The following is a 57,193-nucleotide window of genomic DNA, read 5'->3' as shown; positions in this document are numbered from 1 at the left end:
CGGGCCGAAGCGAAAGCCGTCCCAGATCTCGCGCTCTTCGTTCTTCGCGCGGCAGAAGAGAATCGAATGCCCCGTGCGGCTGTCGAGGACGACGACCGCTTCCGGCTCCGTGAAGCCCGACAGGTAATAGAAGTAGCTGTCGTGACGATACGGATAGTCGCTGTCGCGGTTGCGCGGCACTTCCGGCGCCGTGGGCAGGATGGCGACGCCGCCACCGGCCTTGCGCATCTGTTCGATGACTCGCTCGCGGCGGGCACGGTACGGGGAATCAGACATCGCGGGCTCCATTTCGGGGTATTGGTTCGAGTTCAGACGTATTGACCTGTGTTCAGGCGATTCTACTGCCGGGCGAGCGCGCGTGCGCGGCGCGAACTTCGGCGTCCAGTGCATCGAGCTGCGCTGGGGTGCCGACGTTTTCCCAAATGCCGTCGAAGCGCTCGCCGCTTGCGTGCCCTGCGGCAATCGTGCGCTGGTACAGCGGCGTGAGCGCCATGCGCGTGCCTGGGGCGATGCCGTCGAACAGGCGCAGGTCGTACAGTGCGATGTTGCCGAATGTGAGTGCTTCGGCCGTCGCGGGCGCGGCGTCGCGCAGGAAGAGATGACCTGCCGCGTCGAGCGCGAAGTCGCCTGTCGGATGGAAGGCGGGATTCTGCACCATCACCAGATGCATGCCCGGTGTGGCTTGCGCCGCGAGACGTTCGGTCTGCGCGCGAAGCGTGGCGTAATCGAAGGCGGTGAAGATATCGCCCGACACCGCCAGAAACACGTTCCCGTCACCCTCGAGAAGCGCGCGTGCCTGGGCGATGCCGCCTGCCGTCTCCAGCGCTTCGGCTTCGGCCGAGTACGCCAGATGCACGCCGAAGGCGCTGCCGTCGCCGAGGGTGGCTTCGATCTGCGCGCCTAGCCAGGCGTGATTGATCACGATCTGCGTGAAACCGGCGCGGGCCAGCGCTTCGATCTGCCACACGATGATCGGCTTGCCGCCGACGGTGAGCAGCGGCTTGGGCGTCGTGTCGGTGAGCGGACGCATGCGTTCGCCGCGTCCGGCCGCGAAGATCATCGCTTTCATGGGCGATGCCTCAGAACGTGTAGCCGACGTCGACCTGCTGGCCGGTCAGCTCGTCGAGCAGCTTCGCCAGCGGACGCAGCGGCGCATAGCGGTCGGCGACCTTGCGCGCGTACTCGAGAAAGCGCGGGGTGTCGGCGAGATAGCGGGGCTTGCCATCGCGATAGTTGATGCGCGCGAAGATACCGAGCACCTTGAGGTGACGTTGCAGTCCCATCCATTCGGCCTGACGGTAGAACTCGCCGAAGTCGGCGTCGACCGGCAGACCGGCGTTGCGTGCCCGTTCCCAGTAATAGGCCAGCCAGTCGAGCTGACGTTCTTCGTCCCAGCTAAGGAACGCATCGCGCATGAGCGAGATGACGTCGTAGGTCAGCGGGCCGTAGACGGCATCCTGAAAATCGAGAATGCCCGGGCCGGTGGTGCCCGGCAGGCCCGGCATCAGATTGCGGGGCATGTAGTCGCGATGCACGAAGACCTTCGGCTGTGCGAGCGCGCTGTCGATGAGCAACTGATTGATGCGATCGAGCGTGGCGCGCTGCGACTCGCTCAGTTCGACCTTCAGATGCTTGCCGATGTACCAGTCGGGGAACAGATCGAGTTCGCGCTTTAGCAAGGCGGTGTCGTAGGCTGGCAGCACGTCGGTGCGTGAGCTTTTCTGCCAGACGATCAGCGCGTCGAGCGCGGCACGCATCAACGGGCGGGCGTTGTCTTCGGTCAGGACATCGAGATACGTTTCGCGCCCGAGATCGGTGAGCAGCAGGAATCCCTGCGCGAGATCCTCGGCCAGCACCTTCGGCGCTTGCAGGTCGGCTTCCTCCAGCAACTGCGCCACGTGCACGAAAGGACGGCAATCCTCTTGCGGGGGCGGCGCGTCCATCACGATCAGACTCGGATGCGCGGGGGCGTGGCTGCCAATGCGGAAGTAGCGCCGGAAGCTCGCGTCGGCTGATGCCGGTGCCCAATTCGCCATGTCGAGCGAGAACTCGGAGGACAGACCGGAGAGCCAGTGGTGAAGGGCTTGCAGGCGGGGATCGGAGGTGTTCAAGAGTTCGCTGGAAGCGTTGGAAACACTCGCGGAGGTGCTAGGTTGTGCGGTCATGGTGGGGGCCGTAAACGTCTTGCCATATAATACCCGATCATGTTTTCCCGACGCCCTGTTTCTCGACCTCGATCGACCGTCCCGAATGTCCCGGTGAAGCCGGCTGGACAAGCGGGATTGGCTGCCCGCAAGCGGCGCCACGATTGTCTCGCTGTTTGCGTACATGCCGGATAAACAAGTCCATACGAATGAAGTCTCGTCGCTGCAGCGCATGATGCGCACGCGACGCAAGCCATTGGCGCTGCTGCTCTCCCTGCCGGGCGTGTGGTGTTCGCTCGCCGGTGCGCAGGAAATGCCCCCGCCCGATATCGCCAAGAGCGACGGTCTCGTGTTGCGCACGGTGCCGGCGCTCGTCGATAACCCGCTCTCCAGCGGCGACGACGTGCCGATGTACGTGCGCGGCATGGGTCTTACCGGCCGAACCAACGTAGATGCCACCGTCGACGGCGACGCCGAAGCGCGCAAGTACCGCTCGTTCGTGAAAGGCGATCGCCTGACTTACGATCAGGACACGGACGAAGTGGTGGCGCACGGCAACGCGCGTCTGTCGCAGGGCGGCAATCTGTTCATCGGCCCCGAAGCCCATTTGTATACGGGGGCGGGCGATGGATACATGCTCACGCCGACCTACCGGCTCGTGTCGGGCGGCGGCGGCAAGTCGGAGCGCGCCGATATCGAAGGCAACAACGTCTTGACGATGCAACGCGGTACGTACTCGGGCTGCGCGACGTGTGCGGAAGACGGCAAGACGCCCGCGTGGTATATCAAGGCGTCCGAGTTCGAGTTCGATCAGGAGCAGCAGGAAGGCACGGCGTACAACGGCATTCTGTTCTTTCAGGGCGTGCCGATTCTGGCCAGCCCGTACATGTCGTTCCCGACATCGAACGAGCGCCGTTCGGGCTTCCTCGCGCCGACGTTTACGCAGTCCAGCCGTACCGGCTTCGAACTCGCCACGCCGTACTACTTCAACATCGCCCCGAACCGCGATCTGACGATTACACCGCGTGTCATGACCAAGCGCGGCGTGATGGGCGTTGGCGACTTCCGCTACCTGGAGCCGACATACTCCGGTCTGTTCCACATCGAATACCTGCCGAAAGACCGCGTTACGGGCGACGCCCGCTACACGTTCACGTGGCAGCACAGCCAGGCGCTTGGCTACGGTGTGAACGCCTACGTCAATTTCACGAAGGTTTCGGACGATACCTATCCGGACGACTTCGGCACAGGGACGAACTTCCAGACAGCCGTGCAGCGCGTGTATAACCGCGAAGCTGGCCTGACGTGGAACTACGGCGACTGGTCGTTTCTCGCGCGCGTGCTGAAGTATCAGACGCTCGCGCCCACGGCGCCGCAGTATGAGTCGGTACCGGAACTCTCGGCGACGTATAACAAGCTGGATTTCCACGGCTTCGATTTCACGATGCCGATCCGGTACAACCGCTTCCAGATCGCGTCGTGGACGGGCCAGCCGAACGGCGAGCGTATCTACGCGCAGCCGACGCTGAGCTACCCGATTCTGACGCCGGGTTACTTCATCGTCCCGAAGGTCATCTTCAACGCCGCGGCGTACAACGTCGATTATCCGAACGGATCGACGATGCAATCGTCGATCACGCGAACATTGCCGACGGTCAGTCTCGATACGGGGTTGACGTTCGAGCGTCCGCTGACGCTATTCGGCACGGCGATGAGGCAGACGTTGGAACCGCGCCTGTTCTACGTCTACACGCCGTACCGCGATCAGAGCTCGATTCCGATTTTCGACAGTGCGGTCGCCGACTTCAACCTCGCAGAAATTTTCAGCGAAAACTCGTTCATCGGTGTCGACCGCATTCAGGACGCGAACCGCGTCACTGCAGCGCTGACTTCGCGTCTTATCGATTCCGAGACCGGCGTGGAGCGCGGGCGTGTCTGGTATGCGCAGCGTTACAACATTCAGCAATCGCGCGTGACGATGCCGGGCGGTGTGCCCGAAGACGCCGGGGTGTCGGACTTCCTGGTGGGTGGCTCGGCCCTGCTGTATTCGAACATCACATTCAGCACCGCCGTGCAGTACAGCCCGAGCACGTCGCAATTCAACCGGTCGGACGTCGGTGTGACGTGGCGTCCGGGCGAGCGCAAGGTGTTCAACCTGTATTACCGCTACCTGCGCAACCCGCCGCCGGTCGTGGGCCAAACCGCATTGACCGTCACGCCGATCAACCAGATCGAACTTTCGGGGCAGTGGCCGATCACGCCGCGATTCGGCATTGTGGGCCGTCTGAACTACAGCATTACGGACAAGACGTTCATCGATGCCCTGGCGGGTTTCGAGTATGATGCCGACTGCTGGGCCTTCCGGATTGGGCTCCAGCGCTATGCGACCAACGCCACCACGACAACTTCGCGCGTCTTCGCGCAGTTGGAGTTGAAGGGCTTGACCAAGTCGGGCAACAGCGCCACAGAAGCCTTCAAGGTCGGGGTGCCGGGTTACCAGCCGCCGCCGACGAACCAGATTCCTTCTCGATTCAGCAACTATGAATGACATGTTTGTGAAGCGTGCCTCGCTGCTGGCGGGCCTGTGTCTCGCCGCCGGGGTGGCGGTTGCGCAGCCGGCGCCGGTCAGCGCCAAAGCCGCAGGTGCCCCCGCGTCGTCCGCTCGTGCCGTCGATTCCATCGTCGCCGTGGTCAACGACAGCGTGATCACCCGCAAGGAGCTCGACACGCGTATCGAGGAGGCCAAGCACCAACTGACGCTCTCCAAGCGCCCGATTCCGGACGCCGACCTGTTGCAGCGTCAGGTGCTCGAACAGATGATCGTCACGCAGGTGCAGCTTCAGCGCGCCAAGGAAGGCGGCATTGTCGTGAAGGACGCCGACGTCGAACAGGCTTTGCAGCGCATCGCCGCCGACAACCGTCTGAGCGTCGATCAGTACAAGGCGCGTCTGGCCCAGGCCGGTGTGCCTTGGGACGCCTTCCGCAAGGAAGTGCGCGAGCAGATCATCATGGCGCGCCTGCGCGATCGCGAAGTCGACAGCCAGGTGCAGGTGAGCGACTCGGAAATCAACGCATACCTCGCCGCGCAGCGTGGCGCTAATGCCGCACCGGCGGAGACGGAATACCGCCTGAGCGAGATTCTCGTGAAGGTGCCGGACGGTGCGACGCCTGACCAGGTCAGCGCCGCGCAGAAGAAAGCGACCGAAGCGCTGGATAAGGCGAAGGCCGGTGGCGATTTCGCTGCGCTGGCAAAGCAGTATTCGGATGCTTCCGATGCAGCCAGCGGTGGCGACATGGGCTTCCGCATTCCCGAACGTATTCCCGATCTGTATCTCAATCAGGTGCAGAAGCTGCAAGCGGGCACCGTTGTGCCGCAAGTGCTTCGCAGCAGCAACGGTTTTCACGTCATTAAACTGGTCGAGACGCGCAAGCAGGGCGGCGATCAGGGCATGACCGTGCCGCAGATCCACGCACGTCACATCCTGATTCGCGTGGGCGACGGTGTCTCGGAAGCGCAGGCACGTCAGAAGCTGCTCGACATCAAAGCGCAGATCGAAGCGGGCAAGGGCGACTTTGCCGACTTCGCGCGTCAGGTGTCGGTGGACGGCTCCGCCTCGCAAGGTGGCGATCTCGGCTGGATTTCGCCGGGCGAAACGGTCCCCGCATTCGAGCGTGCGATGTCCGAACTCAAGGACGGTCAGATCAGCGATCCGGTGCGTTCGGAATATGGCTATCACCTGATTCAGGTGCTGGGCCATCGCGAGTCGCAGGTCTCGGGCGATCAGGAACGTAACCTCGCCATGCAGGAATTGCGCGGCCGCAAGGCCGAACAGCAGTACCGCGACTGGTTGCAGCAACTGCGTGACAGCGCTTACGTCGACTACCGCCTGAGCAACGCGCAGCAGTGAGCATGATGTCCGACCGGTCCTTCGTCCTCGCCATCACCACCGGTGAACCGGCGGGGGTCGGGCCGGAATTGACGGTGCAGGCACTGGTGAAGTGCCTTTCTTCGGCACCGGCACCGGCGGCCGCTTCTGCGGCCGTTTTCGCTACCGCGTCCCCCGATCTTTCGCTAGCCAACTGTCGCTTTGCCGTACTCGGCGATGCGTCGCTGCTCGCCGCACGCGCGCAAGCCGTCGGGCTGGGCGATGCCTGGCAGGCGTTGCTCGATAGCGGACGCGTGCACGTCTCGCACCATCCGCTCGCTGCCGCCGTGACGCCGGGACAGCTCGACGCCGCCAACGGCCGCTACGTACTGACGCTGCTGGACGACGCCATCGACGGTGCCGTGGCTGGCACGTACGACGCGATCGTGACCGCGCCGTTGCAGAAGAGCACGATCAACGACTGCGGCGTCGCGTTCACCGGACACACCGAGTATCTGGCCGAGCGCACGGGCACGCCGCGTGTCGTGATGATGCTCGCAGGCGGTGGGTTGCGTGTGGCGCTCGCCACCACGCATTTGCCGCTCGCGCAGGTGCCCGGCGCAATTCGTCGCGACGATCTGCTGCAAACGCTCATCATCCTCAATCAGGATCTGATGCGTCACTTCGGGGTGACACGCCCGCGTATTCTCGTGACGGGGCTCAACCCGCACGCCGGTGAGTCCGGCTATCTCGGGCGCGAGGAGATCGACGTCATTACGCCCGCGCTCGACGACGCGCGCGCCGCCGGTATCGATGCACGCGGTCCCTATCCTGCCGACACGCTGTTTCAGCCCCGTCATCTCGAAGGTGCCGATGCGGTGCTCGCGATGTATCACGATCAGGGCTTGCCGGTGCTCAAATACGCGAGCTTCGGCGCTGGCGTGAATATCACGCTGGGGCTGCCGATCATCCGGACGTCGGTCGATCACGGCACTGCGCTCGACCTCGCGGGCACGGGGCAAGCCGAGAGCGGCAGCCTGCTCGAAGCGCTGCGCACCGCGGCGACGATGGCGGCGAACGCTGCATTACATGCGTCGACAGCCGCACAATTGACCGCCGGCGCGGGCGTCGATCCGCACGCCACGCCGCCGCGTTCCTAAGGAATTTCACATGAGTAGCGCATCGAAGCGCACGGGCGTCCAACAGGGCCACGTGGCGCGCAAACGTTTTGGTCAGAACTTTCTCGTCGACATGGGCGTGATCGATTCGATCATCAGCGCCATTTCGCCGCGCACCGACGACCTGATGGTCGAAATCGGCCCGGGCCTTGGCGCACTGACGACACCGCTCACCGAGTGGCTGGCGCATCTGCACGTGGTCGAACTCGACCGCGATCTGGTCGCGCGTCTGACGCGTAAGTTCGGCGAGCGCGTGAGCGTGCACGCTGGCGACGCCCTCGACTTCGATTTCGGTTCGCTCGTCCCGGAAGACCGTCGCGACGAAGCGCCGCTGCGCATTGTCGGCAACCTGCCATACAACATCTCCAGCCCGCTGCTGTTCCACCTGATGCGCTACGCCGCGCTCGTGCGCGACCAGCACTTCATGTTGCAGGACGAAGTGGTCGAGCGCATGGTGGCCCCGGCAGGCTCAAGCAACTACAGCCGCCTGTCGGTCATGCTTCAGTACCGTTACTGGATGGACAAGGTGCTGCATGTGCCGCCGGACGCCTTCAATCCGCCGCCGAAAGTCGATTCCGCTGTCGTCCGGATGATTCCGCGCGCCGTGGCCGATCTGCCGCAGGTCGATCTCGATGTGTTCGAAGCGGTGGTGGCTCAGGCGTTTTCGCAGCGTCGCAAGATGCTGCGCAACACCTTGCACAGCTACCGCGATCGTGTCGATTTCGACGCGCTTGGCTTCGACCTCACGCGTCGTGCCGAAGATGTGCCGGTCGACGAATACGTGAACCTGTCGCGCGCGATCAGCGGCGCCGGTTCACAAGGCTGATCCCGGCGAAGACGAGGACGACAGCGCAGCCAAAGCGCCAGCCGACCGATTCGCCGAGAATCAGCACGCCGAACGTCACCCCGAACAGCGGGCTGAGGAACGAGAACGACGCGAGCCGGGCGGCGCTGTAGCGTGTGAGCAACCAGAACCAGATCAGGTAGCTCGCGAAGGCCACGCCGATGGATTGGTAGACGAGGCTGATCCAGATGGTCGACGTCATCGTCCCGATGTGCACATTGCCCGTCGCGAGCGCCAGCGCACACAGCAGGACCGCCGAGACGGCCAACTGGTACAGCAATGTCTTGGACGGTGCGGCGCTCGCCAGACGCGAGGCCCGTACCACGACCGTCGTCATCCCCCAGAAGATACCGGCCAGAATGGCCAGCAGATCGCCGGGCCACGTGGTGGCGAGATCTGCGCCACTGCCGTCCGAGAACGCCACGGCGATACCGCAAAACGCGATGGCCATGCCGAGCCATTGCATGGGCCGCAGCCGTTCGCTGGGCACCGTCCAATGCAGTCCGATGGCGGTGAAGCAAGGGGCCGAGTACAGAAAGACCGCCATACGCGACGCGGTTGTGTGCGTGAGGCCGACGAAGATGCAGAGGAATTCGAGCGAGAACAGCACGCCCGCGAGAATGCCAGCGGGCAGGGTGCCGTCGCCGGTGATCAGACGCTGACGTCGCCACAGCATCCACGCACCGACAAGCACTGTCGCTACGACGGAACGCAGTCCGGCCTGCAAGACGGCAGGCACGACCGGCACGGCCAGTTTGACGGCAACTTGCTGGCCTCCCCAGATCATGCACAGCCCCAGCATGATGGCGAGCGCCGTGGCATCGATCGGACGCGGTGTGGTTTTCATGGAATTAATTCGGATGACGATGCATCGTAGGCACGATGCGCAGAAGCGGTCATTGTCACCGATCCTGATACTCGACGCATCAAACCGATGCCGCCAACGCGGGTAATCTTTGCGGGCGTTCGTTCGTCTGTCCGGGTGTGATTGTCTCGTTGTGCGGGACAATATGTCCCCGTCTCCCCCGTTTATTGCGCACTGTCGCACCTATACAATGCTCCGCGAGGCGGCTTTTGTCCTTCGTCGAGCCAGGCCGCAGTCATCGCTCATCCATCGTTTTCATAGGTTTTCGCTTCAGATTCAGCACTTACGTATGTACAAGAAAGGTTCTGCCGTCGAATTGCAGTTTTCCCCGTCGCGACTCAACGACGGCGCTGGCGATCCCTACTGGGTCGATCTCACGCGCGACGAAGCGCGGGCACTGCTCGATGCACTGCAAGCGCATCTGAGCCGCCCGGCGACAGATGCCTCAGGCACCGAGTCCCCGCTGGTCTTTACGTTGCTGGATCCGGGCGCGACGAAGACGTCCGATATGCCCGGTGACGACAGTGCTGCGGCACGCTCGTCGGGTGAGACGACGAGTGCCCCGGACGCAGCATCGCGCCAGTGGGTCTGTGTGATTTGCGGATGGATTTACGACGAAGCGACAGGGTATCCGGAAGACGGCATTGCCCCGGGCACGCGCTGGGAAGATGTGCCGGACGACTGGCGTTGCCCCCTGTGCGACGTGGGTAAGGAAGACTTCGCGATGGTGGAGTTCTGACGCATCGCACGTGCCGAAAAAACGACGGCCGCCCTAGGGCGGCCGTTGTCACATCAGGCAGCGCAATCGCGCAAGCGCTCGGTTTACAGACCGCCCTTGCTCGAATGCTTTTGGATCAGCTCGATCTTGTAGCCGTCCGGATCTTCCACGAAGGCGATGACCGTGGTGCCGCCCTTGACCGGGCCAGCTTCGCGCGAGATCTTGCCGCCTGCGGCGCGGATCGTGTCGCACGCTTGATAGGCGTCGTCGACTTCGAGGGCCAGATGGCCGAACGCGGTGCCGATCTCGTACTTTTCCACACCCCAGTTGTACGTCAGTTCGAGGACGGTGTTTTCCGACTCGGCACCGTAGCCGACGAACGCCAGCGTGTACTTGTACTCGGGGTTCTCGCTCTGACGCAGCAGTTGCATGCCGAGCACGCGCGTGTAGAAATCGATCGAGCGCTGCAGGTCGCCGACGCGCAGCATGGTATGGAGCATTCGCATGGTGTTTTCAGTGTGGGGACAACGAAAACTCAATTGTACCCGCGACCATGAAAATGAACATCATTCATGTTGCGTTGAGAAATTCTTTGCTTGAAACGTAGCGTATTGCGACATTCGCTCAGAACTCGGGCAACCACTCGGGTGCGTGCGACTTGAGCGTATCGCGAGCGGCTTCGAATTCCGGGAAGATCGACGCCACGGCCTGCCAGAAGCGCGGCCCGTGGTTCATCTCCTTCAAATGCGCCAGTTCGTGCGCCACGACGTAATCGATCACGCCCAGCGGGAAGTGGATCAGCCGCCAGTTCAGGCGAATGCGTCCGTCGGCGCTGCAACTGCCCCAGCGTGTCGTCGCCGACGACAGCCCGAGCGCGGTGTAACGCACGCCCAGCCGCTCGCCGTAGACGTCGAGGCGCGACGTGAAGAGCTTGCGTGCTTCCTGTTGCAACCAGCCTTGCACACGGTCGCGCATCTGTTCGGGGGCGGCTTGCGGCGGCAGATCGAGCCACAGCGTGTGCGTGTGGATGTCGTACTGCGCGGCACCCGAGCGTCCACCGAGACGGACCGTCAGCGTGTGGCCGAGGTAAGGCAGCGAGGCACCGTCGACCCACGTCACGCGCGGAATCACCCGACGCGCGGCGCGTTCGCGGAATTCGGCGATCTTGCTGAAGATCCAGCGCTTCTTCTCGACGACGGCGGCTTCCACGTCTGCAATCGTGACCCAACGCGGGGCGGTCACGGCTAGCCCCGATTCGTCGATCATGAAGCCGATGGTGCGGCGCGAGGAGCGCTTGAAACGGTAGTAGAGCGCGTGGCCGTCGAGCATGATGACGCGCTCGCCCGGCGCGGGTGCGCGACGCGGCCCGGCACCCGGGGCGAGCGATGCGGAATCGCTCGAGGCAGCGGTGGACGCAGCGGTGTGGGCGGGGGTGCCGCTCGTGGTAGGTGCGCTCGAAGCTAAAGGGGCGTCGGTGGCGACACCGTTGGCTTCGGCCGCAGGGCTGCCGAACAGATCGAGTTCCATCTGGGGTGCAGGGGTCTCATGCCGGGAGCGGCTATCGCGTGTGGCGGGTTGGGCTTTCGACATGAGACGGTCTCGCGTGAGGCGCAGTCAGGTCCGGGGTGTGGCGTCGGAGGTGTCAGACGCGCTCGCCCTCGGTTTCGACGTATAAGCGGCGGGGTCGATACGTATCATCTCGCGCTCGATCCACTCGGCGACATCGGCGTTGACGGCTTCGGCCGTGCGGCCTGCCGTCTCGATGACCGGACCGATCGAGACGATCACTTCCCCGGGAAATTTCATGAACGAGTTGCGCGGCCAGACACGTCCGGCATTGTGTGCAATCGGCACGACCGGCGCGCCGGTCGCGGTGGCCAGACGCGCGCCGCCCGACTTGTATTTGTTACGCGAACCGGTTTTCGTGCGCGTGCCTTCCGGGAACATGATGATCCACGACCCTTCCGCGAGACGATCACGCCCTTGTTTCACGACCGATGCGAAGGCGTCCGTGCCCTTACGGCGATCGATGTGAATCATGCTCAGCAGGCCCAGCGCCCAGCCGAAGAACGGCACGAACAGCAACTCACGCTTGAACACGAAGCACAGCGGGCGCGGCATCAGCGCCGGTAGCGCCACCGTCTCCCATGCCGATTGATGCTTCGACAGAATGATCGCAGGCGTATCGGGGAGGTTTTCCCAGCCGATCACGCGATAGCGAATACCGCAGAGCTTGTCGCCAACACGCGTCACGACCTTGCACCAGCCCACCGCGAACCAGTAACGCTGCACGCGCGACAGGAACGGGAACGACAAGATGCACGCGATGGCGTACGGAATCGTCCAGACGATCTGGAAGACGAAGAAGAGAATCGAGCGGAGTTGACGCATGGGGTTTCGGGCCTGGGATCGATCGCCTTCGCGAGGTCTGCGTGTGACCGCGTCATAGTACGCGCGGCGGGGCGGAAGTTCAGCGAAGGCTGGGCGGTCGTTGTGCGGTGGCGAGCGTGGGGCGTATGCGATTAAGCGTCCTCGTCGGCAAGCAGATCGTTGACGAACGCCGCCAGACTATCGTGCACGCGTGTGCCTTCGGGCAGGTTGCCTGCGGCGAGCGTTTTCTTGCCCTTGCCGGTGAGCACCAGATGCGGCTTCGCGCCCACGGCCGCAGCCGCCTGAAGGTCGCGCAGCGAATCGCCCACGGCGGGCACGCCGGTCAGGTCGACTTCGTAGCGTCGCGCGATTTCCTGGAACAGGCCGGGCTTGGGCTTGCGGCAGTCGCAGGCATCCACCGAGGTATGCGGACAGAAGAACACGGCGTCGATGCGTCCACCGGCGGCGGACGCCAGCTTCGACATCTTCGCGTGCATCGCACCGAGCGTCGCCATGTCGAAAAGACCGCGCCCCACACCCGACTGGTTCGTCGCGACGACCACACGGTACCCGGCCTGATTCAGCCGACCGATGGCTTCGAGACTGCCGGGCAGCGGCACCCACTCATCCGTCGATTTGATGAATTGATCCGAGTCGACGTTGATCACGCCGTCCCGGTCGAGAATCACGAGTTTTCGGGCGGCGGGGCCGAGGGTGCGATCTTTGCGCGAATCCATGAGTAGCTCAGTTGACTCGTTGGAACATCAGGCGGCGAGCTTCGAGAGATCGGCCACGCGGTTCATCTGGAAGTGCAGGTTCTTGAGCAACGCGAGGCGGTTGTTGCGCAACGCGTCCTCCTCGGCCATCACCATCACGTCGTTGAAGAAGGCGTCGACCGCATCGCGCAGTTCGGCCAGCGCGGAAAGCGCCTGCGCGTACTCGCGTGCTTCGAACTTCTGCTCGACCACCGGGGTCACCTTTTCGAGGGCGGCGTGAAGCGCCTTCTCGGCCGATTCCAGCAGCAGGTCCGGCGAAATCGTGCCGTCCGCCGGCGGGGCCGTCTTCTTCAGGATGTTGCCGATACGCTTGTTCGCCGCGGCGAGGGCTTCGGCTTGCGGCAGCGCCGAGAAGGCGCGCACGGCATCCAGACGCTCGATCAGATCGCCGAGATACTTCGGGTGATCGGCCAGCACCGCTTCGATCTCGTTGGCCGCATAACCCTGCTCTCGCAGGTAGCCGCGCAGTCGGTCGAGCACGAACTGGTAGACGTCGTTCAGGTAAGCGGAGTCGGCCACGCCCGTGGTGAACTGCTTGTACGTGACGTTCAGCAGTTCCGGCAGCATCACCGGCAGGCGCTTCTCGATGAGCATGCGCACGATGCCCAGCGCGTGACGGCGCAGTGCGAACGGGTCTTTCTCGCCCGTCGGTTGCAGGCCAATGCCCCAGATGCCGACCAGCGTTTCGAGCTTGTCGGCCAGTGCCACCACCGTGCCGGTGGTGCTGGTGGGCAGGGCGTCGCCGGCAAAACGCGGCTGATAGTGTTCCGAGCAGGCCAGCGCGACGTCGGCAGCTTCGCCGTCATGACGCGCGTAGTACGTGCCCATCGTGCCTTGCAATTCGGGGAACTCGCCGACCATGTCGGTCAGCAGGTCGGCCTTGGCCAGCAGTGCGCCGCGCTCGGCGAGCTTCACGCCATCCTGATCCGCACCGATCATGTGCGCGATCGCACCGGCGAGCTTCTCCAGACGCTGTGTGCGCTCGAACTGCGAGCCCAGCTTGTTGTGATACACGACGTTTGCGAGCAGCGGCACGCGATCGGCCAGCGGCTTCTTCTTGTCCTGCTCGAAGAAGAACTTCGCATCGGCCAGACGCGGACGCACCACGCGCTCGTTACCCGTCACGATCTGCTCGGGGTTGTCCGTCTCGATGTTGGAGACGATCAGGAAGCGGTTCGTCAGACGGCCACCGTCAGCCAGCGGCTTGTCGGTGAGCGCGAAGTACTTCTGGTTCGTCTGCATCGTGAGAATCAGACATTCCTGCGGCACAGCCAGGAATTCCTTCTCGAAATGGCAGGCGTAGATTGCGGGCCATTCGACGAGCGCGGTCACTTCGTCGAGCAGCGAGTCCGGCATCACCACGTGGTCGTTACCGGCGGCGGCGAGCAGTTGCGTGCGGATAGCGTCGCGACGGCCCGTGAAGCTCGCCACGACCTTGCCTTCGGTTTCCAGCGTAGCGGCGTAGGCGTCGGCATTGGCGACGGTGACCTCACCCTTCGACAGGAAGCGATGGCCCAGCGTCTTGTTGCCCGATGCGAGACCGATGGCCATCGCGGGCACGAGCGTGTCGCCGTGCAGTGCGATCAGGCCGTGCACCGGACGCACGAACTGCACCGTCTCGCCGTCCGGACGCTGATAGCTCATGACCTTCGGAATCGGCAGCTTGCCGAGCGTTTCGTCGAGCGAGGCTTGCAGTGCGTTGGCCAGTTGAGCGCCAGCAGCGGTGTAGGTGTGGAAGAAGGCTTCGGCCTTGCCATCCATCGCGCGCTCCAGGCTCGCAACCGGCAGGTCGGCGAAGCCCATCGCCGCGAGCTTCTTTGCGAGCGGCGGGGTGGGGTTGCCGTTGGCGTCGAGTGCGACGGACACCGGCAGCACCTTGGCGCGGATCGTGGCGTCCGGGGCGCGGTCGAGCACGTTCGTGATCGAGACGGCCAGACGGCGCGGCGTGGCGAACGACGTGACGACGCTGGCGTCCGTGGTGAGCCCGCGCGTGCGCAGGCCGTTGGCGATGCCGTCGGCAAACGCGTCGCCCAGACGCGCCAGCGCCTTCGGCGGCAGTTCTTCGGTCAGCAGTTCGACCAGCAGGGTGCGTTGTGCGGTGCTCATCATGCGGCTTGCGTTTGAGTTTTAACTGCGGGGGCGTTCAGCATCGGGAAGCCGAGCTTTTCGCGCGAAGCGTAGTAGGCCTGTGCGATCAGGCGCGACAGCGCGCGGATACGGCCAATATACGCCGCGCGCTCGGTCACCGAGATGGCACCGCGCGCGTCGAGCAGGTTGAAGGTGTGTGCGGCCTTGAGAATCATCTCGTAGGCGGGCAGCGCCAGTTCGGCTTCGATGAGACGCTTGGCTTCGCTCTCATAGTTGTCGAAGAAGCTGAACAGCATCGGCTGGTTCGAGTGCTCGAAGTTGTACGTCGACTGTTCCACTTCGTTCTGATGGAACACGTCGCCGTAGGTCAGGCGGCGCTTGATCGGGCCGTCGACCGTTTGCTCTTCCCACTCGGTCCACACGAGGTCGTACACGTTCTCGACCTGTTGCAGATACATCGCCAGACGCTCGATGCCATACGTGATTTCGCCGAGCACCGGCTTGCAGTCGAGACCGCCCACTTGCTGGAAGTAGGTGAACTGCGTGACTTCCATGCCGTTCAACCACACTTCCCAGCCCAGACCCCAGGCGCCGAGCGTGGGGTTTTCCCAGTCGTCTTCGACGAAGCGCACGTCGTTTTGGGTCAGATCGAGACCGAGCGCGCGCAGCGAGCCCAGATACAGGTCGAGGATGTTTTCCGGGGCCGGCTTGAGCACCACCTGATACTGGTAGTAGTGCTGCATGCGGTTCGGGTTCTCACCGTAACGGCCATCCTTGGGACGGCGCGACGGCTGCACATAAGCAGCGCGCCACGGCTCCGGACCGATCGCGCGCAGGAACGTGGCAGTGTGCGAGGTACCGGCGCCGACCTCCATGTCGTAAGGCTGGAGCAACGCACAGCCTTGCTTGTCCCAGTAATCCTGCAACGTCAGGATGACTTGTTGAAAGGTAAGCATGATGAATTCGCGCGGACGAACAGGAAAAAATGCGGATTTTGCGCAGTCTTTCGGCCCGGCCGCGAGCGCGGCCAAAAGACTAAAACGTTGAATTTTAGCGGGAATTCGACCCGAACGGGGCGCCGATGGCCCCGGGGTGGCACGACAGGGGGATTTTCACGTCCCCCTGTGTCGTTTTGACGATGCGACGCGGGCTGTTTTGCCGTTGCTCTGACGTTTAGCGCGAGCGGCGCGTCATGGCCAGACCGAGACCCAGCGCGACGAGTGCGAGCACCAGCGCGGGCACATTGCCGAAGCGCACGTACGGCGTGAGGCCGGTGTACGGCTGGACGTTGCCCGTGAGCGCACCGACCGTCATCGCAGGCAGACGCCCCTGCACATGACCGTGCGCATCGATGATCGCCGTCGCGCCGGTGTTCGTCGCACGCAGCATCGGGCGTCCGGTCTCAAGCGTGCGCATGCGGGCGATCTGCAAGTGCTGATCGAGCGCGATGGTGTCGCCGAACCAGGCGAGGTTGGTCGAGTTCACGAGCACCGTGGCCGGTTCCGGCATGTTGCGCAGCGCCTGCGCGATCTCCTCGCCGAACAGATCCTCGTAGCAGATGTTCATCGCAATACGCTGGTCGCGCACCGGGAAGCCGCTCGGTGTGGCGCTGCCGCGCAGGAAGTCGCCCAGCGGGATGTGCATCATGTCGACGAACCAGCGGAAGCCCCACGGTACGAACTCGCCGAAAGGCACGAGATGGTGCTTGTCGTAGCGGTAGAGCGTCTGATCGCGCGGCGTCACGCCGAACAGGCTGTTAGTGAAGTCGGTCGGACCGCGATCGGTGATCTTCGCGCCGACCGCGCCGAGCACCACATGGGAACCCGTGCGGTCTGCAAACTCACGGATCGGTGCCGCGATCTCGGGCGGAATGGCTTGCAGCAGCACAGGGAAGCCCGTTTCCGGCGTCACGATGAGATCGGCCGGTGCGGCTACGATCATGTCGCGATAAAGCGCCATGGCGTGATCGATACCAGCGCGTTCGAACTTCATGTCCTGCGGGATATTGCCTTGCAGCAGCCGTACGGTGAGCGGCTGCCCCGAGGGCGTAGTCCAGGCGTGACGGGACAGGCCGACACCCACGCCCAGCAGCGCCAGCACGCCGACCACGGCGGTGAGACGTCGTGCCGCACCCGTCGTCGGGACGACCGGCAGCAGCGCACGGGCAAGCCATGCTGCCGCGAGCGCGGCGAGACCGGTGATGCCGTACACGCCGAGTAGCGGGGCGAAGCCCGCGAGCGGGCCGTCGACATGGGCGTAGCCGGGCGAGAGCCAGGGGAACCCGGTGAAGACGGTGCCACGCAGCCATTCGGCGAGCGTCCAGGCCCCGGCGAAGGCCAGCACGCGCCACGGGCCGGTGGCAGGCACGGCACGCGTGACGAACGCGGCGAGCGCCGGATAGATCGCCAGATAGAGCGAGAACAGCACGACTGCTGCCCCGGCCATCACACCGGGCATGCCGCCGTAGGTGTGCATGCTGATGTAGAGCCACCAGATGCCGGAGACGAACGAGGTGAGGCCGAAACTGCCGCCCAGCCAGAGGGCATTGCGTCGTGAGGCGCTGCGCTCGACGAGCACGAACAGCCCCGCCATCGCGAGCAGTTGCAGCCACCAGAGGTCGCGTGGCGCGAAGGCCAGCGTTTGTGCGATACCGGCCAGACCGGCGAGCGCACGGGCACGCCAGGCCGGCCACGAGCGCCGCTCGGGCGCGTGGACGGTCATTTCCTGCATGGATCGATGAGAGAGTTACTCAGGCTGAACGGCGGGTGCGGGCTCCACGCGCCGCAATAGCAGCATGTGGACCTGGCGGCCGTCGGCGCGCAGCACTTCGAACACGAGATTGCCGATGCGCAGACGTTCGCCACGGCGCGGCACACGGCCGAACTGGTGCGTGATCATACCGCCGATCGTGTCGTTTTCGTCATCGTGAAATTGCGTGCCGAACGCTTCGTTGAATTGCTCGATTTCCGTGAGCGCACGAATGCGATACGAGCCATCAGGCGCGGCGATGATGTTGTCTTCTTCCTCATCGAAGTCGTACTCGTCCTCGATGTCGCCGACGATCTGCTCCAGCACGTCTTCAATCGTGATGAGACCGGCCACACCGCCGTATTCGTCCACGACGATGGCGATGTGATTGCGATTGACGCGGAAGTCGTGCAGCAGCACGTTCAGACGCTTCGACTCCGGAATGAACACGGCCGGGCGCAGCATGTCGCGCACGTCGAAGTCGTGATTGGCGTAGTAACGCAGCAGATCCTTCGCGAGCAGAATGCCGATGATGTTGTCGCGATTGCCCTCGTAGACCGGATAGCGCGAGTGCGCCTGCTCCAGCACGAACGGCATGAACTCTTCAGGGGTCTGTTCGATGTTGATGGCGTCCATCTGCGCGCGCGGCACCATGATGTCGCGGGCACATAGATCGGCCACCTGGAATACGCCCTCGATCATCGCCAGAGAATCGGCGTCCATCAGGTTACGGGCGTGAGCGTCTTGCAGAATTTCGAGCAACTCTGCGCGCGACTCCGGCTCCGGGGAAATCAGATCGGTGAGGCGTTCGAGCAGAGAGCGAGGTTTGTCGGTTTTCTTTGGACCGGGTCGACTGGGATAAGGGTCGTTCATGACGGCGCGTCCAAGTTGGGCGGACGCCGAGCTGTTACAGGAAGCTCAAGGATACACCAGATGTGCGGCATTACCGCGTCAGGCGGGTGGCATTGCAACGCTTCGGGCGACATGCGCAACGTCGTGCATATTTCAGGACATTTCAGTGCGCCGGATGCTGCATTCTGGTGCGCTTACTTTGGAACTTGCTTCGCCTCGCAGCGGCGCAGTACCGCTTCGAGCGCCGGGTCGGGCATGCCCGCTTCGCGCAGCGCCTTGACCGTACGGGCGACGTAATCGTGCGTGGTGCCGTAGCGTCCCTGCGCCTGATCGAACACCTGGCGGACGATGGCGTCGGGCAGGCGGCCCGCGTAGCTCGCAGCTTCGCGTCGCATGACGAAGGCGAGGCCCGGCTTGGTGCGGCCGTCGGCCAACTGGCAATTCAGCCACATCGGGCGATAGGAGCCCATCGCCATTTCCCGATACCAGAGCGTTTCGAATTCCGTGCGGACGTGCTTTGCGGCCAGGCGCATGGCCACGCCAGCGCACGAGCCGCCGCGATCGAGCGCCAGCACGAGTCCCGGCTGCTCCGGCGTGCCGCGATTGACGCGCGACCACAGGTACAGCCCCCGGTGATAGCCGTGCACGCGGGCGCGCAGGCATTCTTCGACGGGCATGCCGGGGTTCCAGATGAGCGAGCCGTAGGCGAAGATCCAGAGGTCTTCGCGGCCGTCCCAGCCGGTGAGCGCGGCGTCGAGCGATTCGCTCATTTCTTCCGGGCTCAAGTGCCGGGAGACGCCGAGATCCGGCGGGTACCGGTCGCATCCCGGTCCGCGCGACGTGCTGGCCTGGGGAGCTTTAGGCGCTTCAGGGGCGGTCGGTCGGTCCGGAATGCGTTCCATACGGTTCGGTCGGGTCTCGGTCAGGTACGGCGGGAGGTGGACGTCGGGGCAGTCTTGGCCGCTTTGGCCGGTTTTGCAGGCTTTGTCGCCTCTGCCGAATCGGTGTGCTTTGCGGCTTGACGGCTTTTCGGAGTCTTCACCGGTTTGTCCTGTGCGGCAGCCGTCGGCGACTTCTCCGATGCGTAGGGATCGGCATAGCCCAACCCGGCGAGAATCTCCGTCTCCAGGCCCTCCATCTCCTGCGCTTCGTCGTCTTCCTCGTGATCGTAGCCCTGCGCGTGGAGCACGCCATGCACGATCAGGTGGGCGTAATGCGCTTCGAGCGCAATACCTTGCTCGTTCGCTTCGCGCTCGACCACCGGGCAGCACAGCACGATGTCGCCCGTCACCGGATCGCTTTCGTCCTGTGCATAGGCGAACGTCAGCACGTTCGTGGCGTAGTCCTTGCCGCGATAGCCACGATTGAGCGTCTGGCCTTCGTCGGCGTCGACGAAGCGCAGCGTCAGCTCGGCGTCGGCCAACAGCGCGGCCTGCACCAAGCGACGCACCGCAGTACGCGTGAGCAGCGCCTTGTGCGACGCGAACGCCGCACCCGCGACGAACTGGCTCGTCAGCGTGAGCGCATGGCGCACGGCCCGCTCGCTCATGCCTTGCCTCCAGCGGCACGCGGTCCACGGGGCGCGCGCTCGCGCCCTTGTTCCGCCGCAGGCAGGTCCAGCCCGGCTTCCAGATGCTGCGTGTGCTCGTCGTACGCTTCGACGATGCGCGCAACCAGCGGGTGACGCACGACGTCGACACTGGTGAAACGGGTCATGGCGATACCCCGCACGTTCTTCAGAACCACCTGCGCTTCCATCAGGCCGCTCTTCTGGCCGCGCGGCAGGTCGACCTGCGTGGTGTCGCCGGTCACGACCGCCTTGCTGCCGAAGCCGATACGCGTGAGGAACATCTTCATCTGCTCGGGCGTGGTGTTCTGCGCCTCGTCCAGAATGATGAACGCATGGTTGAGCGTGCGCCCGCGCATGTAGGCGAGCGGCGCGATCTCGATCATCTGCTTCTCAAAGTACTTCTGCGTCTTGTCGAAGCCGAGCAGATCGTAGAGCGCGTCGTACAGCGGACGCAGATACGGATCGACCTTCTGCGCGAGATCGCCCGGCAGGAAACCCAGACGCTCGCCCGCTTCCACCGCCGGGCGCGTCAGCACGATGCGCTTGACGGCGTCGCGCTCCAGCGCGTCGACGGCGCAGGCCACCGCCAGATACGTCTTGCCGGTACCGGCCGGGCCGATGCCGAACGTCACGTCGTGCGAGAGGATCTGCTTCAGATAGTCGCGCTGCGCGGGCGTGCGGCCGTGCAGGTCGCTGCGACGCGTGTGCAGCACGGGCGAGCCGTCTTCCGTCTCGCCAGCGGCAAACGGATTGTCGTCGCCGTGACGCACGGTGGGTGCGAGGCCCTGACGCGTCTCCACGAGACCCAACTGGATATCGTCGACGGACAGCGCTTCGGTGGCGCGGTTGTAGAAACTCTCGAGGGCTTGCGTGGCGACGGCGGCGCTCTTGCCGCGAACCGAGAAGCGATGGCCACGTCGGGTGATCGAGACGTCGAGCGCCTGCTCGATCTGACGCAGGTTCTCGTCGAGCGGGCCGCAGAGGTTGGCCAGACGGCGATTGTCGTCGCGCGGGGCGGTGAATTCTTGGACGGGTGCTTTCAAGATAATCCGGTCGGTTGCCTGTTCAGGTCGTTCGATGTTCGCTGCGTCGTTCAGTGTGTGCTCACCAGTTCGCCGCGCAGCGAGTGCGGGTAAGCGAAGGTGATCACGACGTCGGTCATCTGCCCGATCAGCGCGGCGCGCTGTGCTTCGGGGGCCGGGAAGTTGACCACGCGGTTGTTCTCGGTGCGGCCTTGCAACTCGTTCGGGTCCTTGCGCGACACGCCTTCGACAAGAATACGCTGACGCGAGCCGACCATGCTCTGGCTGATGCGTGCGGCGTTCTCTTCGATCACGGCCTGCAAGTGTTGCAGACGGCGCAGCTTCACTTCGCGCGGCGTGTCGTCCTGCAAGTTCGCGGCGGGCGTGCCGGGGCGCGGGCTGTAGATGAACGAGAAGCTGGTGTCGTAGCCGATATCGTGAATCATCGCCATGAGCTTGTCGAAATCCTCTTCCGTCTCGCCGGGGAAGCCGACGATGAAGTCCGACGACATCGACATCTCCGGGCGCACCTGACGCAGGCGACGGATGATCGACTTGTACTCCAGCACCGTATAGCCGCGCTTCATGGCCGACAGCACGCGGTCGGCGCCGTGCTGCACCGGCAGGTGCAGGTGGCTCACGAGCTTGGGCACCTTGGCGTAGGTGTCGATCAGGCGCTGCGTGAATTCCTTCGGATGGCTCGTCGTGTAACGAATGCGTTCGATGCCCGGCACTTCCGCCACATATTCGATGAGCAGCGCGAAGTCGGCGATCTCGCCGTCGGCCATCAGACCGCGATAGGCGTTCACGTTCTGGCCCAGCAGCGTGATTTCACGCACGCCTTGTTCGGCCAGTCCGGCAATTTCGGTGAGCACGTCTTCGAACGGACGCGAGACTTCGTCGCCGCGCGTGTAAGGCACCACACAGTAGCTGCAATACTTCGAGCAGCCTTCCATGATCGAGACGAACGCCGTAGCACCCTCGACCTTCGCGGGCGGCAGGTGATCGAACTTCTCGATTTCGGGGAAGGAGATGTCGACTTGCGAACGGCCGGTCGAGCGGCGCGCTTCGAGCATCTGCGGCAGACGGTGCAGCGTTTGCGGGCCGAACACCACGTCCACGTAAGGGGCGCGTTGCACGATGGCCGCGCCTTCCTGACTGGCGACGCAACCGCCGACACCGATCACCAGATCCGGCTTGATTTCCTTGAGGGCGCGCATGCGGCCCAGATCCGAGAACACTTTTTCCTGTGCCTTTTCGCGCACGGAGCAGGTGTTGAAGAGGATGACGTCGGCGTCTTCGGGGGTGTCGGTCTTCTCGAGACCTTCGGCTGCGCCGAGCACGTCCGCCATCTTGTCGGAGTCGTACTCGTTCATCTGACAGCCGAACGTCTTGATGTAAATCTTCTTTGCCATTGAGTGTGCGCCGTTCGCAGTGGTTAACCTGGGGGCGTCCGTATTTGTCCGTTGCCGGATGTTTCAGGGGTTCAGTTTTCCGGTCGTGCGAGAAATGTGACGACCCAAACGCAAAAGCCGGCATGGCCGGCCTGTCCGGACCTCCGTAGCGGGGCCGGTGTGTGGTGCACGCATTATACCGCGTGCACCGAGGGGGAGCGCGGGAGCGCCGGGGGGATTACCGGTTGTCCTTCATCGCTGCGGCGAGCGCCCGGATGTTGTACTGGAACAACTGGAGGTAGGTTGTCGCTTCCGGGTTCTTCGACAGGGCGTCGGAGTACAGCTTGCCGTCCACGGTCACCTTCGCGTCGTGCGCAATGCGTTGCACCAGACGCGGATTGGAGATGTTTTCCATGAAGACGGCCTTGATGCCCGTGCGGCGGATCACGCGGATCAGGTTGGCGACGTCCTTGGCGCTCGCTTCGCTTTCCGTCGACACGCCTTCCGGCGCGAGGAACTTGATGCCGAAACGCTGGCCGAGATAGCCGAAGGCGTCATGCGAGGTCAGCACCACGCGGCGCGACTGCGGAATCGGGGCCAGTTGCTTGTTGGCCCAGACGATCAGGTCGTCGAGCGCGCCGCGATAATTCTTGGCGCGATCCGCGTAGTAATTCGCGCCTGCCGGATCGGCCTTCGAGAGGGCGGCGGCGATGTTGTCCGCCATCGTCTTCACGCGCTCGGGATCCTGAAACATGTGCGGATCGGTCACCGTCTTGCCGTCGTCGACCATCGTGCGGGCCTTGAGGCCCTTCGTGACCGTGACCAGCTCGCCGGGGTAGTGGCTCGACTTCATCAGGCGGGGCAGCCAGCCTTCGAAGCCCAGACCGTTCACGAAGAACAGCTTGGTGCCCGAGAGTTTGGCGACGTCTGCCGGGGTCGGCTCATAGGTGTGCGTGTCCTGATCGGGGCCGACGAGCGTGGTGACGTCGACGCGGTCGCCGCCGACGGCCTTCACGATGTCGCCCAGAATGCTGAAGCTGGCACTGACGGGCAGGCGAGTGTCTTGCGCATGCGCCGGGCTGGCGAAGGCGAAGACAAGCGCAAAAATCACAGCGAAAACTGCAAAGGGACCCGCGCCGAGCCACGATTTGCCGCGCGACGCGTTGCTGCCCCCAAGACCCAATCCGAACATGTTTTCCTCTCTTAAAGCGCAGACGCCTTGGCCGTGCCGGCACCACCAGGCGAAACTAGCAGCGCGCCCAGATAGGCGACGCCTGCCGTCAAAACGATGGCTGGCCCGGAGGGGCAAGCCAGATAGTACGAAAGCAGCAACCCGATCACGCTCGACGCGCTGGCCACCAGCCACGCGGTGAGCAGCATGCCGGGCAGCGTGCGGGAGACGAGTCGGGCGGTAGCCGCCGGCAGCATCATCAGTCCCACGGCCATGAGCGTGCCCATCGCCTGGAAACCGGAGACGAGGTTCATGACCGTCAGCACGGTAAAGCCCAGGTGGTAGCGCATCACGCTCTTGCCCTGGCCCTGGCCGAGAAAGGTCGGATCGGCGCTGTCGAGCACCAGACCGCGATAGTGCCAGCCAAACCACAACAGCGTGACGGTCGTGATGGCCGCCACGAGTATCAGCGACGGGTCGTCCACCGCCAGCACCGAGCCGAACAGCAGATTCATCAGATCGACGCTGTTGCCCCACTTCGACACGATGACCACACCGCCCGCGAGCGCCAGCAAATAGAAGCCCGCGAACGATGCGCCCTCATCCAGCCGTGTACGGCGGCTCGACAGACCGGCGAGCAACGCCACGAGCAGGCCCGCGATCATGCCACCGCCCGCCATCCACGGCAGCGAAAGCCCGCCGATCAGATAGCCGACCGCCGCACCCGGGAGCACCGCGTGCGACAGCGAGTCGCCCATCAGGCTCATGCGGCGCAGCAGCAAAAATACACCCACGGGCGTGCAACCCAGCGACAGGGCCAGACTGCCGACCAGCGCGTGGCGCATGAAGTCGAATTCCGCGAACGGGCCAATGACGAGATCGAGCAGCGCGCTCATCGACGGCCTCCGGGGAAGGTGATCGACGGCGGCGTCGCGGCAAACGCGGTATATCCGCCCGCCGCCGACAGGCCCGGATGGGCGCCACCGCCCACGCCGTCTGCCGACGGGAATCCGCCCTGAAGACAGGACGCCGGGGTGCCCGAGGCCACCAGACGTCCGGCCATTACGGCCACATGCGCGAAGCGTTCGAGCACCAGTGGCAAATCATGCAGCACGGTCACAACGGTGCGTCCCTCGTTGCGCCATTGATCCAGCAATGCCAGCAACAGTTCCGCCGATGGCACATCGATGCCGGTCAGCGGTTCGTCCAGTAAAACGATCGGCGCGTCTTCGACGATCAGGCGCGCGAAGCGGGCGCGCTGCCATTGCCCGCCGGACAAGGCTTCCAGCGCTTGTGTGCGCTTGTCGGCGAGGCCGACGCGGGCGAGGGCGTCGAGGGCGCGGTCGAACTCGTCCCGGCCGAGGCGACGGGCATCGCCCGTGCGACGCCACGTACCGGTCAGCACGTATTCTTCAACGCACATCGGAAAACGATGGTCGGTCTCGGGGCGTTGCGACAGATAGGCCACCGGCCCGTCGCAGACGATTTTGCCCGTCGTGGCCTTTTGCAGACCGGCGAGCGCGCGCAACAAGGTGGTTTTGCCGCCGCCGTTGGGGCCGACGACCGCGGACAGCACACCGGGCGCGAACGTGGCGCTCACGTCTTCCAGCGCGACGTTCGGTCCGAACCGGACCGAGAGATTCTGGCAACCGATCACGGGGCGACCCCTTTCAGCGCCCAGTAAACGAGCGCCCAAAGCGGGACGAGCACCAGCAGCGTGAGCGCCGTGCGTTCCCAGCCTGCGAGACGGTAGAGCCAAACGGAGAAGCGAATCATGGACAGATGGGGCGACGCCCGCACACAGTTTGCAACTGTGTAATAAATGCAACAAAGTTGCATTATTGCACGAATCGTTCCGGGCGCGGTGATGCCGGGGGGCTGGGGCGCGGGTGCGGCGTGGCGGGACGGGATCACATCGCGTTACATATCCGCGCAGCAGATTTTGGCGAACGGGCGTAACATGGATTTCAAGCGCGGTCGTCTGGCACGTTGTTCGCTTCATTCCAGAGATCGCCAATTTGCAAGGAGGAGGTTAGTCCGTCAAGACATCCGTCCGTAGTCGACTTTCCATCTGCGACACGCGTGCTTCAGCGCAGGCCCGTCGCACGACCTTCGCGACTTCGCGCAGCCGCGACGCTTCGACAGGAAAGCATCCCCTTCGCGCCCACGTCTTCGCTGCCGTCGACGTCGTTGGGCCGCCCACTTTTTTTCCCGAAAGCATTGCACGCAACGTATCTCGTTGGTGTGTGTAATTCGATGAAATAAATAGGATTCCTTAATAAATAAACCAATGTCTCAAACGTTTCTTAATGCAGGCAAACCCGAGTGCGCAATGCGTGGGTGGAGGCTGAAAAAGTCGCTCGAAATTTGACCTATCTCGCGTGACGTGCGCATTGCGTAGAGTGTGTGCGTAACACGCGGAAACCCTTGCGGCATGCGGGTTATCGAGAATGCTTAGCGCTGCGGAAAATATCTAGCGACAGTTTTTTTGTTTGTGCATATGATGAGTTAACGGTTGCAATTTTCACTGACAAGTTTAAAGTCAACCTAAACCGATTTTGAGTCGTTCATGTGAGGGAGGGGACAGTGCGAAAGGTTTCGCGTCAGTCGCTCCGGAATGCAGTGAGCCAGGTCGAAACCAACGTGCAGTCATCCGGGTCTTAAGCAACAGAGCGAGCATCGTATCGCGGTGTTTTCCGCGGTGTATTTCGATGAGGCGGGGGTGAGGCATATGGATATTTTCAGCCACTACACGACACGTTTCGAAGCACGCAGGGAAGAGGAATACAGCATCCAGGAATATCTGGAGATCTGTAAGAAGGACTCGACTGCGTATGCGTCGGCAGCCGAGCGCATGTTGCGCGCCATCGGTGAGCCGGAGCTTATCGACACGCATCACGACCCGCGACTCTCGCGGCTGTTCTCCAACAAGATCATCAAGATCTATCCTGCCTTCCGTGAGTTTTACGGCATGGAAGACACGATCGAGCAAATCGTCTCGTTCTTCAAACACGCGGCGCAGGGCCTCGAAGAGCGCAAACAGATTCTGTATCTGCTTGGGCCTCCGGGCGGCGGCAAGTCGTCGCTGGCCGAGAAGCTGAAGGTGTTGATGGAGGATGTCCCCATCTACTGCCTGAAGGGATCGCCGGTGCACGAGTCGCCTCTGGGCCTGTTCTCCTCAGAGGAAGACGGCAAGATTCTCGAAGAGGACTTCGGCATTCCGATGCGGTATCTCAATACGATTCCGTCACCGTGGGCCACCAAGCGTCTTAACGAATTCAACGGCGACATCACCAAGTTCCGTGTCGTGAAGGTGCGTCCGTCGGTGTTGCAGCAGATCGCGATTGCGAAGACCGAGCCGGGCGACGAAAACAACCAGGACATCTCGTCGCTGGTCGGTAAGGTCGACATTCGCAAGCTCGAAGAATTTCCGCAGGACGATCCGGACGCCTACTCATACTCCGGCGGCCTTTGCCTGGCCAACCGCGGCCTGCTCGAATTCGTCGAAATGTTCAAGGCGCCGATCAAGGTGCTCCACCCCTTGCTGACCGCTACACAGGAAGGCAACTACAAAGGCACTGAAGGGTTCGGTGCGATTCCGTTCGACGGCATCGTGCTTGCCCACTCGAACGAAGCGGAGTGGCAGAGCTTCAAGGGCAATCGCAACAACGAAGCTTTCCTCGACCGTATCTATATCGTGAAGGTGCCGTACTGCCTGCGCGTGACCGACGAGGTGAAGATTTACGAGAAGCTCGTAAAGAACAGCTCGCTTGCGAACGCCCCGCGTGCGCCGAACGTGCTCAAGATGCTTGCCCAGTTCGCGGTGCTCACGCGTCTGAAAGAGCCCGAGAATTCCAACATCTTCTCCAAGGTCCGTGTCTACGACGGTGAGAACCTCAAGGACATCGATCCAAAGGCCAAGTCGTATCAGGAATACCGCGACTATGCCGGGGTGGACGAAGGGATGACGGGCATGTCCACGCGTTTCGCCTTCAAGGTGCTCTCGAAGGTCTTCAACTTCGATAACACGGAAGTCGCAGCGAACCCGGTGCACATGCTGTATGTGCTCGAACAACAGATCGAGCGCGAACAGTATGCGGGAGAAGTGGAGAAGCGCTATCTCGCCTACATCAAGGAATATCTGACGGCACCGTTCGTCGAGTTCATCGGCAAGGAGATTCAGACCGCGTATCTGGAGTCGTACTCGGAGTACGGTCAGAACATCTTCGATCGCTATGTGAACTTCGCGGACCTGTGGATTCAGGATCAGGAGTATCGCGATCCGAACACTGGCGAAATTCTCGACCGCACCGCGCTCAACGACGAACTGGAGAAAGTCGAAAAGCCGGCAGGGATTACCAATCCGAAGGACTTCCGCAACGAGATCGTCAACTTCGTGCTGCGGGCGCGCGCTAACAACGCGGGCAAGAATCCGCTCTGGACGAGTTACGAAAAGCTGCGCGCGGTGATCGAGAAACGCATGTTCTCGACGACCGAGGATTTGCTGCCGGTGATCTCGTTCAATGCGAAGTCGTCCAAGGAGGATCAGGAAAAGCACGCCAACTTCGTCAACCGGATGGTGGAAAAGGGCTATACCCCGAAGCAGGTTCGCCTGCTTGTGGAATGGTATCTGCGCGTGCGCAAATCCTCGTAGCAACCAATCGGGGCCACTATGTCAGCAATCATCGACAGACGGCAAAACGGCAAGAACAAAAGCGCCATCAATCAGCAGCGTTTCATCAAACGCTATCGCGACCAGATTCGTCGTGCGGTTGCGAAAGCGGTGTCTGGGCGCAAGATTACCGATATCGATGGCAGCGGACAGGTCTCGATCCCGGTCAAGGACATTTCGGAGCCGTTGTTTCACCACGGACCCGGCGGGCGGCGGGAGATGGTTCATCCCGGCAACCGCGAGTTCGTGGTGGGCGACAACTTCGAGCGTCCGCCATCGGGCGCAGGGGGCGGCGGCAGCCGCGCCAGCGACTCGGGAGAGGGCGAGGACGATTTCGTCTTCAACCTCTCGCGAGAGGAGTTCCTGAAATTCTTCTTCGAGGACATGGCGCTGCCGGACCTCGCGAAACGTCGGCTTGCCCAGATCCCGGAGTTTCGCAAGGTACGTGCGGGCTATTCCATCGACGGTACGCCGTCGAACCTCAACGTCATTCGCACGATGCGCAGCTCGCTGGGCCGACGCATCGCACTCACCGCACCCTATCGCAAGCAGCTCCGTGAACTCGAAGCCGAGTACGCGGACATTGTCTCGCGCGAAGGGGATACCTCGCCCAGAGCCCTGGCGCTTGCGCACGAGATCACGCATCTGCGTACGCGCGTCGAGGCGATTCCTTACATCGAAAAACTCGATCTGCGGTATTCGAACCGCGTCATGCAGCCGCGCCCGCAAGCGCAGGCCGTCATGTTCTGTCTGATGGACGTGTCGGGCTCGATGGACCAGAGCCGCAAGGACCTCGCCAAGCGCTTCTTCATGCTGCTGTATCTGTTCCTGCGGCATAACTACGAGCGCATCGATCTCGTGCTCATCCGCCACCACACCACGGCGAAGGAAGTGAACGAGGACGATTTCTTCTACGCCCGCGAGTCGGGCGGGACAGTGGTGTCCAGCGCGCTCAAGCTGATGAACGAGGTCATCGCAGACCGGTATTCGCCGAGCGACTGGAACATCTACGGTGCGCAAGTCTCCGACGGTGACAACTGGGACGGCGACTCGCCCATCTGTCGCGACATTCTGATGCAGTCGATCATGCCCGCCGTGCAGTACTTCGCCTATGTGGAGGTGGCGAGCGCAGAACCGCAGAACCTGTGGAACGAGTACCTGTCGGTCAAGCAGCAGCACTCGAACTTCGCGATGCAACGCATCATGGAGGCGGCCGAAATCTATCCGGTGCTGCACGACTTGTTCAAGAAGAAGGCGGCCTGAAAGCCGTCTCCTAGCGTACCGATACCGGTCCGTGCCGGTACCGAAACGAGGGCGCGTCATGGCGTATATATCCACAGGGTCGGAATGGACGTTCGAGCTGATTCAGCGATACGAGCATGAGATCGCGCGTATCGCCGCAGGCTTCAAGCTCGACACGTACCCGAATCAGATCGAGATCATCACCGCCGAGCAGATGCTCGACGCCTACGCGACCGTCGGCCTGCCCATCGGTTACCACCACTGGTCGTACGGCAAGCATTTCCTGTCGTCCGAGCGCGGCTACAAGCGCGGGCAGATGGGGCTGGCGTACGAGATCGTCATCAACTCGAACCCCTGTATCGCGTATCTGATGGAGGAGAACAGCATGACCATGCAGGCGCTGACCATCGCGCATGCCAGCTACGGTCATAACTCGTTCTTCAAAGGGAATTACCTGTTTCGCACGTGGACCAGTGCCGACGCCATCGTCGATTATCTGCTGTTCGCGCGCAACTACATCACCGAGTGCGAACAGCGTTACGGCGAACAGTCCGTAGAGTTGCTGCTTGACTCGTGCCACGCCTTGATGAACTACGGCGTGGACCGGTACAAGCGGCCGAAACGTCTGTCGATGGCGCAGGAGCAGGCGCGTCAGAAGGATCGCGAAAACTATCTGCAATTGCAGATCAACGATCTGTGGCGCACGCTGCCCAATCACGTCCTGCATGACGACGATGAGGACGACGGTCTCGATCCCACCGAATCGGACGAGCCGCCATTCCCCGGTGAGCCGCAAGAAAACCTGCTGTATTTCTTCGAGAAGAACGCGCCGAAACTGGCGCCGTGGCAGCGCGAGATCGTGCGCATCGTGCGCAAGCTCGCGCAGTACTTCTACCCGCAACGTCAGACCAAAGTCATGAACGAAGGCTGGGCGACGTTCTGGCATTACACGATCCTTCAGCAGCTCTACAAGGAAAAGCTCGTCAACGACGCCTTCATGATGGAGTTCCTGCACGCGCATACGAACGTCGTCTATCAGCCGTCGTTCGACAGCCCGTACTACAGCGGTCTGAATCCGTATGCGCTGGGCTTCGCGATGTTTCAGGACATCCGTCGCATGTGCGAGGACCCGACTGACGAGGACCGTCTGTGGGCTCCGGATATCGCTGGCTCCGACTGGCTGACGACGCTCGACTTCGCCATGCGCAACTTCAAGGACGAGAGCTTCATTCAGCAGTTCCTCTCGCCCAAGGTGATTCGCGATCTGAAGTTGTTCTCCGTGCTCGACGACGATCGTGACAGCCGCTTGCGTGTGACGGCCATCCACAACGATTCGGGCTATCGCGAGATTCGCGAGATGCTGGCGCAGCAGTACAACCTCAGTCAGCTCGAACCGAATATTCAGGTGGCGCACGTCGATCTGCACGGTGATCGGTCGCTGACGCTGCGGCATGTGCAAAGCGAACGCAAACCGCTCGACGACAGCTTCGAAGAGGTGCTCAAGCACGTGGCGCGTCTGTGGGGCTTTACCGTGCGGCTGGAGACGGTGTTCGAAGATGGCCGCAGTGAAATGACGCACGAGACGAAGGTCGAGAAGCGGCGTCGCTACGCGCTGAGCGCCTGATGGGGGCGCGACGATGAAGATTCCATTCGTCGCGCTCGATCACGTGGTGTTGCGGACCAACGATGTGGCACGCCTGAGGCACTTCTATATCGAGGTGCTGGGCTGCACGCTGGAGAAGGTGCAGGACGACATCGGACTGGTGCAGCTGCGTGCTGGCGACGCGTTGATCGATCTGGTCGACGTCGCTGGCAAGATCGGCCGTCAGGGCGGTGTCGCACCCGGTCCCGAAGGACACAATCTCGATCACTTTTGTCTGCGCGTCGAACCGTTCGATGACGAAGCCATTCGCAAAGGACTGGCGTCGCACGGCGTGACTTTGGGCGAGGTGGTGCAACGCTACGGCGCACACGGGGAAGGACCGTCCTGCTATCTCAGCGATCCCGACGGCAACATCGTGGAACTCAAAGGACCGGCAACGTCGCCGCCCGTGGGCGGGCACTGATTTCGCACGAAGGCCGCGGGCGACGTCACACCACCATCAAGCCGCCATCTGCCCCATCACACTCTGATCCCGTCCCTTGTGCTTCGCCTGATAGAGCGCTTTGTCCGCCTGGTCGAGCATTGCGCTGATGACGAGGGGCTCGCCTGGTTGCCATGAGGCAATGCCGACGCTGATCGTGATCGCCTCGCCGTCGTCGCGCGCCGCTTGCGGCAGCAGGTCCGTACTTGCGCGTTTGACGGATTCGCGAATCCGGTCGGCCACACGTAACGCGGCGTGCTGGTCGATCTCGGGCAATACCACTGCAAACTCTTCGCCGCCCAGACGGACCGCAAAGTCGCTCGGCAGCCGGATGCAATGCTGGATGGTTGTGGCGATGCGTTGCAGGACGGCATCGCCGAACGGGTGTCCGTAGCGGTCGTTGACCTGCTTGAAGAAATCGATGTCGATCAGCAGCACGGACAGCGGAATGGCGCGCTGTTGCACGCGCTCGGCCACGAGCCGAATACGGTTGTCGAAGTAGCGCCGGTTATAGATGTGCGTGAGCGGATCGATGAAGACCTTCTCAACCAGGTCCGTATTGGTGAGCGCGAGCGATTGATACTGCCGCGTGATTTCCCACACGAGGGCGAGCGTGGCAACACCCGGTGAGGCCAACGCCAGCAAGCGCGCCGCATACCACTGATACGACGCCTCGCTCGGTGCCGTAAGCGAGAGCAGCAACTGACACAGCGAGATCGAGACCACGACCCACACGAGCAGGAACAATTTGTGAGACAGCCGCGTGACAGCCGCGATACGCCACCACAAGGCGATATAAGCGACGAAGAGGGCGGCGAGCGCAATCGTCTCAATGCCGACGCCGCCGGTCAGATGCGGCGTGACGAGCGTGCGTCCCGCGCCCACGATCGACAACGAAACCGTCACCCAGATGATGAGGACCGTCGCGCCGTAACGCGCCGCTTCGGAGTAGCCGGGGCGCGTGTGCGGATCCATGCGCGTGCGCGAGTAGCTGCGCACGCTGAGCATCACATACGCGGCGAAGCTCGCTTCGGCAACGAGCCAGAGCCAGAAGGGCGCGCGGGTGACGTTTGCCGAGATGCCAGCCAGCTGATTTGCGAGCAACACGCCTTCGGTAAACATGAACAGTCCGCGCAGCAGAAACGCGCATCCGAACTGCGCAAAATAGCGCTTACCGTTGTAGAGATATTGAACGCCCAGCAGACACGCCGTCGACAGATTGAGAATGCCGCCTGCGGAGACGAGAAAGAAGGTCAGCAAAGGATTGACTGTGCCTTCGAGCGTGCGCGCGAGGAATCCGGCAAGCGTGAGTGCGGCGCACGCGGCCAAAATGGTGGTCGCGGCGACGCGATTGCCCTGTTCGGTACGGCTGATGGTACTTTTCATAGTTGTTATTCGCCATTCAACGACCTCGTGCCCGCGCACGATCGCTTTCCTACCGTTCAATCACCGCGCCCGCAAACTGTCGCAAGATCATTGCCTCGCGTTCCCGTTGCGTTTCCCCGATTTTGCGCTAAATGATTGAAAACTAAGCTAAACCTCGGAGAATACACGAGTTTTTCTGGGTTGGCACTGGTTTCCGGATCGGTACTCTAATTTCCCTTCGGAGGCCAGATAACATGCGGATTCCGGACGGTCGGCATGTCGCTTATCGCACCTGAATTCGTTCGTTTCGCGTCCCGGAAAATAAATCGCTGCGACACATCGATCCGCTGTGCGAAACATCGAAATTGCAGATTTCGGGACACTGTAAAACTGCATGCCCTTCGCAACTTTTCAATTCGCCGCAACGTCAGTGATGACGGTGGATTTGAGCGCACGCAATTAGTCAGTACTACGATTCATATGAGAAATGTGGCGTGTAATTACGTGTAAATACGCCGGATTAATGACTAAAAACGTGCTACGGGTTGGCATCGACGCACTATCTGTACTAGAATAAAAAAAGCCAATCGCTGCGGTTGGCCCATAGAAACAAAAGCGTTGCCGGTGTTCCTCGTTGCGCCGGCGTCCGTTACATCACGCAATGAGTCTGTGCAGTAAAACTTTCGCGCGCTTTCAATAAGCGTGTATCGAGAGGCCCAGGCGCCCACGGCGTCGAAAGCTCGTCTCTCATGTCGCATTTCGCGACGCCTCGTTCGTCACCGTTGTCTTTCACAGACCTTCGGATCGAACACACCACAATTCGCAAGGCAGCTAACAGTTGTCATGCTTGTTTGACCGCGTTGTCACGTGGGGCGATAGCTATTGCCGCGCGCGCAGCGCTGCCAACCCATTCAAAGGGAGCATGAACGTGGCGAAGCAGTATCGCATTCTCTATCTGGCCGGTTTCGGACTGCTCGGTGTTGCCGCCGCAGTCACCGGTCTGGTGTATTGGCTGGGCGTGGATTCGCTCGTCAAGTACCGGGGCGACCTGGTGTATTACACCCAGCAGCATCTCAAGCTCGTGGCGATCTCGATGACATTGGCCATTCTGGTCGGCGTGCCTGCGGGCGTGCTGATCTCGCGTCCGATGTTCGAGAAACATGCCGAGCGTGCGGTGCAGATTTTCAATATCGGCAACACGCTGCCGTCGCTCGCCGTGCTGGCGTTGTCGATGGCGGTGCTCGGTATCGGCGACCGCCCGGCCATTCTGGCGCTGTGGCTGGCTTCGCTGCTGCCCATCGTGCGTAACGCGTACGAAGGCCTTCGGCAGGTGCCGCCCGCATTGCGGGAGTCGGCGCGCGGCATGGGCATGACACCGGCGCAAGTGCTGTTTCGCGTCGATCTGCCCAACGCCATGCCGGTCATCATCGGCGGCGTTCGCACCGCGCTCGCGATCAACGTCGGCACTGCGCCGCTCGCTTTCCTGATCGGCGCGGACAGTCTGGGACAACTGATTTTCCCCGGCATTTATCTGAACGACCAGACCAAGCTGCTGCTCGGCGCGGCCGGTACGGCGCTGCTCGCGCTGGTGCTCGACGGCATCGTCGCCTTCGCCAGCGGGCTCTGGTTCGCGCGACACGGCACGCCGGCGCGCTGAAATATAGGAGACCCCTACGTATGCAAGTTTCGTTTTCTCGTACGCTCGCGGCACGCGCGCTTCGTCTTCTGAGCGTTGTTGCCGTCGCGCTGGGCGTGATCGCGACGAGCGCTACCGCGCAGGCCGCCACGCTCACTATCGGCGGTAAGAACTTCACCGAGCAACTGATTCTCTCGGAGATGACGGCGCAGTACCTGCGCAGCAAAGGGTATGACGTCGAACTGAAGAATGGCCTCGGCAGTGTGGTGATGCGCCAGGGCATGGAGAGCAATCAGCTCGACGTGGTCTGGGAGTACACCGGTACCTCGCTTATCGTCTACAACAAGGTCACCGAGAAGCTCGATCCGCAACAGACTTACGAGCGGGTCAAGGAACTCGACGGCAAGATCGGTCTCGTCTGGCTGAATCCCGCTGCGCTGAACAACACGTATGCGTTCGCCATGCCGGGCAAGATGGCGCGTGACGAAGGCATCGAGACGGTATCGCAGCTCATCGAAAAATTCCGTGCGAATCCGGACATGCAATTCGCGTTCGACATGGAGTTCGTCGGCCGCTCGGACGGTCTGGAACCGATGGAGCAACTCTACGATTTCCATCTCGCACGCCGCAACATCAAGCAGATGGATCCGGGCCTCGTCTACACCGCATTGAAGAACGAGCAGATCGACGCCGGTCTCGTCTACACCAGCGATGGCCGTAATAAGGGCTTCGATCTGAAGGTGCTGGCCGATGACAAGGGCTTCTTCCCGGCTTACGCGGCCACGCCCGTGGTGCGCAAGGAAGTGCTCGATGCGAACCCGAAGCTCGCCGACGAACTTAACGCGCTCTCCGCGAAGATCAACGACGAAAACATGCGCGACATGAACGCCAAGGTCGATATCGACCATCGTGCGGTGTCGCGTGTGGCGAGCGACTTCCTCAAGCAGGAAGGATTGGTGCAGTAAGCGCGCATTGCGCGTTGCTGCTCCCGATAGTTACCGATTGAGGAGTCCCATGATTGAATTTTTGACGCACAACTGGCACCGCGTTCTGACCCTCACCGGTCAGCATGCGTGGCTGGTGGCCGCCTCGGTTGGCGCGGCCATTGTGGTCGGCGTGCCGCTGGGCGTGCTGGTCACGCGTTTTCGCTGGCTGTCCGGCGTCGTGCTGGGTCTGGCGACGGTCGTGCTCACGATCCCGTCGATTGCCCTGTTCGGCCTGATGATCCCCGCATTGTCCGTCTACGGCATGGGGATCGGCCCTGCGCCGGCGGTGGCCGCCGTCTTCCTGTATTCGCTGCTGCCGATCATGCGCAATACGAGCCTCGCGCTGCGTCAGATCGATCCGAGCATTCGCGAAGCGGGCATCGGCATCGGTATGACGTTCTGGCAGCGTCTGCGCCTGGTCGAACTGCCGCTGGCCGTGCCGGTGGTGCTGGGCGGCGTGCGCACTGCTGTCGTGATGAATATTGGCGTGATGGCCATTGGTGCCATCGTCGGGGCCGGTGGTCTCGGGGTGTTGATCACCCAGGGGATCAGCCAGAGCGATACCCGACAGCTTGTCGTGGGTGCGGTCATGGTGAGTTTGCTCGCCATCGTCGCCGACACCCTGTTGCACCGCCTGCAGCGCGTGCTGACACCGAAAGGAATCCGAACCGTATGATCAAACTCGACAATCTCACCAAAAGCTTCGTCCAGAAGGACGGTACGCGTGTGACCGCCGTGAACTCGGTCAGCCTCGAAGTGCCGCCGGGCGAAATCTGCGTTTTCCTCGGCCCGTCGGGCTGCGGCAAGACGACCACGCTCAAGATGATCAACCGGTTGATCAAGCCGACCTCCGGGCACATCCTGCTCAACGGCGAAGACACCGGCAAGATCAACGAAATCGAACTGCGCCGCCACATCGGCTACGTGATCCAGCAGATCGGTCTGTTCCCGAACATGACCATCGAGGAGAACATTACCGTGGTGCCGCGTCTGCTCGGCTGGGATAAGAAGCGCTGCCGCGAGCGTGCCACCGAACTGATGGCCATGGTCGCTCTCGATCCGAAGCGGTACCTGTCGCGCTATCCGCGCGAACTCTCGGGTGGTCAGCAGCAACGTATCGGCGTGATCCGCGCGCTGGCGGCAGATCCGCCCGTGCTGCTGATGGACGAGCCGTTCGGCGCCGTCGATCCGATCAACCGCGAATCGATCCAGAACGAGTTTCTGCAGATGCAGCGTCAGTTGGGCAAGACCGTCATCATGGTCAGTCACGATATCGATGAGGCGATCAAGCTGGCGGACCGCATCGCGATCTTCCGTCAAGGGAGTCTCGTGCAATACGCGCAACCGGATGCGCTGCTGGCGCGACCGGTCGACGAATTCGTCGCAAGCTTCGTGGGACATGACCGAATTCTCAAGCGCCTGTTGCTCGTGCGCGCCGAAGACGCCGCTACGCCGCAGCCGACCGTCAAGCCACAGACGACGCTCGCCGAAGCCTACGGCATGATGGACGAACTCGATACGCGTTCGCTGGTGGTGGTCGACGAGAGCGCGCGTGCATTGGGTTACATTGCACGTCGGGATACGCGGCACGCACAGGGTACGTGTGGCGAGCGTGTGCGGGACTTCAAGGCGTCGGCGGTGGCGGGCGACAACCTGCGGGTGCTGCTCTCGCGCATGTACGAACACAATCTGGCATCCCTGCCAGTGCTGGGCGACGACAATCAGTACCTCGGCGAGGTTACGCAAGACTCCATCGCCGACTATCTGAGTTCGGGCAAGTCGCGCGGCAACGGTGGCGGGACGATCATTACGCCGTCGCTGCCGGGCGCACCCAATGTGGTGGCCAGCGTGCCGTTCGGCGCATCGGTGTAAGCGATGTCGCTGAATGCCCCCGACAAGGCATGATGTGGCGTGAGTTTTGGCGGCGGGAGGGAACGACCGCCGCCTGACTTATTCAAGGATGACGGCCCAAGCGGCCGTCATTTTTTCGCTTGTCGGTTGCGAGTTTCGCTCAAGGCGAGGACGATGCCGACAAACGGCACCATCGGACAAGCAAAGAAAACAGCAAGACAAGGAGTTGCAGGATGACGTGGGAAGCAGTGATGGCGTGGTTCGACAATGCGCCCTGGGCGCGCATGGCCGGATCGCTGGCGATACTGATCGTGGCGGCCGCGCTGGTGCAGGCGGTCGCGCAGTTCGTGATCGTGCGGGTCGTACGCATCGTGGTGCAGAGAACGGCGAATCGTTGGGACGATGCGTTACTTGCGCATCGCGTCTTCCATCGGGCGGCGCGCATTCTTCCGTACCTCGTCATTCAGTTCGGTATCGCGTGGGTGCCGGATCTACCGGCGAAGGCGGTGATCGTCATCAGCAACGTGGCGCTCGCGACGACGCTGCTATACGCAACGCTTGCCATCCTCGGCATTCTCGACGCGGCCCAGACCGTCTATGCGATGTCGGAGCACGCGCGCACGCGATCGATCAAGGGGTACGTTCAGCTCGGCAAGATCGCGCTTTATGTCGTGGCCTCGATTGCCATTGTGGCGACCATCGTCGACCGCTCGCCGTGGTTGCTTCTCTCCGGGCTGGGCGCGATGTCGGCGGTGCTGCTGCTCGTGTTCAAGGACACGATCATGTCGTTCGTCGCAAGCGTGCAACTCACGTCGAACGACATGCTGCGCGTGGGCGACTGGATCGAGATGCCGCAGGTTGGGGCCGATGGCGACGTGGTGGATATCGCGTTGCATACGGTGAAGGTGCAGAACTGGGACAAGACGATCACGACGATTCCGACGTGGCGTCTGATTTCGGAGAGCTTCCGTAACTGGCGCGGCATGCAGCAGTCGGGCGGGCGACGCATCAAGCGCACGCTGTGCATCGACGCTGGCAGTGTCGGATTCCTGGACGCCGACGAGATCGCGCGGTTGTCGACGCTGAAACTACTGGGCGGCTATCTGTCGGAGAAACAGCGTTCGATGGCGGACGCTAATGCGGCATTGGGTGTCGCGGCGGACGTGCTGGCGAACACACGTCGTCTGACGAACATCGGCACATTCCGCGCGTACGCGCTGGCGTATCTGAAGGCGCATCCGAACATTCACGAGGGCATGACGTGCATGGTGCGCTCGCTCCAGCCGTCGGCAACGGGCATTCCGATCGAGCTGTACTGCTTCACGAACACGATCGTGTGGGCAGAGTACGAGCGCGTGCAGGGCGACGTCTTCGATCATCTGCTGGCCATCCTTCCCGAGTTCGGCCTGCGCATGTACCAGAACCCGGCCGGTGCGGATCTGATGCGCTGGGGGCAGCGCGACGCCTAATCGCATCGCCGTCCGAAGGCTTCAGGAAAATTCCGGAAAGCTTTGGCATCTGTTTACTTCGATGTGTCGCGCTGCGACGATATCCACGAATCCACGCAAGAGGGATGACGGGGTAATGATTCGGAGTGAGAGATGAACGACGACTATACGATTGAAGTAGTGTGGTATCCCAATGCTAACGCACGGGCTGAGGACTTTTGTGTCGACGACACTGAGGAAGAGCAGATTCAACTGCAGCGTTTCCCCAACGACGCGGATCCCGCAGAGGAGTGAATGTGCTGAAACGAGGTGAGATCTGGATCGCACGTTTCGATCCGGCAGTCGGATGTGAAATTGGGAAGACGCGTCCGTGTGTCATTTTGTCGCCTTCGCCGATGAATAAGCACACGCAAACCGTGATCGTGGCACCGCTCACATCGTCGGACGCCTCTCGATTCAGTGTCCCCACGACTTTTGGCGGACGTAAGGGCGCGATGCAGTTAAGCCATCTTAGATCGATGGATAGACAGCGATTAGTTCGACATACGGGGGCACTGGATCGGCATGCGTTGAGACGTGCCATGGCACGTCTGCGGAACGTCTTCTCTGAGGAGGCTGGCGAAGCTGGCGATTGATCCATTGCCGTGACGCAAGTCGTAAGATAAGAAAAGGGCTCCCGAAGGAGCCCTCATTCTTTCATCGTTCGTACAAGGATGTTGCGGGTGCCACGAGTGCTTCGCGCACCCTAAATCACACCTTAAACCGCCGACTCGTCCAACGTCGGGTAATCGACATAACCGCGTGCATCGCCACCATAAAGCGTGTCGCGATTCAGGGCGTTGAACGGGCCGCCGCGCTTGAGGCGTTCGACCAGATCCGGGTTCGCGATGAACGGCTTGCCGAAGGCGATCAGATCCGCGAGGTTTTCCTTGCGGGCTTTGAGTGCCAGTGCGAGGTCATAGCCGTTGTTCGCCATGAACGTGCCCTTGAAGAGGCGGTGCAGCTTCTGAAGATCGAAGCCACCTTCCACTTCACGCGGGCCGCCTGTCGCCCCTTCGACGACGTGCAGATACACGAGGCCGAAACGGTTGAGCTGCTCGACGGCGTACGTGAAGACCGGTTCCGGATTGCTGTCGCCGCAATCGTTCGCCGGGCTGATCGGCGAGAGGCGAATGCCTACACGGTCTGCGCCCCAGACGTCGACAACCGCCTGCGTGACTTCCAGCACGATGCGCACGCGGTTCTCGATGCTGCCGCCGTACTGGTCGGTGCGATGGTTTGTCTTGTCGCGCATGAACTGGTCTAGCAGATAACCGTTCGCCGCGTGGATCTCCACGCCATCGAAACCGGCGCGCTTCGCGCACTCGGCCGCATGACGATATTGTTCGATGATGCCCGGGATCTCGGACGTCTCCAGTGCGCGCGGCACCGGATGCGGCTCGAAGCCGTGCTCCGTGAACGCCTGACCGGCCGGTTGAATCGCCGACGGTGCGACCGGCAGGGCGCCCTCAGGTTGCAGCGACGGGTGCGAGATGCGGCCTACGTGCCAGAGTTGGCAGAAGATCTTGCCGCCCTTGGCGTGCAGCGCGTCCGTGACCTGCTTCCAACCGGCGATCTGTTCGTCAGTGTAAATGCCCGGCGTAAAGGCGTAGCCCTTGCCTTGCTGCGAGATGTTGGTGGCTTCGCTGATGATGAGCCCGGCCGATGCGCGCTGCGCGTAGTACTCGGCGACCATCGGGCCTGGCACGTCGCCCTGGCCGGCGCGGCTGCGCGTGAGGGGGGCCATGACGATACGGTTGCTCAGTTCGAGCGGGCCGAGCTTGTACGACGAAAACAGGTCGGTATCGAGCGCGGCGAGTGGGGTGTGTTGCGAGTCCGTCATTGCTGAAGGTCCTGTGAAAGTGGGGGTTGCTGTACTGCACAAAACTCGCACAGGTTACGGCAATTTTCCTGGCCTTGCTGACGACGCAATCGTCGCAACGGCCACCGCACCGCCATTAAAAAAATCGCCGCACTTCCTGCACCAAAACAGGGAGATGCGGCGAGTTGTCGTGGTATTTCAATGCGGGCGGGTTTTCGATCGATTCGTCGTAAATTTCGCGACTAATGGGCCGAAAACTCGCCAGATTCAGCCGATTCAGGCATTCGCCGCCACCGGACGCTTCGGCGCATGCGGGGCGATGCGCAACACCATAAACGCGCCGATGATGCACACGCCGCCCGAGAGCATCGAGGCCATCGTGTAGTTGCCGAGCGTTGCGCGCAGCGAACCGGCGACCAGTGCTGCTGTCGCAGCGCCAAGCTGATGGCCCGCCACGATCCAGCCGAACACGATCGGGGCCATGGTCTTGCCGAACACATCGGTCGTCAGTCGCACCGTCGGCGGCACCGTCGCGATCCAATCCAGACCGTAGAACAGCGCGAAGAGCGGAATGCCGAAGAAGTCGAAACCGAAAGCGTAAGGCAGATAGATCAGCGACAGACCGCGCAGTCCGTAGTACCAGAACAGCAGTACACGGCTGTTGTAGCGATCCGAGAGCCAGCCCGACGCCGTGGTGCCGATGAGGTCGAGAATGCCCATCGCTGCGAGAATGCCCGCGCCCTTCACCTCGGAGATGCCATAGTCGCCACACATCGCGATGAAGTGCGTGCCGAGAGCGCCGCCGTGAGCGGGTTGCCTTGCGTGAGTTGCACGTCGGGGGCGTCTTCCGGTGCCCCGACCGGACGCAGGCCGACCGACCCCGGACGTTCCGGCACGAGGATCGCGACTAGCGGCAGAACGATCGCCGCCACCGCTGCCACGATCAGCACCACCGGACGCCAGCCATAGTTTTCCGTGATCGCGGCCATGATCGGCAGGAACACCATCTGTCCGGTCGCCGAGCTTGCCGTAAGAATGCCCATCGCGAGGCCGCGGTGCGTGTGGAACCAGCGGTTCGAGACCGTGGCGGCGAGCGTCACGGCGGCGACACCGGTGCCACCGCCCACCATCACGCCCCAGATCAGCACCATCTGCCACGGTGCGGTCATGAGCGACGAGAGTGCTGTGCCCGACGCGAGCAGCAGCAGGGCGACCATGACCGTGGGACGGATGCCGAAGCGCTGCATGGCGGCCGCCGCGAACGGGCCGGTCAGGCCGTACAGCGCCAGATTGACGGAGATCGCCAGCGAAATCGTGGCGCGGCTCCAGCCGAAGTCGTGTTCGAGCGGCACCATCATGACGCTCGGCGTCGCACGAATGCCCGCCGAAGCGAGCAGGACCAGGAAAATCACGCCGACGACAATCCACCCGTAGTGGAAGCGTCCGTCGATGCGCCTTGCAAGTGCAGCCTTCATGGCGGAGATCCTTGCTGTGATTCGGTCTTGGTCGTCTTAAGGGGGATTAGACGGTTTTAAAGACCGAACCGGGAACGTTTGCGGGAACCGCACGGTCTACGTTCATCGATAGACTTGTGACTGAGCGGTAACATGAGGTTGCCATGTTATGAACCGATCGGTAACATGTCAAGTATTCCTTTTTGACGACAGGGCTTTTGCAACGCCCGCGTCAATGGCAAACCACAGTTCAGGGAGCGCCGGATCATGGCCAAATCGTCAACATCTTCCGTGCCCGTCGAGGCTGTCTCGCCGACCGGTGGGGCAGACGCGATGAAAGCGGGTGCCGATGTCGCGGCCGACGCTGCGGGCGAAAGTGCAAGCGCGACGTCCAATGCCACCCCCGCAACGGCCCGCCGCCGCAGTGCTGCGTCTCGTGCGGCCAAGCCGGGGCGGCACGTCACGCCCGCGCCGATTGCGCAGCAACACCTGCTCGACGCGGCCGTCGAGTTGTTCCATACGGAAGGGGTGCGCGCCGTGGGCGTGGACGCCGTCGTCAAGCGCGCGGGTGTCAACAAGATGAGCCTGTATCGCCAGTTCGCGTCGAAGGACGATCTGATTCTGGCGTATCTCGATCATATGCAGACGGCGAGTCTTGCGCGCATCGACGAGAGCATCGCGAAGCGCCCGGGCGAGCCGCGTGCGCAGATGTTGCAGATTTTCGTGGATCTGGCCCAGCGGGCGAGCCGCCCCGGCTATCGCGGGTGCCCGTTCGTCAATGTGGCCGCAGAATTCCCCGATCCGGACCACGCGGCGCGTCATTCGGTCGTGAATTACAAGGCGGAAGTGGTGAAGCGTTTCACCGCGCTGGTGACGGCTGCCGGTCTCGCGGAGCCAGCGCCGCTGGTCGATGCGCTGTCGCTGATTCTCGAAGGCGCGTATGCCGCGAGCCAGACCTTTGGGCCGGGCTCAGCGCCGCTGCGTATCTTGCCGACGGTGGCGCGTCAGATCATCGACGCGGGCATGGCGGGGGAGTTGAGCGCCACGTAACCACGGTGGCGAACATCGATTGAAATGACGACGCTAGGCGGACGGCCGTCGCCGATACGCGCCGACCGTCGTCACAATGCCGCAGACCTTAGGCCGCCAGCCGTTGCATCGCGACCGCAGCCGTGCCGCGTGTCATCGGCGCATTCGCCCCATCTGACGTCGCTGCACCGTTCATGCCGCCGTTCATGCGGAAAGCTGCCACCGCCTGATCGAGCGCACGCGCCTGATCTTCCATGGACGCAGCAGCAGCGGCTGCCTGCTCCACAAGCGCGGCGTTCTGCTGCGTGACTTCATCCATCTGCGTCACCGCACGGCCGACTTGCTCGATGCCGTGACTCTGTTCTTCCGACGCCGCCGAGATCTCTCCCATGATGTCGGTGACGCGTCGCACGGCCTGCACGACGTCGTGCATCGTCTGGCCCGCTTGCGCCACGAGCACCGAGCCGTCCTGCACGCGGCCGTTCGACGACTCGATCAATTCCTTGATTTCCTTGGCGGCGGCGGCGCTACGCTGGGCCAACGTGCGCACCTCGCCTGCGACAACGGCGAAGCCGCGTCCCTGCTCGCCAGCGCGTGCCGCTTCCACGGCGGCGTTCAGCGCGAGAATGTTCGTCTGGAACGCAATGCCGTCGATCACGCTGATGATGTCGACCACCTTGCCCGAGCTTTGCGAGATGCCTTCCATCGTGGCCACCACCTGATCCACGACCTGTCCGCCGCGCACGGCGATGGCCGAGGCGTTCTCCGCGAGCTGACTCGCCTGACGCGCGTTGTCGGCGTTCTGACGCACGGTCGACGTCAGTTGCTCCATCGACGACGCCGTCTCCTCCAGTGCGGCCGCTTGCTGCTCGGTGCGCGCCGACAGGTCCGTGTTGCCTTCGGCTATCTCGCGCGCCGCCAGCGTGATGGCGCTGGTGCCGCCGCGAATGCGTCCGATCATCTGCTGGAGATTGCCCTGCATGCGCTGCATCGCGTGGAGCAGGCTGGCGCCGTCGCCCTGACGCAGACGGACTTGCGTGAGCAGATCGCCGTCGGCAATGCGCGTGGCGATATCCGCCGCGTACTCCGGCTCGCCGCCAAGACTTTGCTGGACGTTACGGATGATGAGCAGCATCACGCCCGACACCGCCAGACCGATGACGGCGAGCATGGCCCCCCAGCGCAGCAGTGCGCCGATGAAGGCGGCATTGATGTCGTCGACGTAGACGCCGGTCGTCAGATACCAGTCCCAGGGCTGGTACACGCCCACGCGGCTGATCTTTTCGACGGGCTTGTCCGAGCCGGGCTTGGGCCAGAGATACGAGACGAACGGATCGTTGGTGCGTGCGGCAGCAACGATGTCCGAAAACATGAGCTTGCCCGACGGATCGCGGAACTGGCTCATATCCTTGCCTTCGAGCTTCGGATTGACCGAGTTCAGCACGATCACGCGCTGCGAGTTCAAGATACCGAAATAGTTTTCGCCGTCGTAGCGGATTGCGCCGATTTGTTCGCGGGCGGCCTTTTGCGCGTCCGCGACGCTCATTTCGCCGCGCTCGGCGCGTGCGGCGTAGTGCTTGGCCAGACTCAGACCGGCATCGACCACATGGGTCAGGCCCGCCCGACGCTCGGCCAGCATGGTGTCGCGCTGCGCCCATGCGCCCCAGATCGCCATCGCCAGCAGGCTGACCCACATCAACGCGACGGCAGACCACAACTTCGCTTTCAGACTCAATCGCTGCATTACTTCGTCATCCCCACTGATTCCGCTTTGGTGTTGCACATGCGGTGGCCGTACGTGACGGGGTTTCCCCATCCGAACAGTCCGGTTATCGGCATATTGATCGGTTGTCGGCACCCTCGAAAGAAGGTGCGGACCGAACGTGTGCTAACGGCAGTCCCGGGGAGGACTTGAGCTTTGCGGGGGCACGCAAACGCTTGCGAACCCTTGCAGCAGGCGGCGATTGGCCGTGTCAGCCGTGGATTACGACCATCAGGCCACGTGCGACCGACTTGCCGACGTTGCGAATCGCGTGGGCGCGGTCAGCGGGGTAACGGGCGGTCTCGCCCGGTTTGGCGCGGCGAGCGACGTGTTCGACCTCGATGTCGACCTGCCCGTCGAACACGGTGAAGTGCTCGCGTGTGCCCGGATCGTGCGGCTCGGAGACGAGCGCCGCGCCGGGTTGCAGCGTCAGTTCGTACCACTCGAATTTGCCCGCCAGCTCCATCGGCCCGAGGATTTTCAACTGATAGGCCTGTTCGGCACCCGCAAGCGTCGGCGTCTCATGTTTGCCAAAGATGCGTACCGGTTCCGGGTCGCCGGACGGCGCACCCAGCAACTGGTCGAGACGTACGCCCAGCGCGTTGGCGAGCCGCCAGGCCACGGCGATGGTCGGGTTGGCCTTGTCGCGCTCGATCTGGGAAAGCATCGACTTGGAGACGCCGGACGCGCGCGAGAGCGTCTCCAGCGTCATGCCACGGTCCTTGCGCAGTTGCTGAATCATGTCGCCGACGGGCGGCGGGGCGATCGGAGGCGCCGCAGAGGCTGCGGGAGTACTTGCCATATGAATTCCGGGATATTAGAATTTTTCAATATATTGAAACTAGTTCAATATAAAGTATAGTTTCCGATAAGTTGGATGCCGTGATGGCTGCATGGTAGCAGAGCGGGTTCGCCCTGCACTGCTGAAACCGCTGAACGCATAGGAGATGCGCACGATGACCGCACAAACCCCGGAAGCCCGCGAGGGCTTCTACCGTCAACTGACCGAACGACTCGAAGACACGCGCCGTCAGGGCCTTTTCAAGCAGGAACGCGTGCTCATGTCGCGGCAGGGGCCGGAGGTCATGTGCGACGACGGGCAGACGCGTATCAACCTGTGTGCAAACAACTATCTGGGGCTCTCCGGCAGCGAATCGCTCGTCAAGGCAGGGCAGAAGGCCCTGGAAGACTTCGGCTTCGGTCTGTCGTCGGTGCGCTTCATCTGTGGCACGCAAGGCCCGCATAAGGAGCTCGAAGCCCGTATCGCCGCGTTCCTCGGCACGGAAGACGCGATCCTCTACGCCGCAGCGTTCGACGCCAACGGTGGCGTGTTCGAACCGCTCTTCGACGAGCAGGACGCGATCATCTCCGACGCCCTGAACCACGCCTCGATCATCGACGGCGTGCGGCTTTGTAAGGCGCAGCGTCTGCGCTACGCCCACAACGACATGGACGACCTGGAGCGCCAGTTGCAGGCGGCGGCCGGGGCGCGTCACCGCATCATCGTCACCGATGGTGTGTTTTCGATGGACGGCACGATTGCGCAGCTCGACCGTATCGTGGCGCTGGCCGAGCAGTACGGCGCGCTGATCATGATCGACGAGTGTCACGCGTCCGGCTTCATGGGACCGACGGGACGCGGCACGCACGAGCATCACGGCGTGCTGGGCAAGATCGACATCATCACCGGCACACTGGGCAAGGCGCTCGGCGGGGCGATGGGGGGCTTCACGGCGGGACGTCGCGAAGTGATCGAGACGCTGCGTCAACGCTCGCGCCCGTATCTCTTCTCCAACAGCCTCGCACCGGCCATCGTCGGCACGTCGCTGGCGGTCTTCGACGAACTCGAACACTCGTCGTCGCGCCGCGAACAACTCCATGCGAACACGGCGTTTTTCCGTCAGGAAGTGGCGGCGCTGGGCTTCACGATCAAGCCGGGCACGCATCCGATCGTCCCCGTGATGCTGTTCGACGCCACGCTCGCCCAGAACTTCGCACAGCGTCTGTATGAACTGGGCGTGATCGCCACGGGCTTCTTCTACCCGGTGGTGCCGCAAGGTCAGGCGCGTGTGCGCGTGCAACTCTCGGCGGCGCATACCCGCGAACACCTCACCCGTGCGCTGGCGGCGTTCGCTCAGGCCGGTAACGAACTCGGCATTCTCAAGCAAGGTTGAACATGGAACGAATTCTCATCATCGGCGCCAACGGGCAGATCGGCAGCGAACTCGTCGAAGCGCTGGCCGCGCAGTATGGCAACGAGAATGTCGTTGCCACCGACATCGCCCCCGGGCCGTCGCGCCATCCGGTGCATTACGAAACGCTCGACGTGCTCGACGCGGCGCGTCTGACCGCGCTGGTCGAGCGCTTCGGCATCACCCAGATTTTCCATCTGGCGGCGCTGCTCTCGGCCACGGGCGAAACCCGTCCGCTGCAAGCCTGGACGCTCAACATGAACGGCCTGCTCAACGTGCTCGAACTGGCGCGCGAGCATCAGAGCAAGGGGAAGAACCTGCGCGTGTTCTGGCCGTCGTCGATTGCGGCGTTCGGGCCGCACACACCGGCAGTGGAAACCCCGCAGCTCGCCATCATGGACCCGACCACGATGTATGGCATCAGCAAGCAGGCGGGCGAGCGTCTGTGCGAGTACTACTTCACGAAGTTCGGGGTGGACGTGCGCAGCCTGCGCTATCCGGGCGTGATCAGCTTCAAGACGCCGCCGGGCGGTGGTACGACCGATTACGCCATCGACATCTTCCAGGCAGCCCGCCGTGGCGAGACGTACACGTGCTTCCTGAAGGAAGACGCCACGCTGCCGATGATCCATATGCCGGATGCCGTGCGCGCCACGCTGGAGTTGATGAATGCCGACGCCTCGCGCCTGCGCGTGCGTTCGTCGTACAACGTGGCCGGGGTGAGCTTCGACCCGAAGACGCTCGCCGCTGCGATTGCACGCCGCGTGCCGGGGTTCACGGTGAAGTACGCACCGGACTTCCGTCAGGCGATTGCCGAGACGTGGCCGCACACGCTCGACGACACGCATGCCCGCTACGACTGGGGCTGGAAGCCTGCCTTCGATCTGGACGCGATGGTGGACGACATGCTCGCCAATGTGCCGCTCGACTGGCACGCGCCCGCGTTGGGAAACGCGGCCTGAACGAGTGAAGGGCTGACGGTCGGTCGGGCGTCCGAAGGACGGCGCCAGCCCGACCGTGACGCTGTGGCGCTTACTTCGGGTGATGCACCGCGTAGTAAGCGAGTGCGGCGAGCACCGCACAGGTCACGGCGAACACGCGACGGCGCCAGCGGTAGGCGGGGGTGAAGCTGATGGCGCGTGCGCGGCCTTCTTCTTTGGAATGGTAGTAGCTCATATTGCACCTTCTCGTATCTGGTACACGGTCTTCGCCGCAAAGAGAACCTGCTCCAGCCTTTGTCCATGCGCCCCCCGGCACACGACACGCAGGTTCTGAGTCGATTATGCGACCGCACAAAAACGACCGCTAATCAGTATCTATACCGATAGGTGTGGCCTTTTTGACACGGTCTCCCATCGGCCGATTCGTTTCGACGAAGACCTCGAAAGCGGCCGAGCGCGTCGGTTTCGTCCTTTTTTCGTCCCTCTCCCCGCCTTGATCGTCAATCGCCACGGCCTGCTGGCCGGGGTTCCCTCTGCGGGTGCCGAGACATTGGCTCGACGAACGTATCTCTCGAAAATCGAGGTACGCAAAGAATCCACATTTCCCCGCTTGCGCCCCGCGAGACGCGCTGAAACAATGCCTGAAAACGGTGGCCACGCCGATGGCCACTTCCAACTCTTCGTTGCGATCACGCCTGGGGAGGGTCGTGCCATGACGTCGAACACGCGCCGCACCATCGTTTGCGGCTCCGGCGGTACTGTCTTCGGACGCACCGCATTAGTCGCTGCTGCTATTGCCGCTGCTGGCCTCGCCAGTCTCTTCGCGGCGAACGTCCATGCGCAGGAAGCCATGCTGCGCGCCAACAATCAGGTCTGGTTCGGTGTCGGTGCCCAAAGCCTGAACTACTGGGAAACCATCGCCCCCGGCAAGAGCGACTCCGAGAGCGGAACGACCGCAGCCTTTGCGTTGACGGCGTCCACGCAGCGGCAGTTGTTCGGCATCTCCAATCTGTACTTCAGCGGACAGGTGCGGGTCGCGCACGGCAATGTGAACTACGGCGGCTATCTGCAGGACGTCACCGGCCGGGTGATTCAGTCGAATTACGGGATGACCACGCGCTCGACGGCCACGGACGTCACCCTCAAAGCCGGTAAGGCCATTCCGTTCCATCTCGGGACGTGGAATGCACAGGTGATTCCGTACGTCAGCTACAGCTATCGCGACTGGATTCGCGACAGCAGCCGCGATCCTTACGGTTTCTACGAGCGCTACCGTCATCACGTCGTCGGGGGCGGCCTCATGGGGCAACTGGAGCTGACGTCCAAGCTCGTGGCGACGGCAGACATTCGCGCCGGTGCGATGGTCGGCTCGTCGATGACGCTCGCTGGCTCGCAGAACACCTTCAATCTCGGCAACAAGCCTGTCGTGGTGGCGGGCTTCGGGCTGGATTACGCGGTGGCGCGCAACTTCCACGTGAATGCGACCTACGAGTGGTCGCGCTTCCAGTACGGACGTTCCAGCGTCACGCAAGTCAGCCCCGGCGTGAATGCCTACGAACCCGACTCGAAGACGATCAACCAGACATGGATGATCGGCGCAGGCTACGCCTTCTGAGGCGCACGCACGCTCACGAAAGCGACAGTGGGAACGACAACGCCGCGCGGTCCGAGGGACTCGCGCGGCGTTGTGCTTTCTGGGATAGCGGTACCAGCGGTACTTAGGTCGCGCCTTCCACGTCCTCAAGACTGAACGTTTCCGTGTGGTCGTTGTACGAGAAGATCTCGGCGTAACGGCCCCAGTTGATCGCGGTCTCGAGCGTTTCCTGTGCGAGATCGTCCGACATCGAATCTTCCAGCTCCTGCTCGAAACGCACGCGCGGTGCACGCTGTCCGCGACGCTCCTGCAACACCGCACGAATCTTTGCGGCGAGCGGCACGTGGCGCAACAGGTGCTCGGCGAACAGCACCTTGCGCTCCTGCGTGCTGACGTCCACGAATCGCTTGCCTGCCGCAGTCAGCAGAATGTCGCCTTCCTTGAGTTCGGCAAAGCCCAGCTGATCGAGAATTTCGGCGACGGGGAAGAGATCGTCGACCTCCAGCAGCAGCGTTTGTGCGATATCGGGCAAGTCGGCGCGTCCGTTGTACGGCGGCACCGCCAGCGCTTCGAGCAGACCGGCCATCAGGTTGGTCGACACTTCGTGCAGCGGGCTGGAGAGCTCCAGCGGCATCTTCTGCGTGGTGTGGGCGTTGCGACGCGAGGTCATCAGCGCGTAGATGTCGTCCACCATCTTGCGGAAGGCGGGATCGAGACGGTTGCGGCGGTGCGGGAACGGCACCTTGATCTCGGCAACCACGCGGCCCGGATTCGACGACAGCACCAGAATGCGGTCGCACATGAACACGGCTTCCTCGATGTTGTGCGTGACGATCAGGATCGACTTGATCGGCAACTGACGCTGGCTCCACAAATCGAGCAGGTCGGTACGCAGCGTTTCGGCCGTCAGCACGTCGAGCGCGGAGAACGGCTCGTCCATGAGCAGCAGCGTGGGGTTGACCACCAGCGCCCGGGCGAAGCCCACGCGCTGGCGCATGCCGCCGGAGAGTTCGCGCGGATAGGCGTTCTCGAAGCCGTCCAGACCGATCAGGTCGATGGCCGCCAGTGCACGCTTGCGGCGCTCCTTCGGCTCGACGCCGAGTGCTTCCAGCCCGGCTTCCACGTTTTGCAGCACGGTGAGCCACGGGAACAGCGCGAAGGTCTGGAACACCATCGCCACGCCTTCGGGCGGGCCTTCGAGCGGCTCGCCCATGTAGCGGATGTCGCCCGAGCTGGGCTGAATCAGGCCAGCGATGATGCGCAGCAGCGTCGACTTACCCGAGCCGGAGCGGCCCAGCAGGCCAACGATCTCGCCTTCATGCAGTTGCAGGTTCACGCCGTCGAGGACCTGACGCTCGTCGCTGCCTTTGCGGAAGCCGCGACTGACGTTGGCGAGCGAGAAGATCTCTTTTCCGGTCATCGTTTGAGTATCGTTCGGCATCACGGTCCCTTCAATTCAGACGAAGCTTGTTTTCAGCGATGGCGTACATCGGACGCCACAGCAAACGGTTGAACAGCACGACGAACAGCGCCATGACCGCGATGCCGAGCAGAATGCGCGGATAGTCGCCTGCGGCCGTCGTTTGTGCGATGTAGGCGCCCAGACCGTGCGCGGCGACCTTGTCGTCGCCCCACTGCACGTATTCCGAGACGATGGACGCGTTCCACGCGCCGCCCGACGCCGTGATCGCCCCCGTCACGTAATAGGGGAAGATGCCCGGCAGCATGATCTGACGCCACCACTGCCAGCCGCGAATACGGAAGTTGGTGGCGGCTTCCTTGAAGTCGTTCGGGAAAGCGGTCGCACCAGCGATGACGTTGAACAGGATGTACCACTGCGTGCCCAGCACGATCAGCGGCGAGAGCCAGATGTCCGCATTCAGATGGAAGTGGACGATCAGCACCACGAAGATCGGGAACAGCAAGTTAGCCGGGAACGCCGCGAGGAACTGGGCGAGCGGCTGAATGCGCTCGGCGAGCTTCGGCCGCAGGCCGATCAGCACCCCCAGCGGCACCCAGACCACCGACGCAATCGCGATGAGCACGATCACCCGCACCAGCGTGATCAGGCCGAGGCCGAACACGCGCAGAATCTCCGGACCGCCGACTTCGCTCAGCACGAACGTGACGATCTTCCACGCGGCGAACACACCGAGCACCACGAGCAGCGCGGCCCATATCCAGTCGATCACGCGCGAGAGCGACGACTTCGACTCGGAGTGGATCGCGGCGGGCAGCGAGATCGGCATACGCATGCGGGCGATGGTGCGCAGCAGCTTGCCCAGCGGACGCAGCAGCAGCTGAATGGCGCGCGTGCGTTGAATGAGGTTCAGCACCCACGATTCGGGCGCGGCCTGCGAGACCGTGTCTTCCAGACGGAATTTGTCCGACCAGGCGACCATCGGACGGAACAGGAACTCGTCGTAAATGACGATGACCACGACCATCGCCAGAATCACCCAGCCCACGGCACCCAGATCGCGCTGGAGGATGGCCGTGGCGAGATACGCGCCAATGCCCGGCAGCGTGACCGTCTTGTCGCCCACGGTAATCGCTTCGGACGCCACCACGAAGAACCATCCGCCCGACATGCTCATCATCATGTTCCAGATGAGGCCCGGCATGGAGTACGGCACGTCGAGCTTCCAGAAGCGCTGCCACGGCGAAAGACGCAGATTCACTGCGACCTCCGCCAGATCGCGCGGCTGGGTACGCATCGACTGGTAGAACGAGAACGTCATGTTCCACGCCTGACTCGTGAAGATCGCGAAGATGGCGGCGCATTCGGCGCCGAGCACGCGTCCCGGAAACAGGGCGAGGAAGAAGGTGACGGTAAATGAGATATAGCCAAGCACCGGCACCGACTGAAGAATGTCGAGCATCGGTACCAGCAGCTTCTCCGCGCGGCGGCTTTTGGCCGCGAGCGTGCCGTATATCAGCGTGAAGATCAGCGAGGCCACCATCGCCGCGAGCATACGCAAAGTAGTGCGTAACGCGTACTCAGGCAGATTGGCCGGGTCCAGCGAGATGACTTCGGTATGCAGATCGGCCAGCGGGGCCCAGGTTTGTCGAATGCCCGACGAACTGACCATCAGAAAGCCGATGATGATCGGGAAAGCGATGAAATCCCAGCGGTTGGGCAGCAGGCGTCGCGCGGTGGCGGGGATGAACGGACGGGCTACGCGCGTCATCAGGACCTCGTTTGGATGAGGGTTCGGACGAACAACAGGGCTGAAGCGTCGTAGTGCAGCACGGCAGCGACGTTGCGCGTGTGCAGGGACGGCAGCGGATGCTACCAGATTGCCCCGTAAAAAGATGTTAAAGCGGCTGTCATACGTTGGCAAACCCCGTCGACGATGGGCGACTGTGGTTTTTATGCTGCACTGCGGGAAGTCTGGGTTTCGTCAGTCGATACCGATTTGAAGCGGCACTTTTGCGCTTTCAAAAATTGCGCTCTCAAAGGCGTTTATCGCTACGGCACATGCCTCTGCCCGAAGCCCGGTCGCACAAGGGAGATCGCGACAATTGGTTACGTTTAAGTGGTGAACTTATGAGAGGTTGCGCGGACCAATCCCCGCGGCTTGCTTCGTGCCGTGCGGTCGTGTAGTGTGCACCGCTTGCTCGGGCCACGGCGCCAGTCGCTGCGGGCGGTTTCCCCGCATGCGGTGTTCGTATGGCTTGCCGGCCCGTCTCCCTCCCATTCCAAGACAAGCAAGGATGCGCCGCATGACGACGCCATTAGACGCGCGTTGCGAGCGTGCACGACAACTCAGTGCCGCCGGCCGGCTCGACGAGGCGATCGCCGAGTTACGACAAGTTCTGAAACAATCCCCCGAATTTTTGCCCGCGCTCGAAGGGCTCGCGTATGTCTCGTTGCGCACGGGCGCTTTCGAGGGCGCGGCCGATGCCTTTGATCGCCTGCTCGCGCTCGTACCGCGTCCGGGGGCGCAGGCGACGTTCGATGCCGCGATGGCCAGCCTGCAAGCCGGGCGTCCGATGCGCGCCGAAGCGCTGTTCGAAGCGACGGTGCAGCAATCGCCCGACGTCATCGGCACGATGCACACGGTCGGTCTGACCTGGGCGCAGGCGGGCGACAACGCGCGTGCGCTCGCCTGGTTCGAGCGCACCTCGGCCAAAGCGCCCGCGCTGTGGCAGGCCCATTTCAACCGGGGCCGTGCGCTCGGCGCGCTGGGTCGCTTCGATGAAGAGATCGCTGCTTATCGGCTCGCCAACGCCATCGCGCCTCAGCAGCCGGACCCGCTGGTGAATTTGGGTGTGGCGCTGCGCGAGCAGCATGCCTTCACCGACGCGCTCCAATGCCTGCGCGACGCCGTCAAGCTGTCGCCGGATCATGCGGGCGCACGGACCAACCGGGCGCAAACCAATTTGCTGCTGGGCGACTTCGAGCACGGCTGGCACGACTACGAATGGCGCTGGCAGGACGGTGGCCAGAAACGGCGTTTCAACGATCGTTTGTGGGACGGCAAAGCGCCGCTCGCGGGCAAGAGGGTGTTCGTCTATAGCGAACAGGGCTTCGGCGACACGTTGCAGTTCGTGCGTTTCGTGCCGCGTCTGGTGGCGATGGGCGCGACGGTGGTGCTCTCGGTGCAGGCGCCGCTGGTCACGCTGCTGGGCGGTTTCGCGCGCGGTGTGACGGTGCTCGGCGAACACATGCCGGTGCCGTCGTTCGACTGGCAATTGCCGCTGCTCAGCCTGCCGCATCTGCTCAAGGTCGCGGGAGACGTGGCGGTGCACTCGCCCTATCTGCGCTCCAGCGCCGGACGCGAGATGGTCTGGCGCTCTGCCCTCGGGGCGAAGCCGGAAGGGGCGTTGCGCGTTGGTTTTGTGTGGCGCACGCGTCCGTTCCCGCCGCATCGGGACATCGCCTTGAAGCACTGGGCACCGCTGTTTGCCGCGAACGCCCAGTTCTATTCGTTACAGGTCGACGCCACGGACGAAGAGCACGCCGAACTCGCGAGCTACCGAAGCGCCCACGGCAACGTGCACGACATCGGTGCGAAGCTCAGCGACTTCGCGGAGACGGCGGCCGTCATCGCGCAAATGGATCTGGTGATTGCCGCCGATACGGCGGTGGTGCATCTGGCCGGTGCGCTGGGCAAACCGGTGTGGGTGCTGCTGAACTACACGCCGGACTGGCGCTGGCAACTGACACGGCGCGACAGCGACTGGTATCCGTCGGTCTCGTTGCATCGGCAGCCAACGCGCGGGGATTGGGACGGCCTGATGGCGCAAGTCGCTTCGGATGTCGAAGGCATCTTGCAGCAGTCAGCAGTAACGCAGCGCTGATCCCCATCAGCCTGCATCGGCCGCCTCATCGTCGTCGCGCAGACGCGTGTAGATGTTCCAGCTCGCGATGAACAGCGCAGCGATGAGCGGCCCGATCACAAAGCCCGTCAGGCCGAACAGCGACATGCCGCCGAGGGTGGAGATCAGCACCACCCAGTCGGGCAGTTTGGTGTCCTTGCCCACGAGGATCGGGCGCAGCACGTTGTCGACCAGACTGACGATGGTGCCGCAGAACGCGAACAGGATCACCGCCTTCCAGACCTGCCCGGCGAGCAGCAGCCAGATGCCCACGGGCACCCACACCACGGCCGCGCCCACGGCGGGCAGCAGCGACAGAAAGGCCATCACCACGGCCGCCAGCACGTAGCCCTGAATCCCGAGCACGGCGAAGATGAAGCCGCCGAGCGCGCCTTGCGCCACCGCTACCGCGATGTTGCCTTTGACCGTCGCGCGGACCACGGTGGTGAATTGCCGGATCAACTGGCCCTTGTGACGCTCGTCGAGCGGCAGGGCGCGTCGAATCATCGCGCCGAGTGCCGTCCCGTCGCGCAGCAGAAAGAACAGCAAATAGAGCATCACGCCGAAGCTCACCAGCAACTGCGCGGTGTTTTGTCCGATGCTCACGAGGTACACCGCGACCAGCCGCCCGATCTGCGCGGCCCCGTCGCCCAGTTTCTGCTGAATGGCGTTGACGTCCTGCACACCGGCCAGATCCATGATCCGGTGAACGCTGGCGGGCAGGCGGTCGAGCAATTGCTGGAAGGACACCGTCAGTTGCGGCAGATCGGTGCGAAAGCGCACGAGCGCCGTGCTGATTTCCTGCGTCAGCATGCCCACGACGAGCGTGAGCGGCAGAATCACGATAATCAGAATCAGCGCGAGCGTGGTGAGGGCGGCGAGATTGGGACGTCCGCGCATGCGGACAAGAATGCGGCGCTGTACCGGCTGGAACAGCACGGCGAGAATCGTCCCCCAGAACACCGCGCCGAACAGCGGGAACAGAATCCACCCGAACACGATCGTCACGACGAACAGCATGAGGTGGAAGAACTTGCGCTGGTCGCTACGACTCGACATGAGGTTTCCTTACAGATGACGACGGCTCGGATGGCGCGCCAGCCCTTCTTATAACAGAACCGGACGTCACCCCGGTCGTGGTGTCCCGCATGCCCTCGATGATGCGGGTGACGAGCGGATGACCTTCGCCGCGTCGCGAGCGAATCGCGTGAATGTCTTCGTGGACGTCGTCCGGACGGCCCAGCCAGCGCAGTCCGCGCAGCAGCGAGACGTCGCCAGCCCCGGCCTCGCTCAGCGGGAACACACCCATGCCACGCGTGGCGAACACGGCCATCAACGCACTGTCTTCAAACTCGCCCACAATGTTTGGACGGATGCCCAGTGTCTCGAACCACAGGTCGAGGCGGGCGCGCAGGGCCGAGTGTCCCGTCGGCAATAATACGGGCAGGGTCGCGAGGCATTGGGGGAAGGTATCGCGCGAGACGTTGCGCACGAGCGACGCCGGTCCGTACCAGTCGACAGGCGACTCCACCAGACGCTCGCTCGCGAGCCGCAAGGTCGGGTTGTACGGTGCGGGCTGGCTGGCGAGCACCAGATCGAGCTTGTGCAGGGCGAGCTCGGCGAGTAGTTGTTCATGCTCGCCTTCGTGGCAGACGAGTCGCAGCGATGGCGTGTCGAGCACCGGCGCGAGAATGGCGTGGGCCGCGAGCTTCGAGATACCGTCGGCGAGACCGACGGCAAGGCGCGCCACGCGGCCGCTCGCGGCTTCCCGGACTTCGTCGGGAATCGACTGGCCGAGGCGGAAGATTTCCTCGGCACGTCGGAAAGCGGCCTGTCCTGGCTCGGTCATGGCGACGCCGCGTCCGGCCGGTTTGAGTAACTGGTGACCCAGCGACTTTTCCAGCTCACGGACCTGCGCGCTGATGGTCTGGACGGCCATGTCGAGGCGTTCGGCGGCTCTGGCAAAGCCGCCTTCCTTGACGACCACCCAGAAGTAGTAAAGATGGCGGTAGTTCAACATAGAGATAAGACTTCGGAAAAACCGAACTAAAGTGAAGTATATAGCTGGTTTTTGCGAAGCGTGAGTTCGACGATGATGCTGTCCTGAGCCCGCACCCTACGTTGTGTGCGGGAGACTAAAGGGGG

The 57,193-nt window shown here is 62.8% G+C and carries 49 protein-coding genes and 2 pseudogenes (1 of these 51 running past the window's edge); 21 read left to right on the top strand and 30 right to left on the bottom strand.

Annotated features, from left to right (window positions below; translation table 11 throughout):
* The 3 genes in view from ACIQWO_RS22415 to ACIQWO_RS22405 are tightly spaced (at most 52 nt apart) and all read right to left on the bottom strand, a layout consistent with a single transcriptional unit that may run on beyond the window.
* Positions 1-276, bottom strand: the start of a protein-coding gene (locus tag ACIQWO_RS22415; RefSeq protein WP_402829014.1) for an aminopeptidase P N-terminal domain-containing protein. Its footprint begins 1,056 nt before the window's first position; 276 of the gene's 1,332 nt are visible here — the first part of the coding sequence; it begins with the start codon at positions 274-276; its stop codon lies beyond the left edge, outside the window.
* 52 nt (positions 277-328) lie between these two features.
* Entirely contained in the window at positions 329-1,069 is a 741-nt protein-coding gene (murU, locus tag ACIQWO_RS22410) for an N-acetylmuramate alpha-1-phosphate uridylyltransferase MurU (RefSeq protein WP_402829012.1), read from the bottom strand.
* A gap of 10 nt (positions 1,070-1,079) precedes the next feature.
* On the bottom strand, positions 1,080-2,165 hold the full coding sequence (locus tag ACIQWO_RS22405; RefSeq protein WP_402829010.1) for an aminoglycoside phosphotransferase family protein: 1,086 nt from the start codon (positions 2,163-2,165) through the stop codon (positions 1,080-1,082).
* A 163-nt stretch (positions 2,166-2,328) separates the two neighbouring features.
* Between ACIQWO_RS22405 and ACIQWO_RS22400 the strand changes: the two genes are divergently transcribed.
* The 4 genes from ACIQWO_RS22400 to rsmA are packed head-to-tail and all read left to right on the top strand — an operon-like array spanning position 2,329 to position 8,014.
* Positions 2,329-4,692 (top strand): LPS-assembly protein LptD, encoded by a 2,364-nt coding sequence (locus ACIQWO_RS22400; protein WP_402829008.1) that lies wholly within the window; start codon positions 2,329-2,331, stop codon positions 4,690-4,692.
* On the top strand, positions 4,685-6,052 hold the full coding sequence (locus ACIQWO_RS22395; protein ID WP_402829006.1) for a peptidylprolyl isomerase: 1,368 nt from the start codon (positions 4,685-4,687) through the stop codon (positions 6,050-6,052). Before ACIQWO_RS22400 ends, ACIQWO_RS22395 begins: the two co-directional genes overlap by 8 nt.
* A 5-nt stretch (positions 6,053-6,057) precedes the next feature.
* Positions 6,058-7,170 (top strand): 4-hydroxythreonine-4-phosphate dehydrogenase PdxA, encoded by a 1,113-nt coding sequence (gene pdxA / locus ACIQWO_RS22390; RefSeq protein ID WP_402829208.1) that lies wholly within the window; start codon positions 6,058-6,060, stop codon positions 7,168-7,170.
* Between the two features lie 10 nt (positions 7,171-7,180).
* Positions 7,181-8,014, top strand: coding sequence for a 16S rRNA (adenine(1518)-N(6)/adenine(1519)-N(6))-dimethyltransferase RsmA (gene rsmA, locus ACIQWO_RS22385; RefSeq protein WP_402829004.1), 834 nt, complete (start codon positions 7,181-7,183; stop codon positions 8,012-8,014).
* Here the strand turns inward: rsmA and ACIQWO_RS22380 are convergent.
* On the bottom strand, positions 7,989-8,879 hold the full coding sequence (locus tag ACIQWO_RS22380; RefSeq protein ID WP_402829002.1) for a DMT family transporter: 891 nt from the start codon (positions 8,877-8,879) through the stop codon (positions 7,989-7,991). The two genes, rsmA and ACIQWO_RS22380, sit on opposite strands and share 26 nt — an antisense overlap.
* 307 nt (positions 8,880-9,186) lie before the next feature.
* Here ACIQWO_RS22380 and ACIQWO_RS22375 point away from each other — a divergent pair, with 307 nt between their 5' ends.
* A complete protein-coding gene (locus ACIQWO_RS22375; RefSeq protein ID WP_402829000.1) occupies positions 9,187-9,636 on the top strand; it encodes a rubredoxin in 450 nt (149 codons plus the stop codon).
* An 83-nt stretch (positions 9,637-9,719) separates the two neighbouring features.
* Here the strand turns inward: ACIQWO_RS22375 and gloA are convergent, their stop codons facing one another.
* The 16 genes and pseudogenes from gloA to ACIQWO_RS22295 all read right to left on the bottom strand — a co-directional run bounded on the left by gloA (position 9,720) and on the right by ACIQWO_RS22295 (position 25,382).
* Positions 9,720-10,121 carry a lactoylglutathione lyase gene (gene gloA, locus ACIQWO_RS22370; RefSeq protein WP_233327487.1) on the bottom strand — a complete coding sequence of 134 codons (402 nt, stop codon included), beginning with the start codon at positions 10,119-10,121 and terminating at the stop codon, positions 9,720-9,722.
* A gap of 118 nt (positions 10,122-10,239) precedes the next feature.
* Positions 10,240-11,205 (bottom strand): M48 family metallopeptidase, encoded by a 966-nt coding sequence (locus ACIQWO_RS22365; protein WP_402828989.1) that lies wholly within the window; start codon positions 11,203-11,205, stop codon positions 10,240-10,242.
* 24 nt (positions 11,206-11,229) lie between these two features.
* Entirely contained in the window at positions 11,230-12,006 is a 777-nt protein-coding gene (locus ACIQWO_RS22360; RefSeq protein ID WP_402828987.1) for a lysophospholipid acyltransferase family protein, read from the bottom strand.
* 131 nt (positions 12,007-12,137) lie between these two features.
* The gene (gene gmhB / locus ACIQWO_RS22355; protein WP_402828985.1) at positions 12,138-12,722 is read right to left on the bottom strand and encodes a D-glycero-beta-D-manno-heptose 1,7-bisphosphate 7-phosphatase; all 585 of its coding nucleotides are present in this window, start codon (positions 12,720-12,722) and stop codon (positions 12,138-12,140) included.
* 27 nt (positions 12,723-12,749) lie between these two features.
* Entirely contained in the window at positions 12,750-14,870 is a 2,121-nt protein-coding gene (glyS, locus tag ACIQWO_RS22350; RefSeq protein WP_402828983.1) for a glycine--tRNA ligase subunit beta, read from the bottom strand.
* Positions 14,867-15,805, bottom strand: coding sequence for a glycine--tRNA ligase subunit alpha (glyQ, locus tag ACIQWO_RS22345; RefSeq protein ID WP_402828981.1), 939 nt, complete (start codon positions 15,803-15,805; stop codon positions 14,867-14,869). The genes glyS and glyQ overlap by 4 nt, the downstream gene beginning before the upstream one ends.
* 217 nt (positions 15,806-16,022) lie before the next feature.
* A complete protein-coding gene (lnt, locus tag ACIQWO_RS22340) occupies positions 16,023-17,570 on the bottom strand; it encodes an apolipoprotein N-acyltransferase (RefSeq protein ID WP_402828979.1) in 1,548 nt (515 codons plus the stop codon).
* A 24-nt stretch (positions 17,571-17,594) separates the two neighbouring features.
* Positions 17,595-18,470, bottom strand: a complete 876-nt coding sequence (locus tag ACIQWO_RS22335) for an HlyC/CorC family transporter (RefSeq protein WP_233327491.1) — start codon at positions 18,468-18,470, stop codon at positions 17,595-17,597.
* Between the two features lie 173 nt (positions 18,471-18,643).
* Positions 18,644-19,351 carry a gamma-glutamylcyclotransferase gene (locus tag ACIQWO_RS22330; RefSeq protein WP_402828977.1) on the bottom strand — a complete coding sequence of 236 codons (708 nt, stop codon included), beginning with the start codon at positions 19,349-19,351 and terminating at the stop codon, positions 18,644-18,646.
* Positions 19,352-19,533: 182 nt separating this feature from the next.
* Positions 19,534-19,998, bottom strand: a pseudogene (ybeY, locus tag ACIQWO_RS22325) (rRNA maturation RNase YbeY); the annotation flags it as partial.
* Entirely contained in the window at positions 19,995-21,062 is a 1,068-nt protein-coding gene (locus ACIQWO_RS22320) for a PhoH family protein (protein WP_402828975.1), read from the bottom strand. The pseudogene ybeY and the gene ACIQWO_RS22320, both read right to left, overlap by 4 nt.
* A 50-nt stretch (positions 21,063-21,112) precedes the next feature.
* Complete coding sequence (miaB, locus tag ACIQWO_RS22315) at positions 21,113-22,456, bottom strand: tRNA (N6-isopentenyl adenosine(37)-C2)-methylthiotransferase MiaB (protein ID WP_402828973.1); 1,344 nt, start codon at positions 22,454-22,456, stop codon at positions 21,113-21,115.
* 217 nt (positions 22,457-22,673) lie between these two features.
* Entirely contained in the window at positions 22,674-23,627 is a 954-nt protein-coding gene (locus tag ACIQWO_RS22310) for a metal ABC transporter substrate-binding protein (RefSeq protein WP_402828971.1), read from the bottom strand.
* An 11-nt stretch (positions 23,628-23,638) separates the two neighbouring features.
* A complete protein-coding gene (locus ACIQWO_RS22305) occupies positions 23,639-24,502 on the bottom strand; it encodes a metal ABC transporter permease (protein WP_233327495.1) in 864 nt (287 codons plus the stop codon).
* Positions 24,499-25,263: a metal ABC transporter ATP-binding protein gene (locus ACIQWO_RS22300; protein WP_402828968.1), complete on the bottom strand. Its 765-nt coding sequence runs from the start codon at positions 25,261-25,263 to the stop codon at positions 24,499-24,501. Before ACIQWO_RS22300 ends, ACIQWO_RS22305 begins: the two co-directional genes overlap by 4 nt.
* Positions 25,260-25,382 (bottom strand): hypothetical protein, encoded by a 123-nt coding sequence (locus ACIQWO_RS22295; protein WP_257125706.1) that lies wholly within the window; start codon positions 25,380-25,382, stop codon positions 25,260-25,262. Before ACIQWO_RS22295 ends, ACIQWO_RS22300 begins: the two co-directional genes overlap by 4 nt.
* A gap of 955 nt (positions 25,383-26,337) precedes the next feature.
* Here ACIQWO_RS22295 and ACIQWO_RS22290 point away from each other — a divergent pair.
* The 4 genes from ACIQWO_RS22290 to ACIQWO_RS22275 are packed head-to-tail and all read left to right on the top strand — an operon-like array spanning position 26,338 to position 31,586.
* Entirely contained in the window at positions 26,338-28,260 is a 1,923-nt protein-coding gene (locus tag ACIQWO_RS22290) for a PrkA family serine protein kinase (RefSeq protein WP_150575965.1), read from the top strand.
* 18 nt (positions 28,261-28,278) lie between these two features.
* Positions 28,279-29,541 carry a YeaH/YhbH family protein gene (locus tag ACIQWO_RS22285; protein WP_039393127.1) on the top strand — a complete coding sequence of 421 codons (1,263 nt, stop codon included), beginning with the start codon at positions 28,279-28,281 and terminating at the stop codon, positions 29,539-29,541.
* A gap of 58 nt (positions 29,542-29,599) precedes the next feature.
* Complete coding sequence (locus tag ACIQWO_RS22280) at positions 29,600-31,144, top strand: SpoVR family protein (RefSeq protein WP_402828964.1); 1,545 nt, start codon at positions 29,600-29,602, stop codon at positions 31,142-31,144.
* A gap of 13 nt (positions 31,145-31,157) precedes the next feature.
* On the top strand, positions 31,158-31,586 hold the full coding sequence (locus tag ACIQWO_RS22275; RefSeq protein ID WP_402828962.1) for a VOC family protein: 429 nt from the start codon (positions 31,158-31,160) through the stop codon (positions 31,584-31,586).
* A 36-nt stretch (positions 31,587-31,622) separates the two neighbouring features.
* Here the strand turns inward: ACIQWO_RS22275 and ACIQWO_RS22270 are convergent, their stop codons facing one another.
* Positions 31,623-32,990, bottom strand: coding sequence for a diguanylate cyclase domain-containing protein (locus ACIQWO_RS22270; RefSeq protein WP_402828960.1), 1,368 nt, complete (start codon positions 32,988-32,990; stop codon positions 31,623-31,625).
* A 901-nt stretch (positions 32,991-33,891) separates the two neighbouring features.
* On the opposite strand from ACIQWO_RS22270, the gene ACIQWO_RS22265 reads away from it, so the two are divergent.
* The 7 genes from ACIQWO_RS22265 (at position 33,892) to ACIQWO_RS22235 (ending at position 39,525) form a co-directional block, all read left to right on the top strand.
* Positions 33,892-34,626: an ABC transporter permease gene (locus ACIQWO_RS22265; RefSeq protein WP_402828958.1), complete on the top strand. Its 735-nt coding sequence runs from the start codon at positions 33,892-33,894 to the stop codon at positions 34,624-34,626.
* Between the two features lie 20 nt (positions 34,627-34,646).
* The gene (locus ACIQWO_RS22260) at positions 34,647-35,570 is read left to right on the top strand and encodes a glycine betaine ABC transporter substrate-binding protein (RefSeq protein WP_402828956.1); all 924 of its coding nucleotides are present in this window, start codon (positions 34,647-34,649) and stop codon (positions 35,568-35,570) included.
* 49 nt (positions 35,571-35,619) lie between these two features.
* Positions 35,620-36,267, top strand: a complete 648-nt coding sequence (locus tag ACIQWO_RS22255) for an ABC transporter permease (RefSeq protein ID WP_402828954.1) — start codon at positions 35,620-35,622, stop codon at positions 36,265-36,267.
* A complete protein-coding gene (locus tag ACIQWO_RS22250) occupies positions 36,264-37,463 on the top strand; it encodes a betaine/proline/choline family ABC transporter ATP-binding protein (RefSeq protein ID WP_150662140.1) in 1,200 nt (399 codons plus the stop codon). Before ACIQWO_RS22255 ends, ACIQWO_RS22250 begins: the two co-directional genes overlap by 4 nt.
* 212 nt (positions 37,464-37,675) lie before the next feature.
* Positions 37,676-38,911, top strand: coding sequence for a mechanosensitive ion channel family protein (locus tag ACIQWO_RS22245; RefSeq protein WP_402828951.1), 1,236 nt, complete (start codon positions 37,676-37,678; stop codon positions 38,909-38,911).
* A 132-nt stretch (positions 38,912-39,043) separates the two neighbouring features.
* A complete protein-coding gene (locus ACIQWO_RS22240) occupies positions 39,044-39,184 on the top strand; it encodes a hypothetical protein (protein WP_402828949.1) in 141 nt (46 codons plus the stop codon).
* The gene (locus ACIQWO_RS22235) at positions 39,181-39,525 is read left to right on the top strand and encodes a type II toxin-antitoxin system PemK/MazF family toxin (protein WP_402828947.1); all 345 of its coding nucleotides are present in this window, start codon (positions 39,181-39,183) and stop codon (positions 39,523-39,525) included. Before ACIQWO_RS22240 ends, ACIQWO_RS22235 begins: the two co-directional genes overlap by 4 nt.
* A gap of 122 nt (positions 39,526-39,647) precedes the next feature.
* Here ACIQWO_RS22235 and ACIQWO_RS22230 read toward each other — a convergent pair whose 3' ends face one another.
* On the bottom strand, positions 39,648-40,772 hold the full coding sequence (locus ACIQWO_RS22230; protein WP_402828945.1) for an alkene reductase: 1,125 nt from the start codon (positions 40,770-40,772) through the stop codon (positions 39,648-39,650).
* A 255-nt stretch (positions 40,773-41,027) separates the two neighbouring features.
* Positions 41,028-42,226 (bottom strand): annotated as a pseudogene (locus ACIQWO_RS22225) (MFS transporter).
* Between the two features lie 246 nt (positions 42,227-42,472).
* On the opposite strand from ACIQWO_RS22225, the gene ACIQWO_RS22220 reads away from it, so the two are divergent.
* Positions 42,473-43,255 carry a TetR/AcrR family transcriptional regulator gene (locus ACIQWO_RS22220; RefSeq protein ID WP_402828943.1) on the top strand — a complete coding sequence of 261 codons (783 nt, stop codon included), beginning with the start codon at positions 42,473-42,475 and terminating at the stop codon, positions 43,253-43,255.
* Between the two features lie 88 nt (positions 43,256-43,343).
* On the opposite strand, the gene ACIQWO_RS22215 is transcribed toward ACIQWO_RS22220, so the two are convergent.
* Together ACIQWO_RS22215 and ACIQWO_RS22210 are read right to left on the bottom strand one after the other, a co-directional pair.
* A complete protein-coding gene (locus ACIQWO_RS22215) occupies positions 43,344-44,978 on the bottom strand; it encodes a methyl-accepting chemotaxis protein (protein ID WP_402828941.1) in 1,635 nt (544 codons plus the stop codon).
* A gap of 229 nt (positions 44,979-45,207) precedes the next feature.
* Positions 45,208-45,798, bottom strand: coding sequence for a helix-turn-helix domain-containing protein (locus ACIQWO_RS22210; protein ID WP_150575978.1), 591 nt, complete (start codon positions 45,796-45,798; stop codon positions 45,208-45,210).
* Between the two features lie 154 nt (positions 45,799-45,952).
* Here ACIQWO_RS22210 and kbl point away from each other — a divergent pair, with 154 nt between their 5' ends.
* Both kbl and ACIQWO_RS22200 read left to right on the top strand, forming a co-directional pair.
* Positions 45,953-47,170 (top strand): glycine C-acetyltransferase, encoded by a 1,218-nt coding sequence (kbl, locus tag ACIQWO_RS22205; RefSeq protein WP_233327507.1) that lies wholly within the window; start codon positions 45,953-45,955, stop codon positions 47,168-47,170.
* 2 nt (positions 47,171-47,172) lie between these two features.
* A complete protein-coding gene (locus tag ACIQWO_RS22200; protein WP_402828939.1) occupies positions 47,173-48,150 on the top strand; it encodes an NAD-dependent epimerase/dehydratase family protein in 978 nt (325 codons plus the stop codon).
* A gap of 70 nt (positions 48,151-48,220) precedes the next feature.
* Here the strand turns inward: ACIQWO_RS22200 and ACIQWO_RS22195 are convergent, their stop codons facing one another.
* On the bottom strand, positions 48,221-48,364 hold the full coding sequence (locus tag ACIQWO_RS22195) for a hypothetical protein (RefSeq protein WP_157127442.1): 144 nt from the start codon (positions 48,362-48,364) through the stop codon (positions 48,221-48,223).
* A gap of 477 nt (positions 48,365-48,841) precedes the next feature.
* On the opposite strand from ACIQWO_RS22195, the gene ACIQWO_RS22190 reads away from it, so the two are divergent.
* Positions 48,842-49,744, top strand: coding sequence for a hypothetical protein (locus tag ACIQWO_RS22190; protein ID WP_402828936.1), 903 nt, complete (start codon positions 48,842-48,844; stop codon positions 49,742-49,744).
* 103 nt (positions 49,745-49,847) lie between these two features.
* Here the strand turns inward: ACIQWO_RS22190 and ACIQWO_RS22185 are convergent, their stop codons facing one another.
* Together ACIQWO_RS22185 and ACIQWO_RS22180 are read right to left on the bottom strand one after the other, a co-directional pair.
* On the bottom strand, positions 49,848-51,164 hold the full coding sequence (locus ACIQWO_RS22185) for an AAA-associated domain-containing protein (protein WP_233327510.1): 1,317 nt from the start codon (positions 51,162-51,164) through the stop codon (positions 49,848-49,850).
* 10 nt (positions 51,165-51,174) lie between these two features.
* A complete protein-coding gene (locus ACIQWO_RS22180; RefSeq protein WP_402828933.1) occupies positions 51,175-52,914 on the bottom strand; it encodes an ABC transporter permease in 1,740 nt (579 codons plus the stop codon).
* A 535-nt stretch (positions 52,915-53,449) separates the two neighbouring features.
* Between ACIQWO_RS22180 and ACIQWO_RS22175 the strand changes: the two genes are divergently transcribed.
* Positions 53,450-55,030, top strand: a complete 1,581-nt coding sequence (locus ACIQWO_RS22175) for a tetratricopeptide repeat protein (RefSeq protein WP_402828931.1) — start codon at positions 53,450-53,452, stop codon at positions 55,028-55,030.
* A gap of 6 nt (positions 55,031-55,036) precedes the next feature.
* On the opposite strand, the gene ACIQWO_RS22170 is transcribed toward ACIQWO_RS22175, so the two are convergent.
* Both ACIQWO_RS22170 and ACIQWO_RS22165 read right to left on the bottom strand, forming a co-directional pair.
* Positions 55,037-56,107, bottom strand: coding sequence for an AI-2E family transporter (locus tag ACIQWO_RS22170; RefSeq protein WP_402828930.1), 1,071 nt, complete (start codon positions 56,105-56,107; stop codon positions 55,037-55,039).
* Positions 56,094-57,068, bottom strand: a complete 975-nt coding sequence (locus ACIQWO_RS22165) for a LysR family transcriptional regulator (RefSeq protein WP_402828929.1) — start codon at positions 57,066-57,068, stop codon at positions 56,094-56,096. Before ACIQWO_RS22165 ends, ACIQWO_RS22170 begins: the two co-directional genes overlap by 14 nt.
* Between the last annotated feature and the right edge of the window lie 125 nt (positions 57,069-57,193).

Origin of the sequence: Pandoraea sp. NPDC090278, assembly GCF_044772185.1 — a bacterium.
GTDB lineage: Bacteria > Pseudomonadota > Gammaproteobacteria > Burkholderiales > Burkholderiaceae > Pandoraea.
The sequence above is the reverse complement of the archived record's forward strand: the minus strand, read 5'-3'. Positions and strand labels throughout refer to the sequence as shown.

Excerpts from the sequence above, each read along its gene's own strand:
- ACIQWO_RS22200 (WP_402828939.1), top strand. The coding sequence starts at position 47,173 with ATGGAACGAATTCTCATCATCGGCGCCAACGGGCAGATCGGCAGCGAA.
- ACIQWO_RS22230 (WP_402828945.1), bottom strand. The coding sequence starts at position 40,772 with ATGACGGACTCGCAACACACCCCACTCGCCGCGCTCGATACCGACCTG.
- ACIQWO_RS22280 (WP_402828964.1), top strand. The coding sequence starts at position 29,600 with ATGGCGTATATATCCACAGGGTCGGAATGGACGTTCGAGCTGATTCAG.
- ACIQWO_RS22335 (WP_233327491.1), bottom strand. The coding sequence starts at position 18,470 with ATGAACGACCCTTATCCCAGTCGACCCGGTCCAAAGAAAACCGACAAA.
- ACIQWO_RS22190 (WP_402828936.1), top strand. The coding sequence starts at position 48,842 with ATGACGTCGAACACGCGCCGCACCATCGTTTGCGGCTCCGGCGGTACT.
- glyS (WP_402828983.1), bottom strand. The coding sequence starts at position 14,870 with ATGATGAGCACCGCACAACGCACCCTGCTGGTCGAACTGCTGACCGAA.
- glyQ (WP_402828981.1), bottom strand. The coding sequence starts at position 15,805 with ATGCTTACCTTTCAACAAGTCATCCTGACGTTGCAGGATTACTGGGAC.
- ACIQWO_RS22395 (WP_402829006.1), top strand. The coding sequence starts at position 4,685 with ATGAATGACATGTTTGTGAAGCGTGCCTCGCTGCTGGCGGGCCTGTGT.
- miaB (WP_402828973.1), bottom strand. The coding sequence starts at position 22,456 with ATGGCAAAGAAGATTTACATCAAGACGTTCGGCTGTCAGATGAACGAG.
- ACIQWO_RS22220 (WP_402828943.1), top strand. The coding sequence starts at position 42,473 with ATGGCCAAATCGTCAACATCTTCCGTGCCCGTCGAGGCTGTCTCGCCG.
- ACIQWO_RS22180 (WP_402828933.1), bottom strand. The coding sequence starts at position 52,914 with ATGACGCGCGTAGCCCGTCCGTTCATCCCCGCCACCGCGCGACGCCTG.
- kbl (WP_233327507.1), top strand. The coding sequence starts at position 45,953 with ATGACCGCACAAACCCCGGAAGCCCGCGAGGGCTTCTACCGTCAACTG.
- ACIQWO_RS22265 (WP_402828958.1), top strand. The coding sequence starts at position 33,892 with ATGAACGTGGCGAAGCAGTATCGCATTCTCTATCTGGCCGGTTTCGGA.
- ACIQWO_RS22185 (WP_233327510.1), bottom strand. The coding sequence starts at position 51,164 with ATGCCGAACGATACTCAAACGATGACCGGAAAAGAGATCTTCTCGCTC.
- ACIQWO_RS22210 (WP_150575978.1), bottom strand. The coding sequence starts at position 45,798 with ATGGCAAGTACTCCCGCAGCCTCTGCGGCGCCTCCGATCGCCCCGCCG.
- ACIQWO_RS22380 (WP_402829002.1), bottom strand. The coding sequence starts at position 8,879 with ATGAAAACCACACCGCGTCCGATCGATGCCACGGCGCTCGCCATCATG.
- ACIQWO_RS22310 (WP_402828971.1), bottom strand. The coding sequence starts at position 23,627 with ATGTTCGGATTGGGTCTTGGGGGCAGCAACGCGTCGCGCGGCAAATCG.
- ACIQWO_RS22170 (WP_402828930.1), bottom strand. The coding sequence starts at position 56,107 with ATGTCGAGTCGTAGCGACCAGCGCAAGTTCTTCCACCTCATGCTGTTC.
- ACIQWO_RS22365 (WP_402828989.1), bottom strand. The coding sequence starts at position 11,205 with ATGTCGAAAGCCCAACCCGCCACACGCGATAGCCGCTCCCGGCATGAG.
- ACIQWO_RS22290 (WP_150575965.1), top strand. The coding sequence starts at position 26,338 with ATGGATATTTTCAGCCACTACACGACACGTTTCGAAGCACGCAGGGAA.
- murU (WP_402829012.1), bottom strand. The coding sequence starts at position 1,069 with ATGAAAGCGATGATCTTCGCGGCCGGACGCGGCGAACGCATGCGTCCG.
- pdxA (WP_402829208.1), top strand. The coding sequence starts at position 6,058 with ATGTCCGACCGGTCCTTCGTCCTCGCCATCACCACCGGTGAACCGGCG.
- ACIQWO_RS22330 (WP_402828977.1), bottom strand. The coding sequence starts at position 19,351 with ATGGAACGCATTCCGGACCGACCGACCGCCCCTGAAGCGCCTAAAGCT.
- ACIQWO_RS22195 (WP_157127442.1), bottom strand. The coding sequence starts at position 48,364 with ATGAGCTACTACCATTCCAAAGAAGAAGGCCGCGCACGCGCCATCAGC.
- lnt (WP_402828979.1), bottom strand. The coding sequence starts at position 17,570 with ATGACCGTCCACGCGCCCGAGCGGCGCTCGTGGCCGGCCTGGCGTGCC.
- ACIQWO_RS22245 (WP_402828951.1), top strand. The coding sequence starts at position 37,676 with ATGACGTGGGAAGCAGTGATGGCGTGGTTCGACAATGCGCCCTGGGCG.
- ACIQWO_RS22285 (WP_039393127.1), top strand. The coding sequence starts at position 28,279 with ATGTCAGCAATCATCGACAGACGGCAAAACGGCAAGAACAAAAGCGCC.
- ACIQWO_RS22260 (WP_402828956.1), top strand. The coding sequence starts at position 34,647 with ATGCAAGTTTCGTTTTCTCGTACGCTCGCGGCACGCGCGCTTCGTCTT.
- ACIQWO_RS22255 (WP_402828954.1), top strand. The coding sequence starts at position 35,620 with ATGATTGAATTTTTGACGCACAACTGGCACCGCGTTCTGACCCTCACC.
- ACIQWO_RS22275 (WP_402828962.1), top strand. The coding sequence starts at position 31,158 with ATGAAGATTCCATTCGTCGCGCTCGATCACGTGGTGTTGCGGACCAAC.
- ACIQWO_RS22240 (WP_402828949.1), top strand. The coding sequence starts at position 39,044 with ATGAACGACGACTATACGATTGAAGTAGTGTGGTATCCCAATGCTAAC.
- ACIQWO_RS22270 (WP_402828960.1), bottom strand. The coding sequence starts at position 32,990 with ATGAAAAGTACCATCAGCCGTACCGAACAGGGCAATCGCGTCGCCGCG.
- ACIQWO_RS22400 (WP_402829008.1), top strand. The coding sequence starts at position 2,329 with ATGCCGGATAAACAAGTCCATACGAATGAAGTCTCGTCGCTGCAGCGC.
- ACIQWO_RS22250 (WP_150662140.1), top strand. The coding sequence starts at position 36,264 with ATGATCAAACTCGACAATCTCACCAAAAGCTTCGTCCAGAAGGACGGT.
- ACIQWO_RS22215 (WP_402828941.1), bottom strand. The coding sequence starts at position 44,978 with ATGCAGCGATTGAGTCTGAAAGCGAAGTTGTGGTCTGCCGTCGCGTTG.
- ACIQWO_RS22295 (WP_257125706.1), bottom strand. The coding sequence starts at position 25,382 with ATGATTCGCTTCTCCGTTTGGCTCTACCGTCTCGCAGGCTGGGAACGC.
- ACIQWO_RS22360 (WP_402828987.1), bottom strand. The coding sequence starts at position 12,006 with ATGCGTCAACTCCGCTCGATTCTCTTCTTCGTCTTCCAGATCGTCTGG.
- ACIQWO_RS22405 (WP_402829010.1), bottom strand. The coding sequence starts at position 2,165 with ATGACCGCACAACCTAGCACCTCCGCGAGTGTTTCCAACGCTTCCAGC.
- rsmA (WP_402829004.1), top strand. The coding sequence starts at position 7,181 with ATGAGTAGCGCATCGAAGCGCACGGGCGTCCAACAGGGCCACGTGGCG.
- gloA (WP_233327487.1), bottom strand. The coding sequence starts at position 10,121 with ATGCGAATGCTCCATACCATGCTGCGCGTCGGCGACCTGCAGCGCTCG.
- ACIQWO_RS22165 (WP_402828929.1), bottom strand. The coding sequence starts at position 57,068 with ATGTTGAACTACCGCCATCTTTACTACTTCTGGGTGGTCGTCAAGGAA.
- ACIQWO_RS22175 (WP_402828931.1), top strand. The coding sequence starts at position 53,450 with ATGACGACGCCATTAGACGCGCGTTGCGAGCGTGCACGACAACTCAGT.
- ACIQWO_RS22305 (WP_233327495.1), bottom strand. The coding sequence starts at position 24,502 with ATGAGCGCGCTGCTCGATCTCGTCATTGGCCCGTTCGCGGAATTCGAC.
- gmhB (WP_402828985.1), bottom strand. The coding sequence starts at position 12,722 with ATGGATTCGCGCAAAGATCGCACCCTCGGCCCCGCCGCCCGAAAACTC.
- ACIQWO_RS22375 (WP_402829000.1), top strand. The coding sequence starts at position 9,187 with ATGTACAAGAAAGGTTCTGCCGTCGAATTGCAGTTTTCCCCGTCGCGA.